57 protein-coding genes and 1 pseudogene (2 of these 58 running past the window's edge) are annotated in these 57,671 nt (G+C 37.5%); 36 read left to right on the top strand and 22 right to left on the bottom strand.

The window, feature by feature from the left end:
- The 7 genes in view from ES948_RS01900 to ES948_RS01870 are tightly spaced (each overlapping or abutting the next) and all read left to right on the top strand, a layout consistent with a single transcriptional unit that may run on beyond the window.
- Positions 1-860: the 3' portion of a LegC family aminotransferase gene (locus ES948_RS01900; protein WP_152183234.1), read on the top strand. 280 nt of this gene lie to the left of the window's left edge; only the last 860 of its 1,140 coding nucleotides appear in the window; its start codon lies off the left edge, out of view; it ends in the stop codon at positions 858-860.
- Entirely contained in the window at positions 860-1,432 is a 573-nt protein-coding gene (locus ES948_RS01895) for a NeuD/PglB/VioB family sugar acetyltransferase (RefSeq protein WP_152183233.1), read from the top strand. The genes ES948_RS01900 and ES948_RS01895 overlap by 1 nt, the downstream gene beginning before the upstream one ends.
- Complete coding sequence (gene neuB / locus ES948_RS01890; RefSeq protein WP_152183232.1) at positions 1,429-2,427, top strand: N-acetylneuraminate synthase; 999 nt, start codon at positions 1,429-1,431, stop codon at positions 2,425-2,427. The genes ES948_RS01895 and neuB overlap by 4 nt, the downstream gene beginning before the upstream one ends.
- Positions 2,424-3,590, top strand: a complete 1,167-nt coding sequence (gene neuC / locus ES948_RS01885; RefSeq protein WP_152183231.1) for a UDP-N-acetylglucosamine 2-epimerase — start codon at positions 2,424-2,426, stop codon at positions 3,588-3,590. Before neuB ends, neuC begins: the two co-directional genes overlap by 4 nt.
- Positions 3,583-4,629: a nucleotidyltransferase family protein gene (locus ES948_RS01880; RefSeq protein WP_152183230.1), complete on the top strand. Its 1,047-nt coding sequence runs from the start codon at positions 3,583-3,585 to the stop codon at positions 4,627-4,629. Before neuC ends, ES948_RS01880 begins: the two co-directional genes overlap by 8 nt.
- Positions 4,629-5,315: an acylneuraminate cytidylyltransferase family protein gene (locus ES948_RS01875; RefSeq protein WP_152183229.1), complete on the top strand. Its 687-nt coding sequence runs from the start codon at positions 4,629-4,631 to the stop codon at positions 5,313-5,315. The genes ES948_RS01880 and ES948_RS01875 overlap by 1 nt, the downstream gene beginning before the upstream one ends.
- Positions 5,315-7,333: a 6-hydroxymethylpterin diphosphokinase MptE-like protein gene (locus ES948_RS01870; RefSeq protein WP_152183228.1), complete on the top strand. Its 2,019-nt coding sequence runs from the start codon at positions 5,315-5,317 to the stop codon at positions 7,331-7,333. The genes ES948_RS01875 and ES948_RS01870 overlap by 1 nt, the downstream gene beginning before the upstream one ends.
- Before the next feature lie 112 nt (positions 7,334-7,445).
- On the opposite strand, the gene ES948_RS01865 is transcribed toward ES948_RS01870, so the two are convergent.
- Positions 7,446-8,255 (bottom strand): flagellin N-terminal helical domain-containing protein, encoded by an 810-nt coding sequence (locus ES948_RS01865; protein WP_152183227.1) that lies wholly within the window; start codon positions 8,253-8,255, stop codon positions 7,446-7,448.
- A gap of 207 nt (positions 8,256-8,462) precedes the next feature.
- Between ES948_RS01865 and topA the strand changes: the two genes are divergently transcribed.
- The 5 genes from topA to ES948_RS01840 are packed head-to-tail and all read left to right on the top strand — an operon-like array spanning position 8,463 to position 13,575.
- Complete coding sequence (gene topA, locus ES948_RS01860) at positions 8,463-10,694, top strand: type I DNA topoisomerase (protein WP_152183226.1); 2,232 nt, start codon at positions 8,463-8,465, stop codon at positions 10,692-10,694.
- 2 nt (positions 10,695-10,696) lie between these two features.
- Positions 10,697-11,209: a YfcE family phosphodiesterase gene (locus ES948_RS01855; protein WP_152183225.1), complete on the top strand. Its 513-nt coding sequence runs from the start codon at positions 10,697-10,699 to the stop codon at positions 11,207-11,209.
- A gap of 5 nt (positions 11,210-11,214) precedes the next feature.
- Entirely contained in the window at positions 11,215-12,063 is an 849-nt protein-coding gene (locus tag ES948_RS01850; RefSeq protein ID WP_152183224.1) for a biotin synthase, read from the top strand.
- 4 nt (positions 12,064-12,067) lie between these two features.
- Positions 12,068-13,246, top strand: a complete 1,179-nt coding sequence (locus ES948_RS01845; protein ID WP_152183223.1) for a cation:proton antiporter — start codon at positions 12,068-12,070, stop codon at positions 13,244-13,246.
- Entirely contained in the window at positions 13,243-13,575 is a 333-nt protein-coding gene (locus ES948_RS01840; RefSeq protein ID WP_152183222.1) for an AMMECR1 domain-containing protein, read from the top strand. Before ES948_RS01845 ends, ES948_RS01840 begins: the two co-directional genes overlap by 4 nt.
- Here the strand turns inward: ES948_RS01840 and ES948_RS01835 are convergent.
- The 3 genes from ES948_RS01835 to ES948_RS01825 form a co-directional block, all read right to left on the bottom strand.
- Positions 13,572-14,525, bottom strand: coding sequence for an NAD(P)-binding domain-containing protein (locus ES948_RS01835; RefSeq protein WP_152183221.1), 954 nt, complete (start codon positions 14,523-14,525; stop codon positions 13,572-13,574). The two genes, ES948_RS01840 and ES948_RS01835, sit on opposite strands and share 4 nt — an antisense overlap.
- Positions 14,526-14,617: 92 nt before the next feature.
- Positions 14,618-15,145, bottom strand: a complete 528-nt coding sequence (msrA, locus tag ES948_RS01830; protein ID WP_152183220.1) for a peptide-methionine (S)-S-oxide reductase MsrA — start codon at positions 15,143-15,145, stop codon at positions 14,618-14,620.
- A 24-nt stretch (positions 15,146-15,169) separates the two neighbouring features.
- Positions 15,170-16,045, bottom strand: a complete 876-nt coding sequence (locus tag ES948_RS01825; protein WP_152183219.1) for a ketopantoate reductase family protein — start codon at positions 16,043-16,045, stop codon at positions 15,170-15,172.
- A gap of 51 nt (positions 16,046-16,096) precedes the next feature.
- On the opposite strand from ES948_RS01825, the gene ES948_RS01820 reads away from it, so the two are divergent.
- From ES948_RS01820 to ES948_RS11215, 7 genes and pseudogenes are all read left to right on the top strand, one after another.
- A complete protein-coding gene (locus tag ES948_RS01820) occupies positions 16,097-16,678 on the top strand; it encodes a class I SAM-dependent methyltransferase (protein WP_152183218.1) in 582 nt (193 codons plus the stop codon).
- Positions 16,678-18,480, top strand: a complete 1,803-nt coding sequence (asnB, locus tag ES948_RS01815; RefSeq protein ID WP_152183217.1) for an asparagine synthase (glutamine-hydrolyzing) — start codon at positions 16,678-16,680, stop codon at positions 18,478-18,480. The genes ES948_RS01820 and asnB overlap by 1 nt, the downstream gene beginning before the upstream one ends.
- A complete protein-coding gene (locus ES948_RS01810; RefSeq protein WP_246153798.1) occupies positions 18,477-19,352 on the top strand; it encodes a DMT family transporter in 876 nt (291 codons plus the stop codon). Before asnB ends, ES948_RS01810 begins: the two co-directional genes overlap by 4 nt.
- Before the next feature lie 83 nt (positions 19,353-19,435).
- Entirely contained in the window at positions 19,436-20,617 is a 1,182-nt protein-coding gene (locus ES948_RS01805) for an NAD(P)/FAD-dependent oxidoreductase (protein ID WP_152183216.1), read from the top strand.
- A 142-nt stretch (positions 20,618-20,759) separates the two neighbouring features.
- Complete coding sequence (locus ES948_RS01800) at positions 20,760-21,311, top strand: PAS domain-containing protein (protein ID WP_152183215.1); 552 nt, start codon at positions 20,760-20,762, stop codon at positions 21,309-21,311.
- Positions 21,308-22,156: pseudogene (locus ES948_RS11220) on the top strand (methyl-accepting chemotaxis protein); the annotation flags it as partial. The gene ES948_RS01800 and the pseudogene ES948_RS11220, both read left to right, overlap by 4 nt.
- The gene (locus tag ES948_RS11215) at positions 22,130-22,636 is read left to right on the top strand and encodes a CZB domain-containing protein (RefSeq protein WP_425505064.1); all 507 of its coding nucleotides are present in this window, start codon (positions 22,130-22,132) and stop codon (positions 22,634-22,636) included. The pseudogene ES948_RS11220 and the gene ES948_RS11215, both read left to right, overlap by 27 nt.
- Positions 22,637-22,641: 5 nt before the next feature.
- On the opposite strand, the gene ES948_RS01790 is transcribed toward ES948_RS11215, so the two are convergent.
- The 9 genes from ES948_RS01790 to ES948_RS01750 form a co-directional block, all read right to left on the bottom strand.
- Positions 22,642-23,691 carry a hemolysin family protein gene (locus ES948_RS01790; protein WP_246153801.1) on the bottom strand — a complete coding sequence of 350 codons (1,050 nt, stop codon included), beginning with the start codon at positions 23,689-23,691 and terminating at the stop codon, positions 22,642-22,644.
- 18 nt (positions 23,692-23,709) lie between these two features.
- Positions 23,710-25,050 carry a magnesium transporter gene (gene mgtE, locus ES948_RS01785; protein ID WP_343029868.1) on the bottom strand — a complete coding sequence of 447 codons (1,341 nt, stop codon included), beginning with the start codon at positions 25,048-25,050 and terminating at the stop codon, positions 23,710-23,712.
- A gap of 41 nt (positions 25,051-25,091) precedes the next feature.
- Entirely contained in the window at positions 25,092-25,769 is a 678-nt protein-coding gene (locus ES948_RS01780; RefSeq protein ID WP_152183211.1) for a glucosaminidase domain-containing protein, read from the bottom strand.
- A gap of 14 nt (positions 25,770-25,783) precedes the next feature.
- Positions 25,784-26,443, bottom strand: a complete 660-nt coding sequence (locus ES948_RS01775) for an AMIN domain-containing protein (RefSeq protein WP_152183210.1) — start codon at positions 26,441-26,443, stop codon at positions 25,784-25,786.
- A 44-nt stretch (positions 26,444-26,487) separates the two neighbouring features.
- Positions 26,488-26,766 carry a hypothetical protein gene (locus tag ES948_RS01770; protein ID WP_152183209.1) on the bottom strand — a complete coding sequence of 93 codons (279 nt, stop codon included), beginning with the start codon at positions 26,764-26,766 and terminating at the stop codon, positions 26,488-26,490.
- A gap of 9 nt (positions 26,767-26,775) precedes the next feature.
- Positions 26,776-28,041 carry a phosphopyruvate hydratase gene (gene eno / locus ES948_RS01765; protein WP_152183208.1) on the bottom strand — a complete coding sequence of 422 codons (1,266 nt, stop codon included), beginning with the start codon at positions 28,039-28,041 and terminating at the stop codon, positions 26,776-26,778.
- A gap of 73 nt (positions 28,042-28,114) precedes the next feature.
- Entirely contained in the window at positions 28,115-29,152 is a 1,038-nt protein-coding gene (gene recA / locus ES948_RS01760) for a recombinase RecA (RefSeq protein ID WP_152183207.1), read from the bottom strand.
- Positions 29,153-29,286: 134 nt separating this feature from the next.
- On the bottom strand, positions 29,287-32,367 hold the full coding sequence (locus ES948_RS01755) for a transporter substrate-binding domain-containing protein (RefSeq protein ID WP_152183206.1): 3,081 nt from the start codon (positions 32,365-32,367) through the stop codon (positions 29,287-29,289).
- Between the two features lies 1 nt (position 32,368).
- A complete protein-coding gene (locus tag ES948_RS01750; protein ID WP_152183205.1) occupies positions 32,369-33,409 on the bottom strand; it encodes an HD domain-containing phosphohydrolase in 1,041 nt (346 codons plus the stop codon).
- Positions 33,410-33,511: 102 nt separating this feature from the next.
- On the opposite strand from ES948_RS01750, the gene ES948_RS01745 reads away from it, so the two are divergent.
- Genes ES948_RS01745 through ES948_RS01735 form a run of 3 tightly spaced genes read left to right on the top strand, consistent with a single transcriptional unit; the run spans position 33,512 to position 35,456 of the window.
- Positions 33,512-34,375, top strand: coding sequence for a menaquinone biosynthesis family protein (locus tag ES948_RS01745; protein ID WP_188109421.1), 864 nt, complete (start codon positions 33,512-33,514; stop codon positions 34,373-34,375).
- Positions 34,375-34,641 carry a flagellar biosynthesis protein FliQ gene (gene fliQ / locus ES948_RS01740; RefSeq protein WP_152183203.1) on the top strand — a complete coding sequence of 89 codons (267 nt, stop codon included), beginning with the start codon at positions 34,375-34,377 and terminating at the stop codon, positions 34,639-34,641. Before ES948_RS01745 ends, fliQ begins: the two co-directional genes overlap by 1 nt.
- Positions 34,641-35,456 carry a UDP-N-acetylmuramate dehydrogenase gene (locus ES948_RS01735; RefSeq protein ID WP_152183202.1) on the top strand — a complete coding sequence of 272 codons (816 nt, stop codon included), beginning with the start codon at positions 34,641-34,643 and terminating at the stop codon, positions 35,454-35,456. Before fliQ ends, ES948_RS01735 begins: the two co-directional genes overlap by 1 nt.
- Here the strand turns inward: ES948_RS01735 and ES948_RS01730 are convergent.
- The 8 genes from ES948_RS01730 to ES948_RS01695 all read right to left on the bottom strand — a co-directional run bounded on the left by ES948_RS01730 (position 35,453) and on the right by ES948_RS01695 (position 44,015).
- The gene (locus ES948_RS01730; protein ID WP_246153797.1) at positions 35,453-36,217 is read right to left on the bottom strand and encodes a TIGR04219 family outer membrane beta-barrel protein; all 765 of its coding nucleotides are present in this window, start codon (positions 36,215-36,217) and stop codon (positions 35,453-35,455) included. The two genes, ES948_RS01735 and ES948_RS01730, sit on opposite strands and share 4 nt — an antisense overlap.
- A 219-nt stretch (positions 36,218-36,436) precedes the next feature.
- Positions 36,437-36,943, bottom strand: coding sequence for a thiol peroxidase (gene tpx / locus ES948_RS01725; RefSeq protein ID WP_152183201.1), 507 nt, complete (start codon positions 36,941-36,943; stop codon positions 36,437-36,439).
- 132 nt (positions 36,944-37,075) lie between these two features.
- Entirely contained in the window at positions 37,076-38,059 is a 984-nt protein-coding gene (tsaD, locus tag ES948_RS01720; protein ID WP_152183200.1) for a tRNA (adenosine(37)-N6)-threonylcarbamoyltransferase complex transferase subunit TsaD, read from the bottom strand.
- Entirely contained in the window at positions 38,056-39,135 is a 1,080-nt protein-coding gene (gene dxr, locus ES948_RS01715; RefSeq protein WP_152183199.1) for a 1-deoxy-D-xylulose-5-phosphate reductoisomerase, read from the bottom strand. Before dxr ends, tsaD begins: the two co-directional genes overlap by 4 nt.
- 1 nt (position 39,136) lies before the next feature.
- The gene (locus tag ES948_RS01710) at positions 39,137-39,892 is read right to left on the bottom strand and encodes a phosphatidate cytidylyltransferase (RefSeq protein ID WP_152183198.1); all 756 of its coding nucleotides are present in this window, start codon (positions 39,890-39,892) and stop codon (positions 39,137-39,139) included.
- Positions 39,893-39,930: 38 nt separating this feature from the next.
- Positions 39,931-40,260: a hypothetical protein gene (locus ES948_RS01705; protein ID WP_246153796.1), complete on the bottom strand. Its 330-nt coding sequence runs from the start codon at positions 40,258-40,260 to the stop codon at positions 39,931-39,933.
- A gap of 105 nt (positions 40,261-40,365) precedes the next feature.
- Positions 40,366-41,694, bottom strand: a complete 1,329-nt coding sequence (locus tag ES948_RS01700; RefSeq protein WP_152183197.1) for an NFACT family protein — start codon at positions 41,692-41,694, stop codon at positions 40,366-40,368.
- Positions 41,695-41,720: 26 nt separating this feature from the next.
- On the bottom strand, positions 41,721-44,015 hold the full coding sequence (locus ES948_RS01695) for a bifunctional diguanylate cyclase/phosphodiesterase (protein WP_152183196.1): 2,295 nt from the start codon (positions 44,013-44,015) through the stop codon (positions 41,721-41,723).
- A gap of 125 nt (positions 44,016-44,140) precedes the next feature.
- Here ES948_RS01695 and ES948_RS10815 point away from each other — a divergent pair, with 125 nt between their 5' ends.
- From ES948_RS10815 to ES948_RS01670, 6 genes are read left to right on the top strand one after another with little or no spacing between them, the layout of a single operon-like run.
- Complete coding sequence (locus tag ES948_RS10815; RefSeq protein WP_188109420.1) at positions 44,141-44,296, top strand: hypothetical protein; 156 nt, start codon at positions 44,141-44,143, stop codon at positions 44,294-44,296.
- Between the two features lie 49 nt (positions 44,297-44,345).
- Complete coding sequence (locus ES948_RS01690) at positions 44,346-46,202, top strand: TonB-dependent receptor plug domain-containing protein (protein WP_152183195.1); 1,857 nt, start codon at positions 44,346-44,348, stop codon at positions 46,200-46,202.
- A gap of 11 nt (positions 46,203-46,213) precedes the next feature.
- Positions 46,214-47,035, top strand: a complete 822-nt coding sequence (locus ES948_RS01685) for an ABC transporter substrate-binding protein (protein WP_152183194.1) — start codon at positions 46,214-46,216, stop codon at positions 47,033-47,035.
- Positions 47,028-47,753 (top strand): ABC transporter ATP-binding protein, encoded by a 726-nt coding sequence (locus ES948_RS01680; RefSeq protein ID WP_152183193.1) that lies wholly within the window; start codon positions 47,028-47,030, stop codon positions 47,751-47,753. The genes ES948_RS01685 and ES948_RS01680 overlap by 8 nt, the downstream gene beginning before the upstream one ends.
- Positions 47,746-48,708, top strand: a complete 963-nt coding sequence (locus tag ES948_RS01675; RefSeq protein WP_152183192.1) for a FecCD family ABC transporter permease — start codon at positions 47,746-47,748, stop codon at positions 48,706-48,708. The genes ES948_RS01680 and ES948_RS01675 overlap by 8 nt, the downstream gene beginning before the upstream one ends.
- Positions 48,709-48,758: 50 nt before the next feature.
- On the top strand, positions 48,759-49,607 hold the full coding sequence (locus ES948_RS01670) for a metallophosphoesterase family protein (RefSeq protein WP_152183191.1): 849 nt from the start codon (positions 48,759-48,761) through the stop codon (positions 49,605-49,607).
- On the opposite strand, the gene ES948_RS01665 is transcribed toward ES948_RS01670, so the two are convergent.
- Positions 49,604-50,905: a hypothetical protein gene (locus tag ES948_RS01665; RefSeq protein WP_152183190.1), complete on the bottom strand. Its 1,302-nt coding sequence runs from the start codon at positions 50,903-50,905 to the stop codon at positions 49,604-49,606. The two genes, ES948_RS01670 and ES948_RS01665, sit on opposite strands and share 4 nt — an antisense overlap.
- Positions 50,906-51,046: 141 nt before the next feature.
- Between ES948_RS01665 and ES948_RS01660 the strand changes: the two genes are divergently transcribed.
- The 8 genes from ES948_RS01660 to ES948_RS01625 form a co-directional block, all read left to right on the top strand.
- The gene (locus ES948_RS01660) at positions 51,047-51,478 is read left to right on the top strand and encodes a hypothetical protein (protein WP_152183189.1); all 432 of its coding nucleotides are present in this window, start codon (positions 51,047-51,049) and stop codon (positions 51,476-51,478) included.
- Positions 51,479-52,279 carry a phosphotransferase gene (locus tag ES948_RS01655; RefSeq protein ID WP_152183188.1) on the top strand — a complete coding sequence of 267 codons (801 nt, stop codon included), beginning with the start codon at positions 51,479-51,481 and terminating at the stop codon, positions 52,277-52,279. It abuts the gene before it with no gap.
- A 9-nt stretch (positions 52,280-52,288) separates the two neighbouring features.
- Positions 52,289-52,495, top strand: coding sequence for a hypothetical protein (locus ES948_RS01650; RefSeq protein WP_152183187.1), 207 nt, complete (start codon positions 52,289-52,291; stop codon positions 52,493-52,495).
- A gap of 270 nt (positions 52,496-52,765) precedes the next feature.
- Positions 52,766-53,764: an aminotransferase class I/II-fold pyridoxal phosphate-dependent enzyme gene (locus tag ES948_RS01645; protein ID WP_152183186.1), complete on the top strand. Its 999-nt coding sequence runs from the start codon at positions 52,766-52,768 to the stop codon at positions 53,762-53,764.
- Entirely contained in the window at positions 53,751-55,145 is a 1,395-nt protein-coding gene (locus ES948_RS01640; protein ID WP_152183185.1) for a cobyric acid synthase, read from the top strand. The genes ES948_RS01645 and ES948_RS01640 overlap by 14 nt, the downstream gene beginning before the upstream one ends.
- Positions 55,132-56,046 carry an adenosylcobinamide-phosphate synthase CbiB gene (gene cbiB, locus ES948_RS01635; RefSeq protein ID WP_246153795.1) on the top strand — a complete coding sequence of 305 codons (915 nt, stop codon included), beginning with the start codon at positions 55,132-55,134 and terminating at the stop codon, positions 56,044-56,046. The genes ES948_RS01640 and cbiB overlap by 14 nt, the downstream gene beginning before the upstream one ends.
- 9 nt (positions 56,047-56,055) lie before the next feature.
- Positions 56,056-56,619 (top strand): lipid-binding SYLF domain-containing protein, encoded by a 564-nt coding sequence (locus tag ES948_RS01630; protein ID WP_152183184.1) that lies wholly within the window; start codon positions 56,056-56,058, stop codon positions 56,617-56,619.
- A 1-nt stretch (position 56,620) separates the two neighbouring features.
- Positions 56,621-57,671 carry the 5' portion of a nicotinate-nucleotide--dimethylbenzimidazole phosphoribosyltransferase gene (locus ES948_RS01625; protein WP_152183183.1) on the top strand. Its footprint extends 5 nt past the window's final position, so the window shows 1,051 of its 1,056 coding nt (coding positions 1-1,051); it begins with the start codon at positions 56,621-56,623; its stop codon lies off the right edge, out of view.

Genomic DNA, 57,671 nt, shown 5'->3' with positions numbered 1-57,671 from the left:
CTTTGAGTTTTATAGCAACAAGTAACGCTATCAGTTACTGCGGTGCAGAGCCTGTTTTTTTAGATGTAGATAAAACTACTTTAGGCTTGAGTGTCAAAGCACTGCAAACTTTTTTAGAAGAATATTGTGTTATCCAAAATGGTCAGTGCAAAAACAAAAAAAGTGGCAAAACAATTAAAGCCTGTGTACCGATGCATACATTTGGACACCCTTGCGAAATTGATACTATAGCCTCTCTGTGTAAAGCATGGCGTATCACACTGATTGAAGACAGTGCTGAAAGCCTGGGAAGTTTTTATAAAAACAAACATACGGGGACCTTTGGGAAAATGGGTGTTTTTAGTTTTAACGGTAATAAAATCATCACTTCAGGCGGAGGCGGTGTGATTGTAACAGATGATGAAGCATTGGCAAAACATTTAAAACATATCACGACAACAGCAAAGGTACCTCATCAATGGGAATACATACACGATGAGATAGGCTTTAACTACCGTATGCCAAATATCAATGCAGCACTTCTTGTCGCCCAGATGGAACAGCTTGAGAGATTTTTAGCTGATAAAAGAGCCTTGGCAGAAGAGTATAAAAAGTTTTTTGAAAATTTTGACGATATAGCATTCATTCAAGAGCCACAAGAAGCACAAAGCAACTATTGGCTCAATGCCATCTCTTTTGAGAATCAAAAACAGAGAGATGTTTTTTTGGAATTTAGCAATAAACATGGAGTTATGAGTCGTCCAGTATGGAAGCTTTTGAGTGAACTTACTATGTTCCACGAATGCTATAACGATGGACTGAAAAATTCTAAAGAGTTACAAGAAAAAATAGTAAATATCCCAAGTGGAGTAAGATTATAATGAAAGAGATTCTACTTATTGGTGGTGGTGGACACTGCAAAAGTGTCATTGATGTCATAGAACAGGAAAAACGCTTTAAGATAGCCGGTATTATTGAAAAATTTACAGGAGAATCTCAAGCTGTTTTAAACTACCCGCTAATCGGCTGTGATGATGATTTGGAGGAGTTACGCAAGCGTTATAAGTACGCTTTCATCACTATTGGACATATAAAGTCAAACTCTGTTCGCATCAAACTTTTTGAAAAGCTCAAAGCCCTTGATTTTACTATTCCAACAATCATCTCTCCTCTTGCCTATTGTTCAGAACATGCAACAATTGGTGAAGGGACAGTTGTTATGCATCACGCCCTTGTAAATGCAGGTGCAGAAGTTGGAAAAAACTGCATCATCAATTCTAAAACACTTCTAGAGCATGACACTATAGTAGAAGATAATTGTCATATATCAACAGCTTCCGTACTTAATGGTAATGTCCTTGTAAAAGCCAATAGCTTTGTCGGGAGTGGTGTAACTACAAAACAGGGAATCATTTTGGAAGGATTTATAAAAGCCGGGAGTCTTGTAAAATGAGTGTTTTTATCATTGCTGAAGCTGGTGTAAATCATAACGGCAGTATAGAACTTGCTAAACAACTTATCGATGTAGCCAGTGATGCCGGTGCGAATGCAGTAAAGTTTCAAACATTTAAAGCTGAGAAACTTGTCAGCAAAAGTGCTAAAAAAGCAGCCTATCAGCAAAAAAACATGCAAGAAGAGGATGACTCACAGTTTGAGATGCTTAAAAAACTTGAACTCGATACTGCAGTACATCAAGAGCTTATAGAGTATTGTCAAAGCAAGAGCATCATGTTTCTCTCCACGCCTTTTGACTTAGAAAGCATAGAACTTTTAAATGATTTGGATTTAGAAATTTTTAAAATTCCAAGTGGTGAAATCACTAACCTGCCCTACTTGCGTGCTATTGCTAGGCTTGATAAAAAAGTAGTCCTCTCAACAGGAATGGCAACAATGCAAGAAGTAAAAGATGCTTTTCATGTTCTTCTTTGCAACGGAACAAAAAAAGAAAATATTACCATATTACATGCAAATACAATGTACCCAACACCTATGGAAGATGTAAACCTGCGGGCAATGCTCAGTATTGAAAAAGAGCTTGACGTAGCCGTTGGCTACAGCGACCATACCCTAGGCATCGAGGTCCCTATAGCAGCTGTTGCAATGGGAGCAAGTGTAATAGAAAAACACTTTACCCTCTCACGTACACTGCCTGGTCCTGATCATAAAGCCTCTTTAGAACCAGATGAGCTCAAAGCAATGGTACACTCCATCCGTAATATCGAAAAAGCACTTGGTTCTTCTGAGAAAAAACCATCTCCTAGTGAAACACCAAATATCACAGTAGCACGTAAAAGTATCGTTGCGGCAAAAGAGATTAAAGAAGGGGAAGTTCTCCGCGAAGACAATCTTGATGTCAAACGCCCCGGTAGTGGAATCAGCCCTATGAAGTGGGATGAGATTCTAGGAAGTATCGCACAAAAAAATTATGCCAAAGATGATATGATATGAGAAAGATAGCCCTCGTTACTGCAACGCGCGCAGAGTATGGATTGCTAAAGCCTCTGATTAAAAAAGTTGATGCTGATGCAAATTTAGAACTACAACTCATAGTAACTGGGGCTCATCTCTCTCAAAGTTTTGGCAACACTTATGAAGAGATAGAAAAGTGTTTCACTATCAGTGCAAAAATACCTCTTCCCCTTGAGGAAAACAGACCACAAAGTAACTCTTTGGCAATGGCCAAACTGCAAACAGAGCTTACACAAACACTTACAGAACTAAAATCTGATATAGTTGTTATCTTAGGAGATAGATATGAGATGCTTAGTGTCGCTGCAACAGCTACAATACTGCACATTCCAATAGCACATATTCATGGAGGGGAAGTAACACAAGGAGCAATGGACGATGCTCTTCGTCACGCAATTACAAAACTGTCACATCTTCACTTTACTGCGACACAGGAGTATAAAAAAAGAGTCTTACAAATGGGTGAAGAACCTTGGAGAGTACACAATATCGGGGCACTTGGTATTGAAAATATTAAAAAACTCAAACTTCTAAACAGAGAAGAATTTGAAGAGTCCATAGGTATAAAACTCAAAGAAAAAAATCTACTTATAACCTACCATCCAGAAACACTCGCTGCGCTCTCTCCAAAAGAACAGTTTCAAGAGCTTCTAGATGCACTTGAAGACCTTGATGATACACTCCTTATTTTCACCAAAGCAAATGCCGACACAGGAGGTACTATCATCAACTCTATGATAGATACATTTATCAGTGAACATACCAATGCTATTGTTTTCACATCACTCGGGCAACTTCGATATTTTAGTGCCATACAATATGTTGACGGAGTTATAGGAAACAGCTCAAGTGGTATTTTGGAAGTACCTAGTTTTCAAAAACCAACTATCAATATTGGTAAGCGTCAAGAGGGACGACTCCAGGCAGTATCTGTTATCAATGTTTCTATTGATAAACAAAGTATTCAAAAAGCAATAGCACAGATATATACACCAACTCTGCAAGAAAAACTGCAACACAACATAAATCCCTATGAATCTTCCCATGAGACATCACAGCAAATTATAGAGGTTTTAAAAAGTGTTTCCCTGCAAGATCTTTTAATCAAAAAATTTCATACCATAAAGGACTGTAATGAATAATTATACAAATATCTTACTAAGAAAAAACTCTAGCATTAAAGAGGCTTTGGAGGTAATAGACAAAGGTGCTATGCGTATTGCCATCGTACTTGATGAAGATGAAAAAGTTGTAGGAACACTGACCGATGGCGATATCCGTCGTGGACTCTTAAATGGTCTTACTCTTGACTCTAGCATAGAAGGACTTTACTTTAAAGAGCCAACTTTGGCAAATATCAATGACTCAAAAGAGCTCATTGTCCAAAAAGCCATTCGTAAACAAATCTATCAAATTCCCATCGTTGATGATGAAGGAAGACTTGTCAAGATAGAAGAGCTCTCAAACCTCTTAAAAACAAATGCAAAAAGCAATCGTGTCATCCTAATGGCAGGAGGCCTCGGTACAAGACTCCATCCCCTCACGCAGGATGTACCAAAACCACTATTAAAGGTTGGAAACAAACCTATTTTAGAGACCATTATAGAAAATTTTGCAAAGTATGGATTTGTAAATATTACTATCAGTGTCAACTATAAAGCAGAAATGATAAAAGAGTATTTTGGTGATGGTGCAAGTCTTGGCGTAAATATTGAATATATCGAGGAATCAAAACGCTTAGGTACAGCAGGGGCACTTTCACTTATGCAAGAGAGACCACAAGAACCATTTTTTGTGATGAATGCTGATCTGCTTACAAATGTCAACTTCGAGCATCTACTTGACTTTCATATGATGGAGCACTCAGTAGCAACAATGTGTGTTCGAGAATATGATTATCAAGTACCTTATGGTGTCATTGAAACAGACGGAAGTAAGATCATCTCCATCAAAGAGAAACCTGTACACAAGTTTTTTGTCAATGCCGGTATCTATGTACTCTCTCCACAGGTTTTTGAATATATTCCAAAAAATGAGTTTTATGATATGCCAACACTCTTTAATGATATCATTCAAGATAAGCTCAAATCTATCTCTTTTCCTATTCATGAGTACTGGCTCGATATTGGACGCATGAGTGACTTTGAACAGGCTCAAAATGAATATGGAGAGATCTTTTAATGCTTGATGGTAAAACTTTTTTAGCTGTTATTCCTGCTCGAGGTGGTAGCAAACGCCTTCCTCGTAAAAATATCTTACCATTAGCAGGGAAACCCTTGATTACATGGAGCATTGAGGCTGCTAAAAAGAGTAGGTATCTTGATGAAGTAGTTGTCTCAAGCGATGATAATGAGATACTCTCAATAGCAAAACAAAATGCTCTGCAAGTTATTAAAAGGCCTGATAGACTAGCCAATGATACAGCTAGCAGCATAGATGTTATCAAACATACCCTGAATATATTTTCCAGTTATGACTATGTTGTACTTCTACAACCGACAAGTCCCTTACGTGAGAAAAAACATATAGATGAAGCGATTGAATTATTAGTTCAACAAGAGGCTGATGCTGTCATATCTGTTTGTGAGGTCGAGCACTCTCCATTATGGAGTAATACTCTTGGAGAAAACAACAGTATGTCAGGATTTTTGGACCAAAAATTGCTAAATTTACGTAGTCAAGAACTCAAACAGTACTATAGACTCAATGGTGCAATTTATATAGCAAAAACAGAGCTACTCTTAACACAAGATACATTTTTTTTAGAAAAAAATATTTATGCTTATATTATGCCCCAAAAAGAGTCAGTAGATATAGATACACAACTCGATTTTGATTTTGCTACATTTTTAATTCAAGGAAAGTAATGGATAACTCCTCAATCGAAACCCAAGCGCAAAACACCTATAAAAATAATATGCTTTACTTCCAAGCAGAATATCAAGGTCTTTATAATCAACTTACAGCCTTTGAAAATGCACTGCAAAATCAATACTACACACCAAGATATGAGCTCGAATATAAAGAAGAAGGTTACTTTGATGTAGTAGAGATTGAGAGTGGAAAGTGGCTCTATAATATGGATAGCAATAAGCATGCGCAGATGGTGAAAGAGCATATTGATTTTTCCAAGAAAGACAACCTGTTTGAAACTTTTAGAGATCTTTCCTTTAGCGAAGAAATGCTTCAAAAATATGAAAAAATGAACCCTTTGGAATCTGCAATTGTCACAATTGCACCTATTGTAAACTATACAAATCAGTTTGCGAACAAAGATACAACGATGAAAAAACTCTATAAGTTTATTTTTATGGGAGTAGGGCTTGGTCTCCATCTTACGAAAGTACATGAGAAAATCAATGCTTACACATATTTTATCGTAGAAGATGACTTGGAACTTTTTTATCTCTCTTTGTTTGTAACAGATTATAAGGCGTTGACAAACAATGGTGCGACACTCATCTTCTCTATCTTTGACGATAATGATATCTTTCGCTATAAAATCCAGGCCTTTTTAAGAGAAATGCCTATCTATAACCATTACCTAAAATATTTTCAACTATTAAGTCATTCTACTGATAAGCTCAAAATTATCCATAGTGTGATCATCTCACAAGATTATCTCAAGTTTCCGCACTCAGCTGTTATGCAGATATATTTACGTCCACTTGATTATATTAAAGATGGATATAAATATGTAAATATTGAAGCTCTCTCCCAAATGGCTCTTTTACAGAAACATCCTGTTCTTTTACTCGCTGCAGGACCATCACTTCAAAACAACATAGAATGGGTAGAAAAACATCAAAATAACTTTACTATCATTGCCGTTAGTGCCACTATGGGTCTTTTAGAAAAACACAATGTAAAACCGGATATTCTCATTCATGTTGACGGATTTCAAGCGAGTATGAAACACCTTGAAAATGTTAAAAATATTGATTTTTTCAATGACGCCATTGCTTTGTTTGCCTCTTTTACCTATCCAGAATTTGCGCAAGCTTTTGAAAAAGAGAATGTCTATATTTTTCAAGCAGCAGCTACTATAAAAAAAGGGTATGGCCAACTTACAGCTTCCAATGTTGGCATTATGAGCTATGCACTTGCCGTAAAATTCCAAGCTCAAGAGTTCTATGCTCTTGGACTTGATATGGCGCTTGATGCCGACACAGGGCAAACACATCTATCTGAACATATTCACAGTAAAAAGCTTGATATTGACCATGTGCTTGACTTAGAAGAAAATATCAACTATCATGACACAGTACTAACCACCGAAGGAAACTTCCAAGATGAAGTACCAACAACACCACACTTTATCGCTTCTTTAGCAGAACTTCGTGGAATTTTGAGTAGACTGCAATCAGATGAGCAAAAAACATATAATCTCTCTAATGGTGCTGCTATTTACAAAGCAAGTCCAAAAAAAATGGAAGATATTAAACTTCAATATACACTAAAAAAACCAGATTTATCGCTTCAGGAGGCTTTTAAGAAGTTCTCTTCTATTGGTTTATCAAATGATGAGATAAAAATCATTCAACAAAGAGTTGAGCATGCTACAAATATTTTAAATCTTCTTGACTCTTTCCAAAAGAAAAACTTTAGCTCTCTTGATAAATTTCATTATGAGCTTCTTGGCTTGTTTATGGATATCTTAGCTGAAGATGGAAGAGATGAAGTAGGGGATACAGATAAAGTCATTAGTCTTTACATACAGATGGTCAGCGGATACATCTTTGATTTTATCAATACAAAAGAGATTGATAATCCAAAAAAACATATCAAAAAACTTAGTAAGCTGCTAACTACGCAACTGACTAGATTGATAACATATTATAAAGAGTATTTGGAAGATTTTTTAAAAGAGATAGAAAAAAACTAAGCCAAAAAGGCTTAGTTTTAAAGAAATGTTACACTTTACTACTGAAGTAGACGAAGTACATTTTCTAAAGAAACTTGCTCACAAGGCTAAAGCCTTGTTTTAGCGATTATTACTACTGTAATAATCTAAGCACGTTTTGTTGTACAGCATTCGCCTGACTCATTGCATATGAACCAGATTGTGCTAAGATATTTCTTTTGTTGAAGTTTGCAGACTCAGCAGCAAAGTCAACATCACGAATTTGAGATTCAGCAGCAGTAATATTAACTTGTGCTATAGAGTTATTTCTAACTGTAGATTCAAGTTGGTTTTGTGCAGCACCTAATTTTGCTCTTAGTGTATCGATTGTTGCAATTGCACCATCCATTGCACTGATTGTCGCTTCAGCAGCAGACTGAACGCTAACATTTGCAGAACCTAAAACACTTGATGCTGTCATAGAATCAATTGTAGTTTTTGTAACTTCACCCTCATAAGCACCAACGTGGAAAGTAAAACTACTATCTGTAAAGATAGATTTACCATTAAATTTAGTTTGTGTATTGATAAAGCTAGCAGAACTGATAAGACGATCAATCTCAGTTTGGATATAGCTTCTTGAAGCAGTATCTTGCGTATCATTGGCAGCTTGAACTGCAAGTGTTCTAATACGCTGAGCAATATTTGTATACTCTTGCAATGCACCATCAGCAGTCTGAATAAGACCGATTGCATCATTTGCATTTCTCATCGCTTGCCCCAGACCTTGAGACTGAGCTGAGAGTTTATCAGCAATTGCCAAACCAGCTGAATCATCAGCAGCACGGTTGATTCTTAAACCTGAAGATAATCTATTCAAACTTTTATCAAGCTGAATGTTATTCATTGTAGCATTACGCCACGCATCCATCGCACCGATGTTTGTGTTAATTCTAAAACCCATAATAAATCCTTTTCTATGGAAGAGTTAAAAACTCTTATTTTTTATTTATCTTTAGGCATCCTTGCCCGAGACTATAACAATATCGTCAGCCAAAAAAATAACTTTAGAAATTTTAGAAATTTTTTTTAATTTTTACAATTTTATATTTTTTAGGTACACTTCCACAATCAAAAAACAAATCACTATACTATATATAGGAAGAACGTATTGAACTTAATTATCGTCGAATCACCTGCTAAAGCTCGTACAATCAAGAACTTTTTGGGCAAGGGTTATGATGTAATAGCATCAAAAGGGCACATCCGCGACCTGCCAAAATCCCGTTTTGGAATCACCATAGATGAAGAACATCATCAAATCATTCCAAAATACTCTGTAGCAAAAGAGAATGCTCCAACCGTTAAAGAGATACGCGAAAAAGCCAAAAAGGCTGATACTATCTATATCGCGACCGATGAGGATCGCGAAGGAGAAGCTATTGGGTGGCATATTGCACATGCAATCAAAAAAGATCCAGAGGAACTACCACGTATTGTCTTTCACGAGATTACAAAAGGTGCTATAAAACACGCTTTAGAGTCTGCGCGCAAGATTGATATGAAAATGGTAAATGCTCAACAGGCTCGTCGTCTTCTTGATCGTATAGTAGGTTATAAACTCTCTCCTCTTTTGGCCTCAAAGATTCAAAAAGGTCTTAGTGGTGGACGTGTTCAGAGTTCAACACTCAAACTTGTAGTAGATCGTGAACGTGAGATAAAAGCATTTGTACCACAAGAGTACTGGTCAATCGATACTGTTTTTAAAACAAACATCGATGCAAATCTCATCGTGCATAAAGGTAAAAAGCTCTCAAAACTCTCTATAGAGAACAAAGAACAAGCTGATGCAATTACAGCAAGTGTCAAAGCTGATGATTTTACAATAGCAAAGATTGAGACAAAACAGAGAAAAAGTTCGACGCCTCCACCATTTATGACCTCAACACTGCAGCAGACTGCATCTAGTAAGCTCGGGTTTACTCCAAAAAAGACGATGATGATTGCACAAACTCTCTATGAGGGTGTAAAAACTCCAGATGGTACATCAGGGGTCATCACATACATGAGAACTGATTCACTCAATCTCGCAAGCGAAGCTGTTGGTGCAGTTCGCGGCATCATTGAGAATCGTTACGGTAAAAAATATCTTCCGAAAAATCCGAAAGTTTATACGAAAAAAGCAAAAGGTGCTCAAGAAGCTCACGAGGCTATTCGCCCTACTATGCTTCAGTTTACTCCAGAGGTAGCAGTAAAATATCTTAAACCAGATGAGATAAAACTCTACCGTCTTATCTATGAGCGTTTTATGGCATGTCAGATGGAAGATGCACTTTTTGAGCAACAAAGTATCATCTTTAGAGGCAATGAAAATGAATACCGTGCAAGTGGTAGAAAACTCATTTTTGACGGTTTTTATGCAGTAACAGGTACAGAAGACAAAGATAAACTCCTTCCAACTCTCAAAGAGGGTGACAAAGCAGAGATTCAAAGCATCAAACCAGAGCAGCATTTCACGGAACCTCCGGCACGTTACTCAGAAGCTAGTCTGATTAAAAAGCTTGAGACCGAAGGTGTTGGTCGTCCATCAACTTATGCACCGACAATTGCAACACTTTCAAACCGTACTTATGTGACGATAGAGAAAAAACAGATCATTCCTACAGAAGTTGCTTTTACTGTAACAGAGATTTTAGAGAAACACTTTCCTAACATTGTAGATATCAACTTTACGGCAACAATGGAGGAAAAACTCGATGAGATTGCAGAAGGTAAAGAGGATTGGCAAAAGCTTTTAATTGACTTCTATGAAGAGTTTATGAAACAGATAGAAGAGGGAAAAGAGAAGATAGTATCACTTAAAGTTGCTAAACCGTTAGGGCGTAACTGTCCTAAATGTGGTTCGGAACTGCTCCTTCGCTCAGGTCGTTTTGGCCAGTTCATCGCCTGTAGCGGCTTTCCTAAATGTAAATACACAGAGCAGTGTGATGAAGAGGGGAACCCGGTAGAGAAAAAAGAACAAACCGCAGAAGACAAATGTGAGAAGTGTGGTTCTGATATGATTGTTAAAAACGGTCGTAACGGTCAGTTTTTAGCATGTTCTAACTACCCAGAGTGTAAAAATACAAAAAGCATAAATGTTGAAGAAAAGGTAAGTGAGACACCTTGTCCTGACTGTGGTGGAAAAATTTCACTTAAAAACTCACGTAGAGGACCTTTTTGGGGATGTGAGAACTATCCTGATTGTAAATTTATCTCTAAGTTTGAACCAACTACTATCAAATGTAAAGAGAAGGATTGTTCTGGTGTTTTAGCACCACGTACATACAGAAACAAAGAAGTATATGAGTGTGTCAAATGTAAAGCACGTACTCCACGCCAAGAGATAGACGAGCAAAAATAGTTATGAAGATAGGTCTGCTCTCAGATACCCACTCTAAAATCAACAAGGCAAAAAAAGCCCTTGATTTTCTTGTAGAAAATGGAGCTGAGTTTATCATTCATGCTGGTGATATCGTTGAACATGAGATACTTGAGCTTCTAGCAAACTGTGGTAAACGCTACATCGCAGTCTATGGAAATAATGATGCTCATTTAGTGCACCATCACAACAATTATCATCTTGTTCAAGAACCTTACTATTTCAAACTTGCAGAGACTACTTTCAAACTAATGCATCTTCCATTTTATATGACACCTGATGCAGAAGTTATCATCTTTGGACATACACATCAGTTTGAAGTAGAGTTTAAAGGTGGGTCACTTTATCTTAACCCCGGTGAAGTTTGTGCAAGGAAAAAAGCACTCTCGGAGTGTGCCATACTTGAAGTTAAATCAAACAAATTTATAGTAAACTACTATACTCAAAAGAAAAAAGATGAGTTTTCTCTCAAGAAGAGTTATGAATTTAAAAGGTAAAAATAGTGGATAAAAAGATATTTTTATGTTCCATCTGTAATATTAACAGCGGTACATGTAAAGAAGATTGTAAATTTTGTTCACAGAGTGTCCGCTATAAAGCAGATATCGAGCGTTACATACAGAAACCAATTGAAGAGATTCAAAAAGAAGCTATTGCAGCACGAGATAACGGAGCACTTGGATTTTGCTTGGTCACTGCCGACAAAGGACTTAACGATAAAACACTTAACTTTGTCTGTGAAGTGGCTCACGCAGTCCAAAAAGTTGCACCCCAACTACGCCTCATCGCCTGCAATGGGACGGCAACATTAGAGCAACTTCTAGTTTTAAAAGAAGCAGGTATCAAAGCCTATAATCATAATCTTGAAACCAGTGAGGCCTTTTATCCACAAATCTGTACAACACACCCATGGAGTGAGCGTTATGAGACTTGTCAAAATGTAAATAAAGCGGGTATGGTTCTCATCACCGGCGGAATCTTTGGTCTTGGAGAGTCCGAGGAGGACAGAATCTCTATGCTAGAGTCTCTAGCATCACTGAACCCTACTTCTGTACCGATTAACTTCTATCATCACAATGAAGCACTGCAACTCTCACCCAATCCGCTTACAGTCGATGAGGCACTCTCACTTATCAAGCTGACACGCCAGATGATTCCTCAAGCTCAGCGTATTATGGTTGCAGGTGGACGTGAACTTATGTTTGGTGAGCGTCAAAATGAGATCTTTGATGCAGGTGCGAACTCCATTGTCATCGGTAACTACCTGACAACTGCTGGAAGAGCAATGAATAAAGACCTTGAAATGCTAGACTCTTTAGGACTTGACATTGCTAAGAGTGTAACAGGCTAAGATTATGACACAAACTCTAAGCGATAACATTGTTTTAATTACAACAATATCGCTTATCATTATGTTCTCTCCTTTTATTGCAAAGAGTCTCAAGCTCCCTACTACCCCTATTGAGATCATCTTAGGCTCTTTACTTGGTTATGTCGGTTTCTTACATAATGAACACCTTTTTGACATTGTTGCGGAGCTTGGATTTTTATACCTGATGTTTATAGCCGGGACAGAGATTAATCTTAAAAACGTACTTAAAACACCAACACACACCATTAAAAAAGTAGCACTCTATCTGACTTTTTTATACCTCTTCTCCATCGCCTTTTCCATGCAGTTTCATCTTGGAAAAATCTTTATGGTGCTTCTGCCGCTTATCTCTGTCGGGCTTGTAGCTTCTTTGGCAAAAGAGTATGGTAAAACCCCGTGGATTACACTTTCGATGACCGTTGGTGGTATCGGTGAAGTAGTAAGTATCGTGATTTTAACAATTACCTCAGCTGCTCTACAGTCTGGTATTGGACTTGGGCTTTTTCAAACGATTATGGCGCTCATTGCCTTTATCTTTTTTATGTTTCTTATTTTTCGTGCGATGCAGCTACTTTTTTGGTGGTTTCCAAAGGTCTCACTCGCACTTATGCCACATGAAGATAATAAAGAACAAGATATTCGTCTAAGTATGGGTATCTTTTTTCTACTTGTCGGGGCTATGCTCTACCTGCATCTTGAGCTTGCATTTGGGGCTTTCTTGGCTGGTATCTTCATCCCAACTTTTTTTGAGCATAAACATGAGCTTCCTGAAAAACTCGCCTCTTTTGGTTTTGGACTTTTGATTCCTATCTTTTTTATTCACATTGGAAGCTCATTTAACTTGGATGCACTTTTACTTACTGGACTTATTGAAAAGGCAGTCATTATTACCGTTGTTATGATTTTGATGCGTGTTTTCGCCTCTTTGGTTTTTATCAAAGACTTAGGAGTTTGGGATTCTCTTTTACTTGGTCTCTCTCATGCAATGCCGCTTACGCTTCTTATCGCGATGGCAACACTTGCCTACACTGCCAACTCAATTGATAAACTACACTACTATGCCTTCATTTTAGCGGCCCTCTTTCAAGTCATCAGTGTTATGATTATGATCAAGCTCATTAATATTTACAAAAGTAAAGAAGAGCAAAAGAGTCTCGCATGAATCATCCGCTTCTTATTCAACTGGCTCATGACTCTATCATCGAAGTCCTGCAGTCAAAAAACAGTATAGATAAAAAGGCACTTTTAAAAGAGTATCCACTTTTAGGTGAAACACTGCCGATAACGCTTAAGATTTTTTTGGATGATGAACTACGTGGCTATTATGAGGATATGGCGCATCTCTCACTACTTGACAATATCGTAGTAGGAGCAAAAAAAGCGGCTTTTGAAGATATAAACTTCACGCCGCTTACACTCAGTGAGTATTTTGAAATCGAGATAGAAATCTCCCTCCAAACACCGGAGGGAGTTATCTCCCATAGAGCTTAACAGCAATGTTTAATATGGCACGCTATAGCATAACCGTGATTTAATCCAAGAGCAATACTTCCTCCACTCTCCTGTGTGATGTCACCTGCTACAAAGAGGCCTTCTACATTCGTCTCATAATGCTCATCATGGACCGGTTTGCCATCTTCTTCTTTGATGCCTGAGCTTGAAAGAAAAGCACTTGGTGTTGTCCCTCCGATTGCATAGATAACTCTGTCATAGATTTCCGGTTCAATCTCAGAAAAAAGTACTTTTATCCTCCCATCTTCTGTAGCTTCAAGCCCATCAATGTTTACACCTAAGATAGGACGGACTTCATTATGTGCTATAGCATTGGCGATATCTCTTTGATTTGTCGGATTTGCACGACGGAATGTCTCCCGGCGATAACAGATTGCCACATCATTGTTAGCACTCAAGTCAACTGCATACTCAACCGCACTGTCTCCTCCACCAACAACTAAAATCTTCTCGCCACTCCCACACTCATCTGTTGTATAGTTCACTTTTTTACGAATAGCAGGTGGAATCTTATAACTTGGTTTATTTGGTTTTCCCATACGGCCAATGGTGACGACGACATATTTTGCCTTAATGCTTTTTCCAGCCATATGCACTTCAAAATAGCCATCTTTTTTCTCAATACCTGTCACTTCAACATGCGTTTGCAACTCAACAGAGTGATTTTTAAGAATCTCATCAAAAAAATCGAGTGTTGTCTCTTTTGTACCATCTATAAAGTAGATATTGCCATCAAGTTCAACTTTTTGACCTTTCCACTCAACATCAACACGCTTGTTGTCTTTATAATACTTTCGTATGGTTGAATTATGATTTTCATCTTTTTCAAGAAGTATGATATTTCTCACACCCTGAAGATAACTCTCAACAGCAGTTGCAATTCCTGCAGGTCCTGCACCGACAATAGCCAATTCATAAATTTCATTCATCTATAACTCCTAGTTTTTCAAATCCCTCTTACTCTTTGATGAACAAGTTTAGCATATTTTAGAGTTAATGTCATATAACTATTAAGAAATCCCTAAATAAGCTGCTCTGGAAACTGCATCATAAACTTTTGTAGTTTTGGGGCAATGACAACTTGACAATATCCCTGCTGTGAATTAAGATTATAATAGTTCTGATGATATGGCTCAGCTGGGTAAACCTCACCCAAAGGACTTACCTCAGTTACAATTTTATCAGCAAACTCTGCTTGATGTTTTTCAATGGACTCTTCAATGACTTTTTTCTCATCTTCATTAGCATAATAAATAACAGAGCGATATTGTGTTCCTTTATCGGCACCCTGTTGGTTCAGTGTCGTCGGGTCGTGAATGACAAAGAAAATATCCAAAATCTCAGATAAACTTATAACATCTGCATCATAGCTAATGTCAACTACTTCCGCATGGCCCGTTGCACCGGAACAGACATTCTCATAGGTCGGATTTGGTCTTGCACCACCTGTATAAGCACTCACTGCGGAGAGCACCCCTTTTACATTTCTATAAACTGCTTCAATACACCAAAAACACCCACCACCTAATACTATTCGCTCTTTTCTCATGAATTACTCTCTTTTTTTACTTCATTATCTCCGCTTTGTGCTTAATGTTTGATACATTTTTTCCATTAAAGGTGTTTTTACAGCTTTGTTTTTTGCTATATATCCGCTAAGACTCTCTAACTCAGTACGTTTCTTGTTTTGAAAATCAAAATGCATTGATGTTGAAGCATCGGCTGGAAGTTTAGAAGCAGTATCAAGTGCTTTTTGCACTTCATCATCAATGTTTATTCCATAACTTTTTGCCACAGCTGCTATCTCCTCTAAAACTTCTTTTGTCTCATCATAGTGCTCTTTATAGATATATGCTATTGGCTTGTCATAGTACGATGTAAGTGTGGCAAATGCAGCAATGAAAATATACTTTTTCCATAGTGCGGTCTTTATATCATCAACAGTTTTATAACGCAATTCTGCTTTTTCAAAAAGTGAAGCTAAAACCTCAGCTGCTTCCTTGTCACCTCCAAAAACAGCAGCGAAAACCTTACCCTTTTTACGAATGACACCTGGACTCTCAATATGTGAAAGAATATATATCGCACCCTCAAGTACCCTTGCGTGAGAGATATCTCGCAGCTTATCACCGTTATCTACACCATTTGCAAAAGAGATAAGCAGACTCTCATCATTTATACATGGAGCAATACCTTTATAACTCTGCAGCAGATCATAACTTTTTACACAGAAGAGTACAACATCAAAAATACCCTCTGCCTCACGCAGCTCTCTGGCATCGATAGCCACATTCCACTCTACACTATCCTCTTTGACAGTAAGTCCATGCTTTTGAATTGTACCTAGATGCTCTCCTCGTCCAAAACCAATAACATCGATACCTGCTTTTGTGAATGAAGCTGCCAAATACCCACCAACACCGCCTAGTCCAATTACTGCTACTCTCATACTTATTTTCCTTTGAATTATTATATAATAGCATCACTAAAAAGGAGAAGTATGCCACGTATTGCAAGTGAAGATTTTTACAATAACGCAATTAAAAAGCATGGACTAACTCCTCAGGGGGTCTGCTGGCTGAGTTTTGCTCATCAACAGATTCGTTTTGATGTTATTTGTGAGCTGCTTCCGGATAATTTAGCCGAGTACTCACTTACAGATGCAGGTTGTGGTTTTAGTGACTTCTATAGCTACCTGCAAAACAATGGTAAGCTTCCAAACAAATACAGAGGTATTGACTCTCTTAATACAATGTGTGCAATAGCAAAGAAAAAAACAGACCAAGAGATACTTCACGCAGATATAACAAACACAGAAGTTCCTGTGAGTGATTATGTTATATGCAGCGGGGCGATGAATGTTTTAACGCCTTTTGAGACAAATCTCTTTATAAACAACTGTTTTACGGCTTCCAAAAAAGCTTTTATCTTCAATATCTTATGCGCAGAAGACAACTCACAAACATATAACTACCTTCCAAAAGAAAAAATTACAGAGATGGCAACAGCACTCAAGGTAAAAAAAGTTCTTCTGCGTGAGGATTATATCAACAACGATATCACTGTAGGATTTTTCAAGTAATGTGTGCAATTTTTGGAATTTTAGGTGAATATGATGATGCACAGGCAAAATATGCTCTTGGCAAACTCTCCCATCGTGGACCTGATTTTTGCGGTATCGAGCGAAGAAAAAATCTTTTTTTTGCACATCAACGCCTCTCTATAACAGATACACACACAAGAAGCCATCAGCCTCTCAAGCACAAAGAGATACTACTCTCTTTCAATGGTGAGATCTATAACTTTAAAGAGCTGAGAGAAGGATTAAACTTTGACTTTCAGACACAGAGTGATTCTGAAGTTATCATAGCCGCTTACCTTAAATGGGGAGTTTCCTTTGTAGAACATCTTCGAGGTATGTTCGCCATAGCCCTGCTCGATGGAGAAAAACTCTACCTTTTTCGTGACAGACTTGGGAAAAAACCACTCTTTTATCTCCAAGAGGGTAACAGTTTTTATTTTGCTTCAGAGATAAAGGCACTCACGCCATTTCTAAAGAAAAAAGAGCTCTCTTATGATGCGCTCTCTTCTTATCTGAGCTATCTTGCCCCTACTGCACCCCACACTTTTTACAAAAAGATTAAAAAACTCGCTCCCTCAGAGATGCTTACAGTAGAGAACAATCACGTTACCGTAAAAACTTACTATGATATCTTAAATACGCAAGCCAATCAAATTCACTCTAAAGAAGAAGCTATCACAAAGCTCACGCAATCTTTAGAAGAGTCTATAGCCTTGCGTCTTGAGAGTGATGCACCTATGGCAGCACTACTTAGTGGAGGCATTGACAGTGCGACACTGAACTTTTATGCAAAAAGATTCGGCAGACCACTTGTCAGCTATACTTTGGGATTTGAAAATTTCGGTAAATATGATGAACGCTCAAACGCTAAAGAGAGTGCAAAACTTTTAGGTATAGAAAATATCCAGATTGAACTGAGCAAAAAAGCGTATATTGACACAATCGACACTGTTTTTGAAACACTTGACGAGCCGCTTAATGACCCGGCAGCCATCCCACTTCATCATCTCTTTTCTCACATTAAAAAAGATGGCTTTCGAGTAGTTCTCAGTGGAGAGGGGAGTGATGAACTCTTTTTGGGCTATAGGCAGTATTTTGAATATCTTGAGATGGAAGCAGCCAAAAAAGTATTTCATAAAAACTGGCTCAAAAAATATTTTCGTTCCAACTTTAGTATGAATCGTGAGTGGGAGTGGTACAAGCGGGCTTTTGAAGGGGAGGTTATCTTTCGAACTTCAAGTGAAAAGTTTACCGATATGCAAAAGAACATCTTAATGAAGAGAAATATTCGTGACGGAGATGGGTTTTTATACCTCAAGCAAATGCGTGAGCGTTTTGAATCTTCATCACATTCTGATGAGTCTATCTGGTTTTCCTATGCAGACCTGCAACACTTTCAGGCAGAGCACTTTCTTGCAAAACTGGATCGTGTCAGTATGGCACACTCCATTGAATCACGTACACCCTTTTTGGACCATAAGTTTGTAGAGCTTCTCTTTAGTGTTGCACCCTCCCTTCGTTACCAAGATGGTATCACAAAAGGGCTACTCAAAGATATGCTCCAGGATAAACTTCCTCCAAATATTCTCTCACGCAAGAAAAAAGGATTCTCAAACCCTTATGGAGAGTATCTCTATAACAGTGGTCGTGTTGCGCTTATAGAAACGGTCAATAAACAAACAGGCATGTTTAAAGAGGAGATTTTACAAGAATACATTCAGCGTGCCCGAAGCGGCAGATTTAAACAACATGTATGGGGCCTTTATGTGCTCTCCCACTGGATAGAAAGAGAACTGCTGTGAAAAATATTGGGGAGAAACACTTCACCTATCTTATGCTGCTTGCAATGTTCTTTTGGGGTGGAGGCTGGACAGCACTCAAAATACTTACCTATAATCTTCCAATGGATGTCATTATATTTTGGCGATTTTTTCTGATGAGTCTGGCATTTTTACCGATTCTCTACTTTATCCGTATCCCATTCAAACTTGATATGCACAGTTTGAAGTATATCTTTGGCAGTTCTGTTTTAAACATCTCCTTTATGATCTCTTCTTTTATGGGTATCAAATATGGTTATGCAGGAGCCGGAAGTGTCATCATTACCACTTTTAGCCCTATCATGACCTTTTTACTTGTGGCCATACTTTTTCGTAAACGACTGCGTACTAAACAATATTTTGGACTTATTTTAGGTTTGATGGGTGGATATATTCTTTTAGAGCTGGGTGATTTTTCACACTTCTTGAGCTCATCAAATCTATACTTTTTACTCTGTGCTACAATATGGGCAGGAGTCACTCTTCTCTCGCAACATTCACAAAAACATATTCACCCTATCCACTACAGTTTTGCCATCTCACTTATTGCTACTATAGTGACATTTTACTATGCAAAAGATTCTGCGCCTCTTAGTGTCTTTCATCAAGGAGTAGAGTTTTGGAGTGCGATGATCTACCTCGCTGTCTTTGGACAAGCCATTGCTACGACTATCTTTTTTATTGCAAGTGGAAAACTAGGGAGTGAGAAAACCAGCTCTTTTATGTTTTTGGTACCACTTTTTGCACTTTTTTCTGCCTGGCTTATCTTGGACGAACCAATGCAGCTGCACATTATCATCGGTGGTGGGGTCTCTATGCTTGCAGTCTACTTTATCAATAAGAAAGAAAATTGACGATAAAATTAACCTGTTTAATGTATTTTTAACATCAATTACTGTAATATTTTTTATAAAATTTGATAATAAAAGGATTATCCATGAAGAAAGTACTTGTTTTAGGTGGTGGATTTGCGGGTGTTGATGCTGCAACATATCTTACAAAAATGGGTTACAATGTTACACTTGTAAGTGACAGAGAGTACTTTTATATCTACCCTACTTCCATCTGGGTTCCAACACGTGAGAGTGAATTCAAAGATGTTTGTGTAGACTTAAAGGAGTTGCAGCGTGCACATGGATTTGAACTTATTATCGATGCGGTAGAGGCTATCTCAAAAGCTGAGAACTCTGTGACCTTAGCAAGTGGTAAAGTACTGAATGATTATGATTATCTCATCATTGGTATCGGTGCATCCAAAATGAAACCAAAGGGTGTAGAAAATACTCTCTCGATCTGTGGTGCACCTGAGCAGGCTCTTGCTATCCGTGATGAAATTGACAAACTTATTGAAAAAGGAAGTGGAAAAATTGCTATGGGATTTGGAGGAAATCCTAAAGACTCCTCCGCAGTACGTGGCGGACCTGGGTTTGAACTGCTTTTTAATGTACACAACCTACTTAAGAAAAAAGGTATCCGTGATAAGTTTGAGTTGACTTTCTTTGCTCCGATGGCAGAACCAGGCAAAAGAATGGGACCACAGGCACTTAAGATGATGGATGTTTTCTTTACAAAACTAGATATTAACAAACACTTTGGCAAAAAGATAGTAGAGTTTGAAAAAGATGGTGTTGTTTTTGAAGATAACAGCAAACTTGAAGCTGACTTTATGATGTTTATCCCTGCAGGTGACGGACATGATGTTATCAAAAATTCAGACCTACCACAAAATGAGGCAGGTTTTGTAAAGACTGATGACACCTCTTGTGTTTTAAACGAAGACGGCACAATGAGCAACATCTATGCTATTGGTGATGTAGCAGCTCTTGAAGGCTATGACTGGAGAGCAAAACAGGGGCATATTGCAGAGGTCATGGCAAAAAATGCGGCCCATAATATTGAGCAACGCGATAGCGGTGGTTCAGATTTTAAAGGTTATAATCAACACCTTAATATTTTGTGTGTTATGGACAGTGGTGATGGTGCTGCTTTTGTTTATAGAGATGAAAAACGTGCTTTTATGTTGCCGATGCCTTTCATCGGACACTGGATGAAAAAAGCATGGGGTCTTTACTGCCGTAACTCCAAATTGGGAAAGATACCAAGAATTCCCGGCATGTAAAAATATATAACATAAATTAATATGTTTCATTTTGTTACAATATCTTCTTTTACCCCCCCCTTAACAAAAAGATATTTATTCAATAAAAATTACCTTAACTATTTGTTATAATGTCTCACTTTTATATAAAGCAGGAAAACATATGGCACTACAAAAAAGTCTCTCGAAACTTGATGCTCCAAAAAACATTACTAATAACGAAAAAGTTTTAGGTGCTAATGACTTTATTATCTCCAAGACAGATACAAAAGGTCGTATAATCTACTGCAATGAAATTTTTGCGAAAATGGCAGGCTACCCTCCTGCTGATTTAGTCGGAGCAAATCACAACCTCATCCGTCACCCTGACATGCCAAAGCTAGCATTTAAACTTGTATGGGATTTGATACAGCAAAAAGATGAATTTTTCGGCTTTGTAAAAAATCTTTGTGCTGATGGAGGGTATTATTGGGTATTTGCCTATATCACAGCAGATGTAGATACACACGGCAACATTGTAAGCTATACATCTGTAAGAAGAAAGATGCCACAATCTGCCATAGATATCATCACTCCTATCTACAAACAACTCCTTGAAGCTGAACATAGCGGCGGTGTAGAGGCATCACAAAAGATACTGGATGAGCTGCTTAAAGAACATCAGCTTGACTATGCAGAATTTATCATAAACTTACAATTAGGAGCTACCTTATGACTCTTTTTTCATTCAATAATAAGAGTACCAATGAAACAGAACTAATGACACAGATAGCTTCTGTACTCAGAGACGTAGAAAATGGCAAGCTCTCTTCGAGAGTTATCCTTGATAAAAAAGAGTCCCCGCTGGAGAAAATTGCCTGGAACATCAATAACTCACTTGATCAGATGGAGGTCATACTGCGTGAGACACGCTATACCATTCAAGCCATCACAGATGGAAAAATGTACAGGCATATGTTCCCTGAAGGACTTCACGGTGAATTTAGCGCAACTGCAAAAGAGATTCAAAAGGCCATTGCTTCTATGAAAGCAAATGAGCGTTACAAACTGATGGGGCTTTTATCAACAGAGTTTAATCAACTCAATGGTGGTATGAAAGGCAACCTTGATATGATTACAGCTGACATCAACAAAACAAAAGATGCTTTTGTAAGAGTAACAGAACTTACTTCTCATGCAACTGAATCAACAAGAGTCAGTTATGAAGCGGTCTCTGCAACAACTCAAGAGATTTCAGAGCTTAACAATCTTGTCGTAGATACAACACAAGCGATTGAGTTGATGGATGAAAATGTCAATGAGATTACCAATGTCGTTAATCTCATCAAAGATATTGCAGACCAGACAAATCTACTTGCACTTAATGCTGCCATCGAAGCTGCACGTGCCGGTGAGCATGGGCGTGGTTTTGCCGTTGTTGCCGATGAAGTACGAAAACTTGCAGAGAGAACAACCAAAGCAACAGGAGAGATTAGTATTACCATCCAAAATCTCCAACAACAATCAAGCGGTATCTCCGAAAATGCTGCAAACATGCGCAGTATCGCAACAAGTGCAAATGAAACAATGGATAACTTCTCTGATACAATGAGTCAGCTTAACGCTGATATGGATGCAACATCAAAAGAGTCCAATAAAAGCAGTTTCGCCCTTTTCCTTGCAAATTACAAAATTCATCACATCATCTTTAAATCAAATGCTTACTCTGCCGTTGTCAACGGTACAGTAACCCAGGAGTTAAAAAAAGATTCTCACCATTGTGGTTTTGGTTCTTGGTACTACAACCAGGGAATGAAAATCTTTGGAGACAACCAAACCTTTAAAAAGATACAAATACATCATGAAGAGTTCCATAATCTTATCAATGAAAATCTTGACTGTGCGCTTAGAGGAGGATGTATGGCAAAAAGTGATTCAAAAGATGAAATTGTCAATAGATTTAAAAAGGCTGAAGAGCACTCCAATATAATGTTTTCTCTTATGGATCAATTAGTAGAAGAGTTAGGTGATAACATCAATATGAGTAATGTTGTAGCCTAAAAAGTTTACTTTTGCGCATTCTTTGCTTCTTGAAGCTTTCGCTTTAGCTTCATCTTTCTCTTTGCAAGTTCGCGCATATCTGCTGTGGTGTCACTCTCATCCATAATCTCGACACCTAAAATTGTCTCAACACAATCTTCAAGTGTTAAAATTCCCTCAGTCTGATCATAATTATCTTTGACTAAAAACATGTGCTCTTTTTTCGATATAAAAAGGTCAAGAGCCTTACTTACCGGTACATTTTCATTGATAGCAAAGATATCTTTTCTTATCTCTTTGAGCGTTGCTTTTTTGTTTTTAAGCAGTTGTTTAAATATTCTTTTTGTCAACACCAAACCGGTTACATCTTCGATACTTTCATTGTAGACAGGAATACGGGAAAATTTAAATATAGATTCCTCTTTTTTCACAACCTCTTCGATAGTCATATTTTCATCGAGTGCAAAAACAACACTTCTTGGTGTTAAAACCTCTGAGACTTTGATATTGTCAAGATTGAGCATATTTTCAATAACATCAGACTCTTTTTCATCAATAACACCCTCATCTTCACTCATCAACATACTCTCGAGTAGCTCTTCTTTTGTAAGTCTATGTGCGTCATCTTTTCCTTTGGAAATTTTATTAGTCACCGCAAGTGTTGTTAAGATAATAGGATAGGTTAACCAGATAAAAATTCTAATAAAATAGGCTGCAAGCGGTGCTAATTTTTTCCAGTAAATTGCACCGATAGTCTTTGGAATGATCTCAGAGAGAAAAAGAATGGCAAATGTCAGTATAACAGAGACAACAACAACCGCATCATTTCCAAAAATTTCTGAAGCCTGAGCCCCAACAGCTGCTGCACCCAAAGTATTTGCAATAGTGTTTAAAATCAAAATAGAAGCAATAGATTTATTGATATTCTCTTTTTGAAGGCGCAATAGTTTACCGATTGATGGTCTCTCTTTTTCCAATACTGCTACATATGACATGTTTATGGAAAGAAGTACTGACTCTAATACCGAACATACAAAAGATATGCCTACAGATAATAGAAAAAATATGAGTAGCAATTCCAAGTTATATCATCCTTATAATAGTATAATTTTTGCAAGCCCTAAAAAGCTGAAAAAACCTACAACATCCGTAACAGTTGTCAAGATGACCGTACTTCCAATGGCAGGGTCAATTTTCAACCATTTTAACACCAATGGGATAACAGCACCAAAAAAACCTGCCATAAAAAGATTTATGATCATTGAGAGTCCAATGACCACACCCAGCATTGGCAAATTAAACCATGTCCAGGCTATCATACCCATCACAAGAGCAAAGATCAGCCCATTCATCAAAGAGATGGCTACTTCTTTTTTGATAGAACGGAATGCATCCCCTTGTGATATCTCACCAAGAGCCAACTGACGTACAACAACTGTCAGTGTCTGCGTTCCTGCATTACCACCCATCGAAGCGACAATAGGCATCAGTACAGCTAAAGCTACCATAGAGTTAATAGTGCTCTCAAATATACCGATGACCAAAGAGGCGGCAATCGCTGTTAAAAGATTGATACCAAGCCAATAGGCACGCTTACGCCCTGCTTTTAGTATATCTTCATCCTCTTCTGCTTCATCATCAACACCGGCTAGATTATACATCTGTTCTGTTGCATGTTCGTTAATTATATCATAGATGTCATCAGAGGTGATACGACCAAGCAAAACACCCTCTTCATTTACGACTGGCATAACAGAAACATCATATTGTTTAAAAAGTTCTACGACCTTTTTGATATCTTCTCTGTCATATGCCTTGATTGGTTCAAAGGACTCATCACTTTTTCCAATGTTCTCTTCTATTGTTTTTGAAAAATCAAAGATGAGTAAATCATCCAAACCTACCGTATAAAGAAGTTTATTATGATCATCAACAATAAAGAGGTTTTGAATATTTTCAAGTTCATTGGCCTTACGAAGACGTGCAAAACGCTTAATGACATCTTGAACAATCTCATCAGCGTGAGCTGTAAAGACTTCAAGCTGCATATAGGCACCAGCTTCATCTTCTTCATATTTTTGAAGCTGTGCTATCTCTTTTTTATCATCTTCAGCAAGTGTTTCAAAAACCTGTGATGCAACATTTTCATCAACATCTTCAAGCTCTTGCATAAACTCTAACTGATCATCAGATTCGAGTTCAGATACAGCTTGAGAGAGCTCATCCACACTTAAATTTTCAACAACATCATCAAAATATCTATCTGGAAGTGCGAGAGCTACATCACCAACAAGCTCTTTTGGAACGATTTTGATGGCTTGACTAAATTTACCATCATCCATTCCTCGTAAAATATTGGCGATTTCAGAAGGATGCATCTCACTGACATCGTGAGATGCTATATAGTTTTTAATTTCTTTCATGAGCGAAATTATAGCAGATAATAGCTATACTTTTGCTACTTTACTATGATTCATCATTTATCATATTTTGTAAGCTTGTTATAGCGGATCATACTGCGAAGCTCTTTCACATACGCATCGCCTCTTTCAGAATAATGCTTTAAGCCTTTAATAATTTCTGTAACGGGTTTGCCCTCATAGTTCATTTGTTTGAATGCTTTATAGCGTAGTGAAGATGAAAGCATAAAGTAGTACTGTCTGATTGCCTCATCAAGGTTGTCAAACTTTCTGACCCAGATCGTTCGCTTTCCACGTTTTTGCGATGCTGCGATTCTCTTTTGTTTCGAACTCGTACTCCAGACACCAAAGATATTGTTGGCTTCACGAAAAAATCGAGATGTACCCCATGCACTCTCCATGGCAGCCTGCGCCAAAGCTATACTCATAGGATGCGGCTTTAAAGCAATAAGAAGTTCTTTATCCGTTTTTACTTTATACTTCTTTTTCAGAGCTGCGATTTTTTCTTGATTTGTGTGGTTTTGTAGATCTTTTTTTACTTCAAGATACTGTTTTTGCAACTCTTTGTGCACATGTTCAATCGGTGGTACCAAAAGAGCAAAAAACCGCTTTTTCTTCTCTTGGACACTCATGTTTTTTGGTACTACATTAACAGAATAATGCTGCTGTTTTGCGAAACAGTTTGTCACTGTTAAACTACTCAAAAGCAGTAAAGCTGTCAATAAAATTTTCATTTTCTTCCTTTAAATTATAATAATGTAAAAAGATAGCCTGAAGAAGTTTTTTTAACTTTGTACTGATAGTACCCATCCAACTCTATAACGACACGATAATAGCCTTTATGCGTTCCCACTCTGATCTTTTTAAATAAAGAGTGTTTGATACTCTTCACATAACTTCCTATATCTGTCTCACGTTTAAAGTCACAAACTATCCTATGTGGTTTTGTCAGTAAAAAATCTCGTAACAACTTCTCTTTTGTTACTACATTTAGCTTTTTCCCATATGCATAAAATGTTATAAAATTTAATGATACAATTTTTTTGTACTGTGCTTTCTTAGGAGCAGGTCTCTTCTTTTTCTTTACAATGACAGATTGTTTACCTTCAGTAGAAGGTTCATAATAACTTTGAGAGATAAAGAGCGGCAGATGCCAATCCACTGCATTATGCAGCTGAATCTTTTTCGTTGCGATTGAGCCGTCAAGGTTTTTATACTCTACAGTAACACTCTCCAATATTCTTGCAGTAGAAGGAAATGTCAATGTAGCACGTTTGAGTGGTGGTGCTTTTTCAATCTTGCTCGATGTTAAGGGAATATTTTCTGCCGTATCAATCGGAAAAAATGGATTTTCTCTCGCAAATAAAAAAAGAGGAAGAAAAAGAAGGGCTAAAAAGAGTCTTATCATATAAAACACCTGTTTTTTGTAAACATTATAGCAAATTTATATGATTATTGTGCAGAAATTTCTTTCAATTCAAAATACTCACGCTGTAGTTCTGCATTCTCATTTTTGAGTCGTACAACTTCATCTTGAAGATAATTCTCATAGTCTTGCAGACCAAAAAGAACCTCTAGTGAATTTGTTCCATAAAAAATTATACCCAGATAGATCCCAAACAGGACTATCAAAATGAACAAAAGAAAAAACTTTTTAAGAGAAAGTCCCAAGTATCGCTGAGTTATACTCTCCTCGGTATCAATCTCTTCGTAAAGCTCCTCTTTGTTCATAAACTTCTCTTAGTTAAAAAGAGCAGATCCTAAATATTCACCATAGACTACTTCATTTTCAATCTCTAAAAGACGGTTATATTTTGCGGTTCTCTCACCACGTGCAGTTGAGCCTGTTTTGATCTCACCACAGTTAAGAGCAACTGCAAAATCTGCAATGAAAGCATCTTCACTCTCACCGGAGCGGTGACTCATAACACATTTGTAACCATTTCTCTGTGCAAGGCGAACAGTAAGCATTGTCTCAGAGACTGAACCAATTTGATTTGGTTTGATAAGAATCGCATTTGCAATTCCTTTTTGAATACCTTCATTTAAGATATTTGCATTTGTAACAAAAAGATCATCTCCAACAATTTGGATTTTATCTCCAAGCTTCTCAGTCATGAGTTTAAATCCATCCCAATCATCTTCACTCAGGCCGTCTTCAATAGATACTATCGGATATTTCGCACATAAATCTTCATAATAAGCAACAAGTTCAGCTGATGATACCGTACGATTTTCACTATCAAGTCTGTAGCCACCTTCAGTTACAAGTTCACTCGCAGCAACATCAAGTGCGATTGCAATCTGCTCACCAGGCTTGTATCCAGCTTTTTCAATTGCTTCCATTATGATTTGAATAGGCTCTTCGTTTGAACTTAGATCTGGTGCAAAACCACCCTCATCACCAAGCGCCGTATTGTGTTTTTTTGCTTTTAAAATAGCTTTTAGATTGTGATAAACTTCAGCAGAAGCACGAAGAGACTCTGCAAAATCTTCAAAACCTACAGGCATGATCATATATTCTTGAAAATCAACAGAGTTATCAGCGTGGCTTCCACCATTGATAATATTGAGCATTGGTGTTGGCATAACCATTGCATTCGCACCACCTAGGTAACGGTAAAGTGGTACACCAAGACTTTGTGCTGCAGCACGTGCAACTGCCATAGAAACACCTAGAACTGCATTAGCACCTAACTTTCCATAGTTTTGTGTTCCATCGAGTTCTTTCATCATACCGTCAATGACAGCTTGGTTAAACGGACTCATACCGATGAGTGCATCAGAGATAATACTGTTTACATTCTCAACAGCCTGAAGCACACCTTTTCCCATATAGCGATTACCACCATCACGAAGCTCTAATGCCTCACGCTTACCGGTACTTGCCCCTGAAGGAACGATTGCACTTGCTATTGTCCCATCACTCAAAGTCACTGTTGCTTTTACTGTTGGATTACCACGAGAATCCATTACTTCTATCGCACTTACGTTATCTATAAACATATATCTGCCTTCATAAAATAAATTGCCGTATTTTAACCAAATTCAATTAAAAATTTGTTTAGCTATTTCTCTTCTAGACATCCGCTTCAGCAATTTCTGAAGTATCCATGGTCATTAAAGAGCTAATCCCCATGGCCTGTTTGATTTTTTCTTCAATCTCATTTGCAAGTTCTGGTTCATCTTTGAACTTCGCTTTGACATTTTCACGTCCCTGTCCAAGCTTTGTCTCGCCATAACTAAACCAGGCACCGCTTTTATCAACGATATCGAGTTTTACACCATAATCAACAAGTTCACCCTCTTTTGAGATTCCCTCACCAAACATAATATCAAACTCAGCTTGACGAAATGGTGGAGCTACTTTGTTTTTAATCACTTTAGCTTTTACACGGTTACCAATCTGGCTCTCACCCTGTTTTAGGGATGCAATACGACGCACATCAATACGTACAGAGGCATAAAACTTCAGAGCATTACCGCCTGTTGTCGTCTCCGGAGAGCCATATCCCATCATACCGATTTTCATACGAATCTGATTGATAAAAATTACTGTACAGTTCATTTTGTTAAGCACACCTGTAAGTTTACGCAGTGCTTTTGACATCAAACGCGCCTGTACACCTACTTGCTGGTCATTCATTTCACCTTCAAGCTCAACCTTTGGAGTCAGTGCAGCAACAGAGTCAATCACAATTAAATCAATCGCACCACTACGCGCAATTGTCTCAACTATATCAAGTGCCTGCTCACCATAGTCAGGTTGCGAAACCAAAAGATTATCGATATCTACGCCAAGATTTTTTGCATACACAACGTCTAAAGCATGCTCCGCATCGATAAAGGCACACACCCCACCCTGTTTTTGACACTCTGCTGTTATCTGAAGCGCAAGTGTTGTTTTCCCTGAAGACTCCGGCCCATAAATCTCTACAACTCTTCCTTGTGGTACACCACCAATTCCAAGAGCCAAGTCTAAGCCAAGAGATCCTGTTGAGATTGACTGAATCGGTTCAATCTCTTTATCTCCCAAGCGCATTAAAGCACCTTTTCCAAAGGCCTTATCTATCTGCTTAATAGCCAAGTCTAATGATTTTTGTTTGTTTGCATCCATTTTGGACTCACTTATTATGAAATTTGGAGTAATTGTAGGTAAAAAAATCCTACCTATTCAAAAATATGTCATTTTGCCATATTTTTAAATAGAATTTTCTAGAAATATGCGAAATTCTAACGAAAAAAAGACAACTATGGTACCTCTTTTTCAAATGCTTCATAGATATGTAAAAGTTTTTCAATCTCTTTGACATCAAAAGCTTTTATGGCATTTTCAAGAGCTTCAAGATAACGTTTCAAGTCTTTGTCATTATAGCTCTCTGCTATCTCTCTAAGTACTGATGCAAAAGCTTTTATATCTTGCATATTATGACTTTTCACTGCCTGAGCTGCTAGTGGAGTTACCACGTTTAAGAGTTTTTTACAAAGTTTCTCACGCAAAAGAATCTCATGTAAATCTATCTTCTCTTGAGCTTCACTCTCAACAAGCTGATGTTTTAAAAAAGTTTTTATCACATCAAAGAGCTCTTCTTTATGAATGGGTTTACGCAAATATGCATCAAACAACTCTTTATCAACTTCTGTAAAATCCCCCTTGAGAACTGATGCGCTCAATGCAATGACAGGAATCTCTTTTTTTGCTTTTATGGCACGCGTTGCTTCATAACCATCCATTACCGGCATACGAATATCCATAATAATCAGGTCATACGCATTTTTTTCTGCCATCTGTAGTGCCTCAAGTCCATTTTTTGCACTATCAACAGCAAGGTTTGTATCTTGAAAATTATTAATAAGCAACTCTCTGTTATCATCAATATTATCAACAACCAGTACTCTTGCTTTTTCAAAAACTACTTTTTTTCTCTTCTTGCTTTTTCTCTCTTGAGGAAAAAATTTGTTCTGGAGTGATGCAATATCAATCCCAAAGAGTTTGATTATAAATTTTGATCCTATATGCTCTCTACTCTCTACACTAATTTTACCGCCCATCATTTCAGTCAATCTTTTTGAGATCGCAAGACCAAGTCCGGTCCCTCCATACTCTCTATTGTCCTGTCCGTCTTTTTGTTTAAAGGCCTGAAATATCTTCTCCAACTGATCTTTTGGAATGCCCACTCCACTATCTTTTACGATGATTTCCAAATCTACTTTCGATTTATATTCATCAATATTGGCTATCTTTACAATCAGATTGATATTTCCCTCGGAAGTGAACTTTACAGCATTGCCTATAAGATTAAAAATGACCTGTCTCAGCCGTGTCGCATCAAGCAAAAGACTTTGCGGTATTTTGTTGTCAATATCTATGTGTAATTCCAGACCTTTAGAGCTGATCGTCGGTTCAAAAATGGAGCCTACCTCATCGAAGAGCTCATAGATATTTGTCGGTACTTTTTGCAACTCCATCTTTCCTGCCTCTATCTTGGAGAGGTCTAAAATATCATTGATGAGCATCAGAAGTGTGTTACCTGCTGATTGAATCGTTTTTACATAGGATTTGAGTCGTTCCTCTTGAATCTGTTCGCTTAGCAGCTCAGTAAAACCAATAATTGCATTCATAGGTGTCCTGATCTCATGAGACATATTTGCCAAAAATTCTGACTTGGCTCTGTTTGCCTGTTCAGCAGCCTCTTTTGCCTTTTGCAACTCTTGTTCAGCTTTTTTACGCTCTTTAATCTCTCTTGAGAGTCTTGTGTTCCAATATAAAGCGGCAATTATCAGTATAATCAATAGTGTTGCAACTTGAAAGATCAAAGTATAGTCCTTTGCTTCATTCACAGTTACTGCAAGCCATCTGTTTGTTATATCTTGACGCTCTTGGTCTGTGATACTCTCTATCGCTTTATTGATAATGCCTAAAAGTATATGATTCTCTTTATGTACCAAAAATTTATGGTTAAATTTAAAATCTATCTTACCGGCGATATGTAGCTCATTTGGATAATATCTTCCGACATAATACATCGCTGTAGCCATATGCCCTAAAAATGCGTAGGCTTTCCCATCTTTTACGAGTTCAAGTGATTCTAAAATAGAGTTTGTAGGAATTATTTTGATATCTTTTTTATACTCTTTGAGGTAATTATAACTTGTAAAATATTTTGGTACTGTGATAACTTTGTCTTTTATGTCATCAATATTGTTGACAAAAGATTTCTCATTTTTTGTGACCAGTACAAAAGGAAAAGAGACAAATGTTTTTGATGTCAGTCCAAGGGAGTTTTCATAAGGGTTTTCTCCTACACCCGGAACCAAATCAATTTTGTTCTCTTTAAAGTTTTGAAGCACATCCGGCCAAGATTTTGATGGCTTATAAACAAACTGCAAACCTGTCTTTTTACTCAGCAGTGCCATATAATCGCCAAGCATACCACCCATATGATTGTTTTCTATGATGGAAAGAGGCTTCCAGTTTACTTCACTGTAACGCAAAGTTGGATGTCTTTCAATCCACTCTCGCTCCTCTTGCGTGAGTGTTTCAAGTCTTGTGTTTATTTTATTGAGCAGTGTTGCATCAAACCACTTATTAATGATTTGACGTTTTTCATTCTCTGTAATTGCATCGAGCGCTTTTTGCATGATAGAAAAAAGCAGAGGCTTCTCTTTATCGATGGCAACAGCTACTTTTGTTTGCATATGTGGAACTTTATTGACAACCTTCAGATTCGCTAGAAAGTTATGTTTAATGATATAGGTAGCAACTGCTATATTTCCAATATATGCATTGGCATTCCCTACAGAGACCTCTTCAAGTGCATCATTGTTCGAAGAGGTAAGCAGCAGTTTTATCTCCGGATGATTTTTACTTAACCACTCATGCAGATACGAACCCTCATTGACGGCAACGATTTTATCTTTTAGGTCAGCAAGTGTTTCAATATCATCTGTTTGCGTGAGAGTAATAATAACCAGAGGCATTGCTACATACGGTTTTGTAAAAAGAAGAAACTTCTCTCTGCTTGGTGTTTTTGCAGCACAGGCAAGACCATCAATCTTTTTTGAGCTCATGCGCTCCATAGTTTTGTACCATTTATCGGGAACTACCTCTATCTCAAGTCCGCTTTTTTGTGCGATAAGCTTTAAAAAATCTGCAGATATCCCTGTATGTTCTCCTGATGCATCCATAAAATCATAAGGTGCCCATGAATAGTCAGCTCCTAAAACAACCTTTGGATGCTCTTGTAAATAAGCTTTTTCCTGTGGAGTAAGTGCTAATTCTCCGGCAAAAAGCACAAATGGTAAAAAGAAAAAAATGAAAAAATAACGCATACTACACAATCTCTAAAAACTCATCAAGATGTTCTTGAAATATTGTAACAACAGTAGGATCAAATTGTTTACCGCTTTGCTCAATAATATAGGATGCAGACTTCTTTGCATCCCATGCTTTAGCATATACTCTGTCATGGTTCAAGGTATCAAAAACATCAGCAACAGCAACAATGCGCCCTAAGATATTGATATCTTCTCCTCGAAGCCCCTTCGGATAACCAGAACCATCCCAGCGTTCATGATGCTCAAGGGCTATGATATCTACTGCTTTCATAATTTTTCTTGAAGAGTTTCTTAAAAGTTCGTGCGCTTTTGTTGTATGTTTTTTGACAATCTCTAGCTCTTGTACCGAAAGTGGAGCTTCTTTTTGAAGTATCGCCTGAGGAACGGCTATTTTTCCAATGTCATGCATAGGCGCTGCATGATAAATAACCTCCTCATCGTCATCACTCAAACTCTGATGATAATGTGCAAGCAGTTTTGAGATCTCCGCTACACGACGAACATGTTCACTACTCTCATCTGAAACAGACTCCATCAGACCTGATAGTATATAGATCATCTCGATTTGATTTTTTTCAAGTTCAGTAAGTAGACGCTCCTCACTCAGTTTTACTTTCCTCTCTAAAGTAATATTGTGATACTTTAAAATCTCTTTTGCTGTATAGAGTTGCAGATGGTTTTTCACACGAGCTATAAGCTCTTCAGCCTGAAAAGGCTTTGTAATATAATCTACACCACCCACTCGAAAACCATGTGATATAGAGTCTATATCAACTTTTGCCGTTAAAAAAATAACGGGAATATCTTTGAGCTTCTCATGGCGCTTCATCATTTGGCACAGCTCAAAACCATCAATCCCCGGCATCATAATATCAAGCAGCACCAAATCAAATTCATTGTTTAAAAGCAGTTCATAGGCTGCTTCTCCTGAAGTAGCAAAAGAGAAGTCATAATTGTCTTCTTCTAAAATATTCATGGCTACCTGAATATTGTCAGCAACATCATCAACAATTAAAATCTGATATTTCAAATCCATCTTAACGGTCCTACTCTATGACATTTGTTTTTAGTATATCATATTTTCTACTTTAAAACCCTTTTAGTCCACTTTTATTCTTATTTGGTTACAATCTTTTTCATGAAAAAAACTCTTATAGCACACTCACCTGACGCCGATGATATCTTCATGTACTACGCCATTAAATTTGGCTGGGTAGGGATGAAAGATGTCACTTTTGACGATATCGCAAAAGATATTCAAACATTAAATGAAGATGCCCTTAACGGTATGTATGACATTGTTGCTATCAGTTTTGCGCTCTATCCGCACATCAAAGAGGAGTATGCACCTCTACGTACTGCTGTAAGTTTTGGGGAGGGTTACGGTCCAAAAGTCATCAAGAAAAAGGGGAGCAAACTCAAACGTAACTTTAAAGTAGCTCTCAGCGGTAAGCATACGACCAATGCGATGCTCTTTCGCATCGCCTACCCTGATGCACGCATAACATATATGAATTTTTTAGAGATTGAACAGGCAGTACTCGATGGTGCTGTTGATGCCGGTGTTTTAATCCATGAGTCGATTTTGACCTATAATGACGAGCTTGAAGTTGAGCGTGAGATGTGGGATATCTGGCAAGAACTCGCAGGAGAGGAATTACCACTTCCACTCGGTGGTATGGCAATTCGCCGCTCACTGCCGTTAAACAAAGCCATAGAGTATGAAAAAACACTTACTAAAGCTGTTCAGGTCGCACGTGATCATAAAGAGAGACTCTCAAAAATGTTAATCGAACGTGATTTGGTTCGCATTGATGCAGCAACACTTGACAAATATCTTGAGCTCTACGCTAATGATGAATCCATTACTCTAAGTCCCATCCAATACAAAGCAATAGATAAACTCTTTGAGATTGGCTTTGAACACGGTTTTTATGATACACTTGTAAAAATAGAAGATTATTTAATTCCAACAGAGTATCAGGAATTGAGGAATTCATAATGGAATCAAAACTCATAGAGCTGGGTGTAGAGACGTTTAAAATCGCTCTTTATTTGGCACTTCCAGGACTGCTTACCGGTATGCTTATCGGTCTTGCAGTCTCCATTTTTCAAGCAACAACACAGATAAATGAGATGACCCTCTCTTTCATTCCTAAAATTATCGGTGTTGTTATCGTTATCGTTTTAACAATGCCTTGGATGCTCAATGAGATGACAGATTTCTCTACGCATATTTTTGCTCTTATTCCTACATTTGTTGAGTAATGCAGACAAAATCTATTAATTTTTCCAAATACTCCTCTTTTAAAATAGGTGGAACGTTTGATGTAACACTTTTAGACAAACAGTCTCAAGCAGATGAAGTTCAAGACTACTATCTTATAGGGGCCTGTAATAATGTTCTCATCGGTGACAATCCACCCCCACTGATGATGCTTAGCAAAGATTTTGACTACATTACAGTACAAAACAATAGACTTATCATTGGTGCAGCCACACCTTCTGGAAAAATTGCCTCTTATTGCAAAAAAAACAATATCGCAAACTTTGAATTTCTCTCTCATCTTCCAGGGAAACTCGGTGGACTGGTTTATATGAACGCAGGGCTCAAAGAGTATGAAATCTTTAATCATCTCTTGAGTCTAAAACTTCTCTCTGGAACCTATAACAGAGATGCAATCAACTACGGCTATAGATTTACGAATATAAAAGAGCCGATTTTAGAGGCTACTTTTGAGCTCTCTTACGGTTTTGATGAAAAAAAAGTAGCCATGTTTAAAAAGATGCGTTCAAATCAACCATCAACACCAAGTGCAGGAAGCTGTTTTAAAAACCCTGAGGGAAATTATGCTGGCAGACTCATAGAAGCAGTGGGCTTAAAAGGAGTAATGCAAGGGGATATGTGTTTTAGTGAAAAACATGCAAACTTCTTAGTCAACAAAGCCAATGGAACCTATAAGGATGCTCTTTTTTTGATAAAAGAAGCACAACAAAGAGTTTATAAAGAGTTTGGCATACAATTAGAGTTAGAGATTGAGATACTCGACAGAGAGTATCTCAAAAATTTACATAATAATTAGAAACGAAGCATTAAACCAGCATAAACACCTGAATAATCTAAATCAACTTGTGTAGACCCATCATCGATTTTTACTTTTTGTGTTCTATAACCTACTTCTATACCAGGCTGAATAACATCAAAATCAAACGTATAATCTATTTTTGCACGGACATCATACATTGTATCTGTCCCATCTGTTATAGCTTTTACATCTGCCTCCAAACCAAGTCCAGTTGAAGGTATTTCAATTCTTCCCCTGACATAAACTAAAGGGATAACCGTTGTATCTGTTGTTGTATATCCTGAAAATCCCGTAACTGGACTTACAACAACATCACTTTCTATTACTTTAGCATCCAAGCCTAAATCAATCGTTGTCCAAAAAGTATTATCTAAAAGATTGTAGTATGGAATGATATCGTACTCTTTAATATCCATTGTAGTCGGTGCTGAACCTGGAATATTAATCCCATTAACTGACCCTGATGTAAGACCTTCATCGGAAATACTAACATACTCAAGTCTTATGTTAGGAATAATGAATATAGGATGCTTAATTAAAAGCCAAGCGTACGCTTCACTTGATTCTTTTTCTCTACTTGTATATGTACCATTTAAATGTAAAACACCACCGCTATCTGTTCTCTTTGCATATCCACTTGGCGTTTCTTTCCAAACACCTCCACCCATTTCAATGCGCATCATATCAGCACTTACAACTGTAGTCATTGCTGCAGCTAATGCTAATGTCGATAAGATTTTTTTCATATTCCACTCCATAAAGATATTAGAACATATTATATCAGACTATATTCGTTGGATTCTTAAATTATATGATTATGAGTAAAAAGAGGTATCTAGAGTTCAGGCTAGATACCTCAAAGAAGGAGAAATAAAATGAGACGATACTCATCTTACTTTCTTGCCACCAATGGCGGCAAGAAGTTCAATTAAGTCGGACACCTTAATTGTTGAAAACTTTAGTAATAGGAGAATAAATTACTTTTTAGCAGCTTCGATAGCAGCGTCGTATTGTGGCTCTTCAGTGATTTCTGGAACGATCTCTTTATAAGTTACGATTCCGTTTTCATCAATTACAAAGATAGCTCTTGCAGTAACACCAGCAAGAACAGAACCACCTAAAAGTACACCGTAAGCGTTAGCGAAATCTTTGTTTCTAAAGTCTGAAGCAACAGTTAATTTGTCGATTCCCTCAGCTGAACAGAATCTACCTGCAGCGAATGGAAGGTCCATAGAAACAACAGTAGTTTTTACACCCTCAAGCTCTGCAGCTTTAGCGTTGAAGTTACGAGTTTCAGTTGCACATACACCTGTATCTAAAGAAGGAACAACGATGATAAGTTGCTTTACACCTTGTGCGCCACCAACTTTAACATCGCCTAAACCATCTGAGTTTACAACTGTTACTTCTGGAGCTTTATCTCCAACATTTACTTCATTACCTAATAACTCTACGTCTGTACCTTTGAATTTAGTCGTTGCCATATTCAAATCCTTTTATTTTTTTTTCAACGCTAAACAAAGCGTTTTTGTTTTGATGTCAGAAGTATATTTTAAATCGGATAATATTTGTCTTATTTAAAAAAAGAGCAGATTTGTATAAGGTTCAATTAAGTTTTAAAGTTTGCTTTTTGGCGAGATGTCCAACGCTTCTAAGGATGAAAACATTCCTTCTTTATACATATCTACGGCAACTCTTCCTATCATAGCAGCATTATCCGAACAATATTGCAACTCACTGAGTAATAGTTTAGCACGATAGGGCTTTAAAAGCTCTTCTATTTGAGCGCGCAGGTAAAGATTGGCACTTGCTCCGCCAACTATGGCAAAAGTTTTTGGAGGATGCGATTTAAAATACTTTTTGAGCTTCATAATCAAATGCTTTGTAGCAATGTGTTCAAACGAAGCTGCTATATCTTTATACTTCTCTTTATCATCTCCTGCCTCTTCTACTGCTAAACGCACAGCATTTTTAAGACCTGAATAGGAAAAAGCGATTAAAGGAGATTGGTGTAATGGCACTGTAAAGCTATAAGCTTCTCTGTTACCATCTTTGGCCAACTCCTCTATAAGCGGTCCACCCGGATATCCCAGTCCCATCATTTTTGCTACTTTATCGAAGCTCTCACCAAAACTGTCATCCATAGATTTTGCGACAGTATCAATTTCACGCAGGCTTTTTACTTCCATCACCTGCGTATGTCCACCAGAAACTAAAAGCACAGTCAAAGGAAAAACTACCTCTTTCTCTATAAAAAGAGAGTAGATATGCCCGATAAGATGGTTCACGCCAATGATGGGAATACCCAAAGCGACAGAAACTGCCTTTGCCATCGTTACACCTTCAACAAGTGTTACTGCAAGTCCTGGTGATGATGTCACAGCAACGGCCTTGAGTCTGTCGAAATAAGGCTCACACTCTGCCAAAATCTTTGGCAGAGCCTCTGCATGAAGTCTGGCTGCCAGCTCTGGAACTACTCCACCATAGACAGAGTGTTCTATCTCTTGAGATATTTTTTTATGAAAAAGTAGTTTTTTGCTCTCTATCTCTGTAATAGCTATCGCCGAATCATCACAAGAGCTTTCAATACTGAGTATCACTGCATATCCCTCACAAAACTTCGTACTTCCCTATCAAGCAAAAACAGCTCGTCAATACTTTTGGGGGCTGTACAAAACTTTTCATACGCTTTAAGAATATTTTTACTGATATCCATAAAACCTATCTTTTTAATAATAAACTTCTCAATAGCTGCTTCATTGGCTGCATTGATTATCACTCCAAAATTCGGATTTTTTAATAAATCTTCTTTGATTTCCCAAATAGGATAGCGCTCTTTTTTTATTTTTCTGAATTCTAGACTGCCAACTTCCACAAGATCGATATGCGGTAGAATCACCGTATCCATCTTTGTATCAAGAGCATAGGCAATAGGAAGTTGCATACTTGCACCCGCAAAATGTGCTGTTGTAGAACCATCTTTAAAGTCTATCATTGCATGAAGCAGTGACTTGGTCTCAATAATAGCATCATATTCGCCTTCGCCAAAGAGCCACCTTGCCTCTAGGAGTTCAAACATTTTGTTGACCATAGTTGCAGAGTCAATCGTAATTTTTTGTCCCATCGACCAGTTTGGATGTTTTTGAGTATCGGCTAGTGTTGCATTTTCCAAGTCACCAAGGGGCCAGTCTCGAAATGCTCCACCACTTGCTGTTATTGTCATCTTTGTGACAGTTCGCTCCTGTAAGAGATACCAAAGTCCAAAATGCTCTGAGTCAATCGGCTGAATCTTTGATGTATCTATAAAAGAGCCTGCAGCGACTAAAGACTCTTTATTTGCAAGTGCTACACGTTTATTGCACTCTATTGCTTTGAGTGTTGGTCGTAATCCTAAAAAACCCACAAGTGCATTGACAACCAATTCACTTTTTGCAGCCTCAATGGTTTCTAGAATCGCCTCTTCTCCATACTTCACGCAAGAGTGATGAACAGATGATACATCCTCTTTATTTGCAACTACTACTACTTTAGGATTATGCTCTTGTATCTGTTTGTTAAGCAGGTCTATATTTCTGCCGCAAACAAGTACTTCAACATTGATACCAAATTTTTTTGCGATGACTAGGGTATTGACCCCGATGGAGCCGGTTGAGCCAAGAAGAACAAGTGAGGACAATTTAGACAAGTCCTCGAAGAAGCACTAACATAACAACACCGCCAAAAAGGTAACCGTCTACTCTATCCAGTACGCCGCCATGTCCAGGGAGTAGGTCTCCACTGTCTTTTACACCGGCTTGACGTTTGAGTAAGGATTCAAAGAGATCTCCAAATATAGAACTGATTGCCACAGCCAAAGAGATTAAAAAAGCAACTCCTAAATCTACAATAGAAAGACCAAAGAACATCCCTCCTGCAGTTGCAATGACAATACCTCCTACAACACCTTCCATCGTTTTGTTTGGACTTGTTTCACAAAAAGGTGTCTTTCCTATACTTTTGCCAACCGCATATGCACCAATATCTGTAAGTGCTACAACTGCTACAAGCCAAAGTAGTGCCATTACCCCATACTCTTCGTACATCGTAAACATAAAGAGCATACCGGCAGTCGGATAGATAAATGGGAAAAAATCCACCCATTTCAGCTCTTTGTTAAATGCAACAGCACCCGCATAAGCCACACCTGCTAACACAAAAAGGTCATCTCCATAAGGGTATATTCCTGCAACCAACCAAAGTCCAATAGCATATGGAAGCAGTCCATCTTTTTCTACCCCAAAAAGTTTTATGGCCTCTTTAAATGCCAAAATATAGATAGCACCAAAGAGAAGCCACATTAAAAAAAAGTTATCTATAAAACCAACAAGTAAAACACCTGCTAAAAGGGCTAAACCGGTAATAATTCTCTCTTTGTGTGCGCCAAACATACTCATAAAAATTCCTATTTTGTTAATTGTGTGATTATATCGTATCAGACTTTAATATCTAATAGATGCGTGGTTTCTTTGCTAACCTCTTCTTGTGTCTCTTCCTTGGAGTCAAAATGTTTGCGATCTTTTGTAGGGTTTTGGGACATCTCTTCGTCAGCTTCTTGACGTTGATGCTCACGGTCAGGATCAATTGCATGGTTCTCCTCTGTAGGACGCACCTCTTCTATCTCTTTTTGTTTTTCATTAGCAGCAGCTTGGGCAGCAATATTTTGTAGTTCAAAACGGGTATATTGCCCACCTTGCACAGGTGTGACTGCAGGTGTCATTTGATTTACTAAGATTGCACCACCAATAGGACCAACGGCCATCATATATCCTTTATTTTACTTTCGTAAAATTAAGGGAACCATCTACTATCTTTTTAACGATGCCAGAAGTAAATTCTGCCATCTACGATAACTCTGCGTTTCCCTTCCTTATTCTCTCGTATCTACCTCTATTGTTTTGTACTTATTATACAACACATTTGCACCATTTTGTATGGTGACCTCACGTCTTGGAGTATAATCGACCAAATACCTGTCTTTTGAAGTTGTTGTAAAATCAACACAAAGCCTTGCCGCTGTTGCTATGATATTTTGAGGAAGTTGCTGTTTGTCTGTATGAATGATTACGTGACAGGATGGCCTCTCTTTCATATGCAGCCAGATATCCCTTGCCTTGGCATTCTTTAAAAGCTCGATATTGCCTTTTTCATTTTTTCCAAGCTCTACTTTGTATCCTTCCACCCAAAAGGTCTCGATTGAGTCATTTGTTTTTACTTTTTTGCTTTGCTGGTGTTTTGGAAAGAGCAACTCAATTTTTGCCACATCCTTTGCCTCTTGTACCGTATGGATAAAACGTTTTGTATGTTCTATCTTTGAGCGAAGAGACTCCTCTTCAATATGCAAATGACGTGCACGCTGCTTTGCTTTTTTACTCTTCGTAAAGAACATCTCACTAATTGCAAAAGGTGTTACGTGAGGCTTATCAAGTCTTAGCTCTATCTCACTGCCATCGTAATCTTTCAGGAGTAGTTTTGTACTGTATGGTTTGATATTTTGTACATTGGATAGTATCAAATTACCATAGTGCTCAAACTGCTGTGCTTCGGCTTCAAGTTCCTCTTGAGAATCCAATCTATCATAGAGTTTCTGCAGTTTTTTAAGTTTTTTGTTCAGCAGTGCAATCTTTTGCTTCTTTAGAGACTCAAGTTTGCTATTTTGCTCTTTTTCATAGACTTCATATAAAAATGTTTCTACATCTTCTAAAGGGTACTCTTTAGCTACAAATGGTGCAGGCGGAACATCTAACAATTTCTGTCCTACACGTACCTCACGAAACGACGAAAAAAGATCAACATGACGCAACGCCTCTAAGACAATACCCTCTTCATCCAGAATAATTGCATTGGTATATTTTCCGGTAAATTCAAACTGTAAATAAGTCACTTCTTCTTTATAGGCCGATGCCAAAGAAGTTTTAAAACGAATAATTTTGTCACCATTTACAAGCGCAACATCCAAAATATTTGAGCGATTGAAACGTTTAGAGAGGATAACATCAAAAGGAGCATTATAGACCTTGGAGCGTGGATACTCACTACACTTGAATATAGAGGAGTTGGAGCGCTGCATATTAAAATAGAGTGTATCATCCTTGTCAAAGACAATTTTGACAATCGTATCACTTACTCTGTAAATGGCACTTATTTTTTTGAATTTTCGCAGATATTGTATGATTTGTTGCAGATGTGATAGTTTCATAAAAGTATTTTAACCTACTTTTTCATTTATATTTCAAAATTTAACATACTGTTTTTAAGAGTAGAAAGAAAAATACCCTTGTTTTTAATCAACTTCTCTACAAGTTCCTCTTTTTTCATTGGTTTTGCAAAAAGATATCCTTGATATATATCACAACCAAAACTCTCAAGTATCTCTTTTTGTTCCATATTCTCTACACCTTCTGCAACCACTTGAAGTCCAAGACTTTTAGCAATGATGATAATACTGTGAACGATCTGGCGTGTATCTTTCTCTTCTACAATATCGTCAATAAAGCTTTTATCGATCTTCAGTTCATCAATCGGGAGGTTTCGTAAAATGTTCATTGAAGAATAACCCGTACCAAAATCATCAAGAGAGATCTTCATCCCCTGTTTTTTAATATCTTCAAGTATTGCGATAACATGTTTTTTATCTTCAATAAAAACCGTTTCTGTAATCTCCAAAGAGATAAGTTCCGTTTTTATCTGAGATGCTGTAACTTTTCCAATGATACAACTTAAAAAATCATGTTGTGAAAACTGTTTCGCAGAGATATTAATAGAGAGGTGAAACTCTTTTTTTGCAGCCTGCTGTATCTCATAAACATCTTCAAGAACTTTTGAGATGATAAAGCGTCCTATATCTTTGATAAGACCTGTTATCTCCGCTATAGCTATAAATTCATCAGGAGGTACAAAGCCCAGAGTTTCATTGTTCCAGCGAACTAACGCTTCAACACCATAGATCTTCCCATCAATATAGACCTGTGGTTGATACACCATAGAGATTTCTCCTCTACTCAATGCCATTTTAAGCTCACGCTCCATCATTGCACTTCTTAAGTACTTCTCTTTGATGGCCTCATGGAAAATGACAAAACTGTTCTTCATCTCTTTTGCTTTATACATAGCAAGGTCAGCGTAGCGTTTCACCTCATCAAAATTCTTCCCGTCATACGGATATCTTGCTACTCCTATACTTGCTCCTAAAACAAACTTAAACTCATCAATGACAAATTCACCGGAAATTGCATGCAGTATCCCTTTTGCACATACTCCTATACTATCATCACTCATAAACTCCGTTATTAAAATAAACTCATCACCGCTATAACGGATGATATCACGGTGCTCCTCTTTTTTTGCAAGCGACATAAGCCTTGCTGCGATAATCTGTAAAACTTTATCTCCATACTCATGTCCAAAACTGTCATTGATACTTTTAAATCCATCCAAATCAATAAAAAATAGCGTATATTTCGATTTAAAGTTTTTTATCTTCTCTTCAATATAGTAACGATTATACAAAGAAGTTAAGGAATCACGAATGGCCTGTTCTTTCAATGTACGCTGTTTTTGCATCTCATTTCTATCAATCACACCGATAAGATAGTAGATGATAAACAGGATAAGGATATATATTGCTAAAAGAATGAGTTCTTGATTCAGATACTCAGCCCTTATAATAGTCAATGGTGTTGTAACAACTATCCACTCTTTGTATCGTTTTATATATTTATAACTACTGTATGATAGTTTGCCTGTAATGTAAGAAGTACAGGTTACACTTATTACTGCTTCTGAATTTTTCAGTTCTCTTAATGGCTTAGCATAGACTTGTTCCATTATTTGAAAGATATCGGCTAATGCTCTCTTGCCAACTGGTTTTCTATATAGATATTCTTCAAAATCATAAAACTGCAAGTAGTTGTCTTTATCACGTAAAATAAATATTTTATTAGCCCCAAGCAGTGAATGGATAAACTGATTTTTCTTACTTAAAGAGATACCGCTGGCAATAACGGCAACAACATCCCCTTTTTTATCATAAAGGGCTTTACGAATTGGGATAACAAGACTCTTGAGTGCCTCAAGATAATATGTCCTCCCAACGACCATCCTGTCACTCTCTAAAGCATCTAAAAAACCTTCCCGTGTCTTTTTTGTTTGTAGAAGGTTGGGTATCTTTTTTACATCAATATTACTCGTTGCCAAATAAGGAGTCCCGTCCGGTTTAAAAAGGCCGACCCCGGCCAGTGTTGGATTCAGTAAAAGCATTTGATCCAGCATCTTTTTTTCTTGCTGCGGGGTAAGATTATGATTTAAAATATTTTTTCCGACAATATCAAGAATCGTCTCATACTGAGAAAAAAGATTTTCAATATAGTAAGCAGTAGAGATAGCATATGTCTCTTGACGATCTTTATAAGCAGATATTTTTTGGTTCCACAGAGCATAACTGATAATAAAAAAGAAAATAAGCGATAGAACAACAATTGTATAATACAATTTCCAAATATCTCTTTTAAATATTTTCATTTCCACTCTTTTATATAATTGTTCATTATATACAATAATAGAGCAATAACATTTACAAAACCTTTAAACAAACTTATTTACTTTTCTGTTATAATTCCAAAAAAGTTACCACAAAGAGAAAAAAAGTGCATATACCTAAAGGTTTTGGAAAAAACTACTTTACACTAGCAGCCATACAAGCCTACATCTCATTAAAGAAAATTGTAGCACTCTCTAGTGCCGTATGCACACTTGACGGCAAACCTCTCAAGATAAAGATCAACTCTCCGCCTACAGCTTAAATATTTTCAACCATAACAACAAACAAAATAAAAATATTTAAGGATATCTATGCAAAAAAAACTACAACTTTCACTTATTACTGTTGCTCTTGTGAGCTCACTTCAAGCTGAGAATCAATATACACTTCAAAATATTGAAGTCACATCATCACAAGGAACATCTATTAATAAAAAGGATATTACAGATGATGTTATTGTTATAACAAAAGAAGAGATTGAAGAGTCTCGTGTTACAACACTCAATGAAGCACTCAATAAGCTTGCGAATATGGCAATGACACAAAACGGTGGTCCTGGTACATCTTCTTCTATCTATGTACGAGGAATGAGCTCAAAAAGAATCTTAGTTCTCGTTGATGGTGTCCGTTACAACAACCCAACAGCCATCGGAGCAGCAGCAGAATTTTCTCAAATTATGCTCAATAATGTAGAACAGATTGAGATCATCAAAGGAGCACAATCCGGTGTTTGGGGAAGTGATGCAAGTGGTGGGATTATCAACATAACCACATCTAACGCCAAACAAGGTTATCATGCAAGTTTAAATCTTGAATATGGTACATATAACACACTTCAAACATCATTAGCAGCATCATATGCTACAAAACAATATGATATGCTTGTCTCAGGAACATACTTTGATAATGATGGTTTTTCAGCTGCAGGACCAAAACAATCAGAAGCTGATTATGGAAAAAGATATGATGATTTAGGGTTGGAAAAAGATAGCTATGAAAATAAAACCCTCAATACAAAATTTGGCTATAACTTTACGGACAGTGACAGAGTTGAAGCTAATATTCAAGCGATAAACAGCTTTGTACATTATGATAATGGAGCAGGTACCGCAAATGATTCAACGATTCCAAATACATACCTACAAAACCGTTTCTATTCACTGGCACTTAAGCATCAAGACTCTCTTAATGATATAACACTACAGTATAATCTTTCTACTTTTGATAGAGAAACAGTTTCTCAATGGGGAAATTATTACTATAAAGGTTCTGTTAACGAAGTAAAAGTTGTTGATAAAATTGACTATATGGCAGATAGTTTTTTAAGAGTCGGTGCTTCTTATCAAAAGTTTGAGCAGACAGACATTACACCAAATATAGATAAAAGCTATAATGCAATCTCTGCTTATGCAACAAACTACAATAAAATCCAGATTTTAGCTGACAACAACACAATCATTACAGAATCTGTTCGTTATGATAACTATAACTCCTTTGAAAATGCATTGACAGGGAAATTTGGAATCAAACAATTTATTAAAGATGATCTCTATTTAAGTGCAAATATCGGTACAGGATACAATGCTCCGACACTCGGACAACTTTTTGGACAATGGGGAGCGAATCCAAATTTAAAACCTGAAAAATCTTTAACAGGTGATGTAAGCTTTGGAAATGACACACTGTGGATTACATACTTTCATAATGAGATTAAAGATTTAATTGATTATGACTGGACACTTGGATATATCCAAACAACAGGAAAGTCTACATTCAAAGGGGTAGAAATTGGTTATGAGGATTACTATTTAGATACTTTAGGTCTAAAAGCACTCTATACTTACCTTGAAGCAAAAGACAGTGATGGAAAAGCACTAGCACGTCGTCCACAAGCACAGGTTGACGTTCGTGCGACATACTATGCAACAAATAGTTTAGACTTTGGACTCAATGCACAATATATCGGTAAAAGATATGACAGTGCAGACAATCAAGGAGCACAAACAGGAAAATATACAGTCATTGATTTTGTGACAAATGTTAAAGCAAATAAATATGTTACATTTTATGCTAAAATCAATAACTTGACTGACAAATACTACCAAACTGTAGATGGTTATGAAACAGCAGGTAGAAGTCTCTACGTAGGGCTTAACGCGAAATATTAAAAAGGCAAAAAGTGAGTATAAAAACCTTTCTCCTTATCTTTATCTTTGTACTCACTGCCACGGCAAAAGAGAGAATTATCTCTCTGAGCCCATCCATTACAGAGATCATCTACGCTCTTGGTGCAGGTGATGAGCTTGTTGCTACATCATCCTATTCACTCTATCCAAAAGCAGCGCAGAAACTCCCTGTTATAGGTGGCTATACCCATCCAAATATTGAAAAAATAATCTCTCACTCCCCTACTTTGGTTGTAGGACAGAGCTTTAATACACAAACTTTAGAAAAACTCAAATATTTTCATATAAAGAGACTCAAACTCAAGCTAAAAACCCTACAGGATATAAAAAACTCTATTGCCCTTTTAGGTAAAACAATTTCAAAAACAAAAGAGGCTAACAAACTTCTAACAGATATAACACGTGCTATCAAAAATATAAAAAAAACAAAAAAACCACACTCCGTACTCATTGTCTATGGGCTTAAAGAGGATCTGCGCAGTGGTATCTATGTGGCCGGGGATGATATCTTCTTTAATGATATCATCAAGCTTACAGGCAACACAAATGCCTACAAAGATGACACCATCTCGCAACCAGTACTGAATTATGAAAATATCATTGCTCTGAACCCTGATCAGATCATCATTCTGCACTCTCACGCAACCGAAGCAAATGTCAATGTCAAACGTGCGCTTGCCAACTGGTATGCACTCCCGACAAATGCAGCAAAAAATGGCATGATCTCTATAGTAGATGAAGATTATCTTCACATCCCATCCCAAAGAGTAGCCTTTACCATTGAGCGGCTCTCACGTGAGATGCATAATGATTAAATTGCAAAACCTTTACTGTTTTTATGAAGAGCAGATAATTTTAGAAAATATCACACAGGAATTTCCAAAACATCTCAGTATATTGGGTCCAAACGGTTCTGGCAAGAGTACGCTTGCAAAAGCGATCTGTGCACTGACCCCTCATCACGGAGAAATTTCACTTGATGGTACAAATATCGGGAGCTACACTGCAAAAGAGCGTGCAAAAAAAATCGCCTACATCCCTACAAAACTCGAGTTTTATGATGAGTTTTTAACAGTTGAAGAGTTTGTTCTGCTTGGAAGATTTGCCCATAAGAAGAGCTTTTTTGACTACTCTGACAAAGACAGGAGTCTTGCAAAACAGTATATGGGACTTTTACATATTGCACACCTTTCCCATCAGACACTCAGTTCGCTTAGTTCCGGTGAAACTGCTCTTGTATTGATTGCTCAAGCACTTACTCAGGAGAGCCAGATCATTATCTTTGATGAGCCAACAGCAAACCTTGACCCAAAAAATGCAAAAATCATCGCCAGACACATCAAACAGTTACAACAAACACACCAAACAGTTTTAATAACACATGATATTCATCTGGCTCATTTTATGAACAATCCTGTACTTTTTTTAAAAAATCAAAATGCCCACTATTTTGAAACAGACTTCTTCACTGATGAAAACCTCAGCAAACTCTATGATGTAAGCATAAAATCTCTGGCGGTGCAGTATGATTAGAGCTCTGATCTGGTTCGCACTTCTTTCTATACTCATAGTCTCTCCCTTTCTTGGTGCGGTCGATTTACATTTTTGGGATCTTGTTCACACAGAGTCACTCAGTGCGCAGATCTTTTATGATTTACGACTTCCTCGAGTACTTTTTAGCTTTTTTGCCGGAAGTATCTTAGCCCTGAGTGGTCTGCTTTTTCAAACGCTCTTTCGGAACCCATTGATGACTCCTTATACTCTTGGAGTTTCAAGTGGGGCAACACTTGGAGCGGGAATTGCCATTAAATTAGGGCTTAGTACTGTTTTGTTTGGCATCGGGGCTGTAAGCCTTTTTGGATTTTTTGGAGCTATATTGACAATATTTTTACTGCTTTACCTTTCACAGTTTTTACGAGGCTCGCAGCAGAGCTCACTTCTGCTTTTGGGTATTGCCCTTTCACTTTTTTACACCTCGGCATTGATGCTTGTTTTTTATCTTGGTAACACCATTCAAAACGATATGCTGATTCGTTTTACGATGGGCTCTCTTTCTATCATTGGCTGGAATAACCCTCTTCTTTTAGGTATTATCGCTCTTTTACTAACGCTTACTATCTATGCTTATCGTTTTGAACTGCAACTTCTCGGTGTCTCCCAAGAGGGTGCAAAGCTCAAAGGGGTAGAGAGTAAAAAAGTCACACTTTGGCTTCTGCTTATCGCCTCTTTGGCTATCGGTCTGCTTGTGAGTATCTCTGGGCCTATCGGTTTTATCGGACTTATTGTCCCTCATATCGTTACAAAACTTTACCCACTTACGGTAGAGAAACGCATCATAAAAACAGCCCTTTTTGGTGGGTTTTTTCTTGTACTGTGTGATACTATTACACGTGCACTGCCAACACAAAGTGAGCTGCCTATTGGCATCATCACAGCACTCATTGGTGGACCGTTTTTTATCTATCTTATTATCTCACGAGTACGGTAAAATTATTAACTAAAATTATGTAATAATTGAAAAAACAAAAAGGTTTACTTATGCCAGAGATATCAAGACGTGGATTTTTAAAAGGTGCTGTAGCACTTGGTACACTGCCACTTGTTGCTAATGCAACACAAAAGGAGGCTACAACAGAGAGTCTGAAGTTTATTCATATTACCGACTCCCATATGGACCTCAGTGACAGCGATTCTGTCGATGCACTCAAACTTGCAGTTGCATATATCAACAAGAATCATCCTGATTTGGATTTTGTACTCTTTGGCGGTGACAACTTTAACAACAATATTGCAGGTGATAAAGATGCCATAGTTTATAAAAAGATATGTGACAATCTCAAAATGCCATACTACACAGTACGCGGGAACAAAGAGTCCTCTCCAAAAGGAGATGATGAGATAAACCTTGCAGCATTTCAAAAGATGTTTGTAGAGGATAGAGGTCTTACTATATCAGGAAAAGATTGGCTTTTGGAGAAAAAAGGTTATAACATTCTTGGGCTTGACAGCTGCAATGAGCATCAAAACAATGGGCGCTACACTGAAGAGACTCTCGCTTTTGCAGAGAAAACTCTTAAAAACGGCAAACCTACTCTTATTTTAAACCATCACCCCTATACTAACTACTGGGGAGGGAGTGAAGAAAAAGATATTCACAAGTATGTGCTTAACAATACAAAAGAGATACAAAAAAGACTCTTTGGATACAAAAATCTTCTTCTTACTCTCTCAGGTCATAAACACATCGACTCTGTAACAAAGATAGATAATGTTACAGTAATTGTCACACGTGGTTTTATTCGTCCGCAAGATCTCGATATGTATCCAATGCGCTATGTTGAGCTCTCAGGTAACACTGCCAATCAGAAACTTATCTATACTGCCTAGAAGTTATAAGCAAACAGAAGTCTAAAGTTGTCATTATTGAACTCTAGACTTTGGCTATATTCTTTGTTGCGTTCTATTACATAAATTGCACCTATTGTAAGGGCCTTATTATATTTGTATTTCGCAGCGATATTCTGTTCGATGATATGTGCTTTTACTCCACTTGTATCTGCTTCTCCTTTAAAGTCACCATAAGCATATAAGAATTTCAATCGTTTATAATAATAACTCACCGCTGCCATAATTGCATCTGCTTTCCTGTCTGCTGTAATCTCATCAAGTATCATACTGTCCATACTTGTAAAAAGCGTTCCTCCACCATAACCGCTAAAACTTTGTTTAGCACTCTTTTTGTTAGAACTGTTATAAGCCAAACGTAATCCAAGTTTGTTATATACTATCTCACCCATTACTCCATAGATATCTGCAGCTATTTGTGAATTATCCAGCTCTTTTTGCTTAAGATATTGACCATTGAAGTGTAAAAAAAGTTCTTTCTTTACGTTGATATGCGCACTGATATCAGTGTAAAAACTTCTGTTGGCAACCTTATCATCACCCTGTGCTATATCTTCTACGGAAGGATTGGAAAAATTATAATACCATGCAGAGATATCTAAAACTTTATTGGAAAAAGAAATCCCCATATATTGACTTCCATTTTTTCCTGTTTTAACCCATCCCTTGTCTAAACCTGCATCATTTCCCTGCCAACGCTGTAGATGACCAAACATAAAGTTCCAATGATTATAAAGATATTGTGCTGTATATGCCTCAAAACTATTGCCAACCATACGAATATCATCACTGTCCGCCAAAGGTGTATCAATTATCTGACGACCGGCACGCAATTCCAATGTTTTATAACTGTAATTAAGATATGCTTCACTAAGCTGCGTATAACTTCTGCTCGTACCTGAGAGCTCTTCATTATACTTCTGATTCTCACCTGAGAGTGCTCTAATATCATTTGTTGTTACCATTGCTGCCGCTGCACTTACCCCATGATACTGTGCTGTTTCATACTTAAGCATTCCACCAACTGCCGTTGCATAATTATTGACACTGTTTTTATTTTCGAAACCTGAGTAAAGTGTTCTAAACTGTCCTATAACTTTGCCATCTTTTACAACACTGTGAAGTTTCTCTACAATAGAAGGTTCTTTCTCTTTTACTTTTGTAATCTTCTGAATTGCCTTGTTTACAGAGTGTACTCTGTTTCTATTCTCATTTACTGCATAAAGACAACTGCTAAATAGCACTGTAAAGCCTATATTGATTAAAAGAATTTTCCGCATTTTCTTCCTTCTCTATCAATCTTGATAATTATTATCGTAATACTACAGTGAAAAAGTTTAAAAATTCTTGAAAATGATAATATTTATCAATTTATATTATTTAAACTATACTATAATTCCATATTCAGCAAAAGAGAGAAGATGGGTTACAGTAAATGGTTAGCAGAGCATGCTAAAAAGCATAAAACAATCATTGATAAGTTGATAGCTAAGAATCTGACAAAAAGTGAGATAATCGACTACTTTAACTTTGAAAATATGAAAGAAAAAGAGCCGGATTTCTGTCCACTCTATGCACAAAACAAAAAATGCCATGAGATTAAACAGCTTAACTGTTACCTCTGCTCCTGTCCAAACTTTCGATTTAGTGACAAGGGTATAAAAGAAGTAGATGACAAACTACTCTGCAGCTACTGCAACATCAATTCAAAAGATGGACGCCAAGCAGCCTACGGTGATAAAATCCATCAAGATTGCTCACGCTGCATAGTTCCGCATACAAAAGAGTATGTAACAAAACACTTTGACTTGGAGTGGAAGAAGATCATGTCTGTTTGTGAGCTTTCATCGTAGATGGGCATTAAAACTCCACTTACGCTCACGCAGGCACAACATCTTTTTCCCTCTTTTAAATTTACAGAACTTCTTGAGACACAAGATGGCATTATGGATACCACCTACATTGTACACAATCACAAAGAAGCATATATTTTAAAAAAGTATGAACGAGATATCAAAGAAAAAATCCTCTTTGATACGGAACTTTTACAAAAACTCAACGCTGCTGGTCTCAATGTCCCTCTTTTACTTGCACAAAACAAAGAGTGGTATCTTTATAAAAAGCTCAAAGGAGAGCAGCCAAAAAAGATACAGCTCATACATCTCCAAACGCTAGGAAGATTTTTAGCACGTTTTCATCAACACTCACGCCATATAAAAAACCAAAAACTCTTTATCAAAAACTATTCCTTAAAAAAAGTCTTGCGTGAGATCAAAACAAAGCACTACTTTTATTATAAAAGACTCTCCTGTCTTACTTCACTCACGCAAGTTTGTGAAGGCTTTATTCATGGGGATATCTTTAAAGACAACACTCTCTTTGATGGTAATAAAATCGCTGTTTTTGACTTTATAGACGGAGGATGTGGCAGTTTTGCTTTTGAACTTGGAGTAAGCCTGCTCTCTTTTAATCCTCACGCACGCAAAAGTTATACAACACTGCTTCTGAGTACCTATAATCAAACAGCACCAAAAAAGATAACTCTGCGTGAGATTGAGAGAGAAATACAAAACGCTGCAAAACTTTATGCACTTTTACGCATTTCACACCACTCTAACACTAACAAAGCAAAAGAGTTAGCAAAACTTTGGTAAAATTCCTCTATGCAAATAACAATCAACGAATACAATATGCAAAATCTTGAAGCCTTTAGCGAGCTGAAGAAAAAAGAGATTTCTGAGCTTATCAACGAAGCCCTTGAAGAGTACTTTATCAATGAAGAGAAAAAGCTCCTAGAGAAGAATCTAGCAGATGAAAATGCCATGACAAATCTGGACTTTGATGAGTTTTGGGATGATGTGGAGATATAAGTCCTTAATCAAGTAGAAGCCTAATTTTCAGAACCTCAAAAAGAGGACTAATGCAAGGCGAAAATTCGTAGCAGCTACTAGTAGCTTCAAGGGTTTTCAACGAAGCAGTAGCTCTCTTTTTGAAGTTCCCTTCGGGTGCTAAGCAAATGCCACTATTGCGTCGTTACATTTTCTTGAATTAGCTATGGCTAGTCCTGCAAAAATGTGCCTAGCACTAGAAGCATTTGCTTAGCACTGAAATTTGGGCTTCTACTTGACTAAGGACTTAATATGCAACACGGCGGTAATATTTACAAATATGCAAAAGAGCTCGACTGTTTAGCTGATGAAATTATTGACTTTTCTTCCAATATCAACTGCTATCAGCCTGATATCAGCTGTAATATATCTCAAAATATCATTACAAAATATGCAAACAGCGACTATCCAGATCTCAAAGAGAGCATTGCACAAAATTATAAAATCCAAACACAAAACATCGCGCTTTACAATGGTGCTACAGCTGCCATCTACGAGCTTATGAATGCACTCAAAGGCAAAAAAGTCTATCTCTATGCACCTCTGTATGGTGAGTATGAAAAAGCAGCCCTTGCAAGTAAAAAAAATATCTATAAGATAAATCGCATCGAAAGCATCGATGCAGAAGTAGAGAAAAAATCTATCGTAGTCTTTGTCAATCCATCGACTCCTGAAGGAAGTTTTTATGATTTGGAGGAGCTCTTTTTAGAGTGGAAAGCTAAAAAATGTACAATAATTATAGATGAAAGCTTCATAGAATTTGAAAAACATAAATCTTTGAGAAACCAAATAAATGATTACAAAAAACTCTATATCATTCAATCTTTTACAAAGTTCTATGCATGTCCAGGTCTTAGAATCGGTGCAGTTTTTGCTCATAAAAAAAACATCAAAGCGCTCAACACTCCACTTTGGAATATCTCTTCACTTGATGCTCTTTTTTTAGAAGAGCGCCTACATGATACAAGTTTTAAAGAAGCGTCTTACTTAATGCATCAAGAGCAAAAAGAGCAGTTGCAAAGCATCTTAAAAGCCTCAAAACTTTTTGATATTATTGTAGAGAGTGAAGCGAACTTCATCCTCACGCAATCATCTCACGCAAAAGAGCTTTTTGAACACCTTTTGGCACATAAAATCCTTGTAAGAAGCTGTGAGAGTTTTGACTATCTTAATGACTCATGGCTGCGATTTGCTGTAAAAGACAAAGAGGCTCACGCAAAGCTCCAAGAGGCACTTGGTGCATTCGCTTAGCATATTTGGCTCAAGCAGTGACGCCGGTAAATCGACACTCTCTTTTGCCATTACCTACCTGCTTCATAGACGTGGTATAAAAGTCGCTCCCTTTAAAGCACAAAATGTCTCTAACAACTCTAGTGTTACTGATATCGACAGAGGTGAGATCGCTATTCCTCAAGCCTTTGCAGCAGAGTCCATTGGGCTGCAAACGACACCACTTTTTAACCCTGTTTTACTCAAGTCCGGAGGAGAGAACAAAGCTCATCTTATCATCAATGGGCAAAGCCTTAAAGATACCGATGTCAAAGAGTACTATAAAGATCTTGACAAGCTCAAACCTGTTGCTAAAAAGGCTTTTAAAACTTTGCAAAAAGAGTATGAATGCATTGTAGCCGAAGGTGCTGGAAGTCCAGTTGAGCTCAATCTAATGGATAAAGATCTCTCTAATCTCTACATCGCCAAGAAGTTCAATACAAAAATCATCCTCGTAGCTGACATCGAGAGAGGTGGCGTTTTTGCTTCTATCTATGGAGTTTATAAACTCCTGCCCAAAAAACTGCGTAAGAATGTCATCGGTGTCATCATCAATAAGTTCCGGGGAGATATGAGCCTTTTTGATAAAGGCGTAGATATCATAGAGAAAGATTTTGGCATCAAGGCCTTAGGAGTTGTCCCTTATCTACCGTTTAACTTAGGCTTTGAAGATGGGGCATCCTTGATGCATTACAAACAAGATACACACAAAGCTATCATTAAAGTAGCCGTTATCAAACTCCCGCATATCTCTAACTTTACAGATTTTGAACCTTTAGTAGCAGACAAGGAAATCGAACTCAGCTTCATTACAAATCCAAGTGAAGCCCAGCACTGTGAACTCTTAATAGTCCCCGGAAGCAAACGTGTCTTTGATGACTTGGAGTGGCTGCGAAAGAGAGGCTTTGAAGAACTACTGCAAGATAAAGAGAGAAAACTGCTTGCTATCTGTGGCGGCTATGAGATGATGTTTGAGCGACTCTTTGATAAGGAAAGTGTGGAATCTGATAAAAAAAGTATAGAAGGTTTTGGACGACTAAGAGGTGACGTAGTGTTCCAGACTAACAAAGTGCTAACAAAGGGTTGCTACAATCTTTTTGGATCTATGTGCAGCGGGTATGAAATCCATTACGGCATAGCAAAGAAAAGAGCCACAAAAGCAAAAAACTTTTATGGTACTTTTGTTCATGGATTTTTTGAGAACAATACATTGCGTAAGAGAATCTTTTCTGAGATAAACCCTCACTATCAAGGCTATGATTTTCAAAGCTATAAAAAAGATACCATTGCAGAGTTTGCACAACATATTAACAAGCATATAGACCTAGATTATATTTTAGAGAAACTGCATGATACTGAGTAACCTTCTTATCGCTCTTTTGGCCTATCTTATCGATAAGCTATTTGGCGAATTTACTTTTATCAAACATCCTATTATTCTCATTGGGGATGTCATCTCCTTTTTTGAGACAAAACTCTACAAAGACTCAGTTGTTCGAGGAGTCTTGCTTGTCGTTGCTGTTTTAACTGTTATCTCACTTGTTAGTTTTGCAATAGCCACCTACCTGCAACTGCTTAATTCACTTGTCAATATCATCATAAGTGGGTTTATTGCCTCTATTTTCATAGCGCACAAAATGCTCTATGACTCTGTAGCAGAGATTCTCTACGCAACTAACAAAAAAGAGCTCCTTCAAATGTTAGTCTCACGTGACACAGAGAATCTTAGTGAGAGTGAAATCTATAAAGCTGCCATTGAGACCTATGCAGAAAATCTGAGTGATGGTGTTATTGCACCTCTTTTTTATCTCTCTCTTTTTGGACTTCCCGGGATTATCATCTACAAAACCATCAACACGATGGACTCTATGGTAGGGTACCGAAATGAAAAATATGAAAAGTTCGGTAAAGCCGCTGCACGCTTAGATGATTTTGTAAACTACATTCCCGCCCGCCTTACTGCTCTCCTGCTGATGCTTATAACGCAACAAAAAAGAGTTCTCTCCTTTTATAAGGAGGGTTCAAAACATGAAAGTCCCAATGCCGGACATCCCATTACTGCAATGGCTCTGTTTTTAAAAGTAAAACTAGGAGGCCCCACTTCCTATTTTGGAGAGCTCAAAGAGAAAGCTTTTTTTGGACAAGGAAGAGAAAATATACAGGCTGATGACCTGCAAAAAATGCTGTTACTTAAAAAAAAGATTGATTTTCTTATTTTTTGTTTTTTGCTACTTTTAGTTATCATTACACTATCTATACCTTAAGGAGAGAGAATGAAAAAACTAAATGTTTTACTCACACTGTTCTTGGCAGCTTTTCTTTTCTCTGGAATGTGGTCCGGGGAATCTAAAGATGATCTTCGCAAAGAGCGTCAAACGATGAATAAAGAGACTCTCCAATATCTCTATAAATATGCACCAGAGGCAAAAGCAATGATAAAAAGGGCCTATGGATACGCTACATTTAGTAATGTCGGTGTCAACCTTATTCTTTTTTCTGCCGAAGGTGGTTACGGAATGGCTCACAATAACAGAACCGGAAAAAATATTTATATGAATATGGCCTCAGGTGGTATTGGTCTTGGACTTGGCATAAAAGATTTCCGAGCTATTTTTATCTTTGCCAATAAAAAAGTCTTTGATGATTTTGTCAATAACGGTTGGGAGGCCAATGCACAGGCAGATGCCGCGGCCAAAGCAGATGACAAAGGTGGTGCGCTCGGAGCTGCTATCACAGTAGCACCGGGGATTCGCCTCTATAAACTGACAAAAAGCGGTTTGGCGCTCCAAGCTACGATTCAGGGAACAAAATATTGGAAAGATGGTGATTTAAACTAAAATGCAAACATTTAATATTTTTACAAATGAAACAGATACACTTCCAGAAGGGAAAGCCGACTTTATTTTATCTGCAAGTGTAACAAAAACCTGTGAGATAGAAGGCATTACACAAGCCGGTATTCCAGGGATGATTCCTCTTACGCCAACTCTTGATGCCGAATTTATCTCTACCCAAAAAGTTTTCTCTCTTGGTGAATTGGCAGAAACACCGACAGGTGTACCAACTCCGGCACTTATTACCCGAGCAGCACATAATCTTACACCCTTTTCAAGCATTGAGATTTTTGATCTGGGACTTGTAAAAAAACCGCAAAACTCTACACTCCATAACTTTGATATAAAACCCTCTGAGGCAATTAACAAAGGTGCCAATATAAATGCCAAGGAGATTTTCAACAAAGGTCGCCAAGCAGGTAAAACATATGAACTAAAAGGCAACTATCTTATCTTAGCGGAGAGTACTCCAGCAGGTACAACAACAGCTACTGCTTCAGCCCTTGCACTTGGATATGATGTTGCCAATGACTTCTCATCAAGCTTTTTACATGTTCCAGACAACATAAAAAAGGAGACGATAAAGCAGGCTCTTTCACTTTTGCGTGAAGATATGTCAAACTTTGAAAAATTAGATATTGTAAGTGATAATATGCTGCTTTTTTGTGCCGGATTTATCTTAGAGGCAAGTCGTCGTTTTCATGTAGTACTCGCTGGTGGGACACAGATGGCAGCCTGTCTGCTTATCGCTGATGCCCTGCGTGAGGATGTTTTGATGCGTGTTAAAGATGAAAATATTACCCTAGCCACAACAGCGTGGGTCACACATGATAAAAACTCAAATATTGCTCGTATTTTAGAGCAGCTCAGCTACAAACCTCACGCAGTTTACACAACTTTCTCATTTGCAGAGTCCCAAATCCCTGTTTTACACAAATATGATGAGGGAGAAGCAAAAGAGGGAGTCGGAGCAGGTGCAGCACTGGCTTATATGCTAAAAAACGATCTTGAGAATCAAAAAGTTTTGGAACAAATTGAGTATTTAATCTACACTA

The sequence above is a fragment of the Sulfurimonas indica genome, from assembly GCF_009192995.1.
GTDB lineage: Bacteria > Campylobacterota > Campylobacteria > Campylobacterales > Sulfurimonadaceae > Sulfurimonas > Sulfurimonas indica.
This window is presented reverse-complemented; position numbering and strand designations above follow the sequence as displayed.

Coding starts and splice junctions, on each gene's coding strand:
- ES948_RS11215 (WP_425505064.1), top strand. CDS start 22,130: ATGCGCAGTATCGCAACAAGTGCAAATGAAACAATGGATAACTTCTCT.
- ES948_RS01745 (WP_188109421.1), top strand. CDS start 33,512: ATGAAAAAAACTCTTATAGCACACTCACCTGACGCCGATGATATCTTC.
- ES948_RS01825 (WP_152183219.1), bottom strand. CDS start 16,045: ATGAGAGTAGCAGTAATTGGACTAGGCGGTGTTGGTGGGTATTTGGCA.
- ES948_RS01835 (WP_152183221.1), bottom strand. CDS start 14,525: ATGAATGAAATTTATGAATTGGCTATTGTCGGTGCAGGACCTGCAGGA.
- ES948_RS01710 (WP_152183198.1), bottom strand. CDS start 39,892: ATGAGTATGTTTGGCGCACACAAAGAGAGAATTATTACCGGTTTAGCC.
- ES948_RS01735 (WP_152183202.1), top strand. CDS start 34,641: ATGCAGACAAAATCTATTAATTTTTCCAAATACTCCTCTTTTAAAATA.
- ES948_RS01775 (WP_152183210.1), bottom strand. CDS start 26,443: ATGATAAGACTCTTTTTAGCCCTTCTTTTTCTTCCTCTTTTTTTATTT.
- ES948_RS01895 (WP_152183233.1), top strand. CDS start 860: ATGAAAGAGATTCTACTTATTGGTGGTGGTGGACACTGCAAAAGTGTC.
- ES948_RS01655 (WP_152183188.1), top strand. CDS start 51,479: ATGGGCATTAAAACTCCACTTACGCTCACGCAGGCACAACATCTTTTT.
- ES948_RS01805 (WP_152183216.1), top strand. CDS start 19,436: ATGAAGAAAGTACTTGTTTTAGGTGGTGGATTTGCGGGTGTTGATGCT.
- ES948_RS01695 (WP_152183196.1), bottom strand. CDS start 44,015: ATGAAAATATTTAAAAGAGATATTTGGAAATTGTATTATACAATTGTT.
- neuC (WP_152183231.1), top strand. CDS start 2,424: ATGAGAAAGATAGCCCTCGTTACTGCAACGCGCGCAGAGTATGGATTG.
- ES948_RS01705 (WP_246153796.1), bottom strand. CDS start 40,260: ATGATGGCCGTTGGTCCTATTGGTGGTGCAATCTTAGTAAATCAAATG.
- ES948_RS01855 (WP_152183225.1), top strand. CDS start 10,697: ATGAAGATAGGTCTGCTCTCAGATACCCACTCTAAAATCAACAAGGCA.
- ES948_RS01630 (WP_152183184.1), top strand. CDS start 56,056: ATGAAAAAACTAAATGTTTTACTCACACTGTTCTTGGCAGCTTTTCTT.
- ES948_RS01870 (WP_152183228.1), top strand. CDS start 5,315: ATGGATAACTCCTCAATCGAAACCCAAGCGCAAAACACCTATAAAAAT.
- ES948_RS01675 (WP_152183192.1), top strand. CDS start 47,746: ATGATTAGAGCTCTGATCTGGTTCGCACTTCTTTCTATACTCATAGTC.
- ES948_RS01845 (WP_152183223.1), top strand. CDS start 12,068: ATGACACAAACTCTAAGCGATAACATTGTTTTAATTACAACAATATCG.
- ES948_RS01755 (WP_152183206.1), bottom strand. CDS start 32,367: ATGCGTTATTTTTTCATTTTTTTCTTTTTACCATTTGTGCTTTTTGCC.
- ES948_RS01820 (WP_152183218.1), top strand. CDS start 16,097: ATGCCACGTATTGCAAGTGAAGATTTTTACAATAACGCAATTAAAAAG.
- ES948_RS01680 (WP_152183193.1), top strand. CDS start 47,028: ATGATTAAATTGCAAAACCTTTACTGTTTTTATGAAGAGCAGATAATT.
- msrA (WP_152183220.1), bottom strand. CDS start 15,145: ATGAGAAAAGAGCGAATAGTATTAGGTGGTGGGTGTTTTTGGTGTATT.
- ES948_RS01690 (WP_152183195.1), top strand. CDS start 44,346: ATGCAAAAAAAACTACAACTTTCACTTATTACTGTTGCTCTTGTGAGC.
- ES948_RS01665 (WP_152183190.1), bottom strand. CDS start 50,905: ATGCGGAAAATTCTTTTAATCAATATAGGCTTTACAGTGCTATTTAGC.
- ES948_RS01800 (WP_152183215.1), top strand. CDS start 20,760: ATGGCACTACAAAAAAGTCTCTCGAAACTTGATGCTCCAAAAAACATT.
- cbiB (WP_246153795.1), top strand. CDS start 55,132: ATGATACTGAGTAACCTTCTTATCGCTCTTTTGGCCTATCTTATCGAT.
- ES948_RS01875 (WP_152183229.1), top strand. CDS start 4,629: ATGCTTGATGGTAAAACTTTTTTAGCTGTTATTCCTGCTCGAGGTGGT.
- ES948_RS01730 (WP_246153797.1), bottom strand. CDS start 36,217: ATGGAGTGGAATATGAAAAAAATCTTATCGACATTAGCATTAGCTGCA.
- ES948_RS01880 (WP_152183230.1), top strand. CDS start 3,583: ATGAATAATTATACAAATATCTTACTAAGAAAAAACTCTAGCATTAAA.
- ES948_RS01670 (WP_152183191.1), top strand. CDS start 48,759: ATGCCAGAGATATCAAGACGTGGATTTTTAAAAGGTGCTGTAGCACTT.
- ES948_RS01780 (WP_152183211.1), bottom strand. CDS start 25,769: ATGAAAATTTTATTGACAGCTTTACTGCTTTTGAGTAGTTTAACAGTG.
- ES948_RS01840 (WP_152183222.1), top strand. CDS start 13,243: ATGAATCATCCGCTTCTTATTCAACTGGCTCATGACTCTATCATCGAA.
- ES948_RS01645 (WP_152183186.1), top strand. CDS start 52,766: ATGCAACACGGCGGTAATATTTACAAATATGCAAAAGAGCTCGACTGT.
- fliQ (WP_152183203.1), top strand. CDS start 34,375: ATGGAATCAAAACTCATAGAGCTGGGTGTAGAGACGTTTAAAATCGCT.
- eno (WP_152183208.1), bottom strand. CDS start 28,041: ATGTTTATAGATAACGTAAGTGCGATAGAAGTAATGGATTCTCGTGGT.
- asnB (WP_152183217.1), top strand. CDS start 16,678: ATGTGTGCAATTTTTGGAATTTTAGGTGAATATGATGATGCACAGGCA.
- ES948_RS01865 (WP_152183227.1), bottom strand. CDS start 8,255: ATGGGTTTTAGAATTAACACAAACATCGGTGCGATGGATGCGTGGCGT.
- ES948_RS01700 (WP_152183197.1), bottom strand. CDS start 41,694: ATGAAACTATCACATCTGCAACAAATCATACAATATCTGCGAAAATTC.
- ES948_RS01660 (WP_152183189.1), top strand. CDS start 51,047: ATGGGTTACAGTAAATGGTTAGCAGAGCATGCTAAAAAGCATAAAACA.
- ES948_RS01770 (WP_152183209.1), bottom strand. CDS start 26,766: ATGAACAAAGAGGAGCTTTACGAAGAGATTGATACCGAGGAGAGTATA.
- neuB (WP_152183232.1), top strand. CDS start 1,429: ATGAGTGTTTTTATCATTGCTGAAGCTGGTGTAAATCATAACGGCAGT.
- ES948_RS01650 (WP_152183187.1), top strand. CDS start 52,289: ATGCAAATAACAATCAACGAATACAATATGCAAAATCTTGAAGCCTTT.
- recA (WP_152183207.1), bottom strand. CDS start 29,152: ATGGATGCAAACAAACAAAAATCATTAGACTTGGCTATTAAGCAGATA.
- ES948_RS01750 (WP_152183205.1), bottom strand. CDS start 33,409: ATGGATTTGAAATATCAGATTTTAATTGTTGATGATGTTGCTGACAAT.
- tpx (WP_152183201.1), bottom strand. CDS start 36,943: ATGGCAACGACTAAATTCAAAGGTACAGACGTAGAGTTATTAGGTAAT.